The organism is Paenibacillus sp. FSL L8-0708 (assembly GCF_038009325.1).
GTDB classification, from domain to species: Bacteria; Bacillota; Bacilli; order Paenibacillales; family Paenibacillaceae; genus Paenibacillus_AQ; species Paenibacillus_AQ odorifer.
In genome coordinates, this window is record NZ_JBBPBC010000001.1 from 5,585,375 (window position 1) to 5,643,045 (window position 57,671).

Here is a 57,671-nt window from a genome sequence, read left to right on the forward strand (position 1 = left end):
ATTCGGAACTCCCTGATTTCAAAGGTAACTTCTGCTTGGGCCGTAAGCCATCGTACTTGTATTGATCATCCAATAACATCCGCCGCTTATTCTCCTGGTCCGTAAATTGCCGCGTAAGCTGTTCATCCTTGCCAGTGAGCCTGGCCTTCTCTGCATACTCATTAATCTGCTTAATTTCTTCAGCAGTGACTGTGCGCTCAAAATACGACTTGATCGTCGAGACCGGTGTTTTGGTTGCAACCTTAAGTACCGGGATCTGGCTACTCGCCAGTTGAACAGCTGGCTTCTGGTTGAGTTCTTGCGTGTAGGAAACGTTCGCTTGAGACACATTCTGGTTCACTGTAGTATAAGCGACGATTGTGGGCACTGCCAAAGCAGTGAGGGCTAGCAGACCACTGGATATCGCGATCACCCCGAGGGCTGATTTCACATCTTTACTCTTCATTTCTCATAACCTCCATAGTGTAAGTGGGCTTGACTTACATGTACTTTAAGATACGAATGTTATAAAGTACGAAGCCCCTTGTTATGAAGTTGTAAAATCATTTACAGACTCGTTCTAAATATTGGAGCCAAGCAACAGATCAAGGATTGGGAAGCATACACTGCCCATGTTGACATAGTCACAATTACTCATAACAGAAATAGCGATTTTTTTATCAGGAAGCAGGAACAGATTGCTTAAGAATCCAGTATCCCAGCCGGAATGTGAGAGAATACGAGAACCCTTATATTCTCCTAGAAACCAGCCCAATCCTATCTGTGCATTTTCCGGATCATAGCCCGTTTGTGCATGAGGTTTCCACATTTCATTATAGCTACCTGGCTGGAGGACTTCATTGCCGTTCCCGGCTGTTCCACCGTTTAGATGCATCAGCAGATATTGGCACATATCTTCGGCATGGGTATATAAAGTGGAGCTAGGTGCATGAGCCCTGTTATATGGAAAAACACTACTAACGCAGCCATCACATTCATGGGTAGCTCCAAGCACATGAGGTGCAGCAATATAAGCTTCAACCTCCTGTTTAAGAAAAGAACTGGACTGCATTCCTGTCGGTTTCAGAATATTTTTTTCCATATACTGCTCGAAGCTCATATCGCTGACTTTTGCTATCATATCTCCCAAGATCTCATATCCTATATTACTATAGGCAAATTTCTGTCCCGGTTGGCTTAACAGCTTGTGGTGACCTATCCCTTTTACATATCGTTCAAGACTTTGCTCGTCGTATTCAGGGCGGTCCCACGCGTAATCTTCCTCATCAGGCATACCAGAGGTATGATTCATAAGCTGTCTTATTGTTATATTTTGATACCGCTCATCCTCTAACTTAAAATATGACAGGTATTTAGTGATGGGAGCATCCAATTCTACCTTACCACGCTCAACTAATTGCATAATGGCGGTTGCTACGAAGGTTTTGGAGACAGAGGCTTGGTGAAACAAAGTGCCACGAACAACAGGATCACCCGTCGATAAATTTGCCGTCCCATATTCACCAGTAAACAGAACTTGATTGTCCTTTACGATTCCGGCCGCTAATCCCGGAAACTTTTCATTTTCCACAGACTTGATTAGCATTTCATGCAAAATATCCTCTAACTTCTGATTCGTGTACATTTTGACCTCCCCAATGACAATAAAGCAGCATTTTCAATAAATTCACCCATACAAATAATAACATCTTATCGACCCTTTATCTGGTAATAAATAATTATAATCAAATAAACAGGTGCTTACTTGAAAAGGCAGCAATTCATTCCCCGAGCTTCCGAGCCAGCCTCCAATTAGAGGACCCACAACGCGTGGTCTTCCTACCTTGCTAATAATATCCACGAATCGTCTTCGCCTGCCCTTCAACAATCATAGATTTTACAGCTGAAACAGACGGCTGCCGCAGCTTGATAACCTCTAAAGCCTCAGTAACGATAACATCCGCGGCTGATTTCCGGGAAAAGTTCTTCATATCCTGCACCTTTTCATCCCTGTACCCCAGATGCTCCAATCTCTGAAGCTGCTCTACTAACTGCTCCTCGTTTCGGGCAATCTCTATTAAATTGTGCTCAGACAACCATTCTGCATTACCTGCCTCCTGACCGGGGAGCGGACGATAGACAATTACAGGAAGTGCTAGAGCCATCGCCTCAGTCAAGGTAATCCCCCCTGCTTTGGTCAACAGACAGGAGGATATGCACATTAGCTCCTGCATTTCTTCTGTATAACCCCGTATATGTACCCGAGGATTCCCTTGAAAAAGCTCTTCCGTAGCCATCTGGAGCTTATGATTATTCCCGCACAATACCATTACATCGAAGTTTGATAGCTGCAGCGCCCTTATTATTAAATGGTTAATATCACTCAACACGCCGTAAGCCCCTGCCGCAAGTAATAGATAATGCCGATTTCCATCTAGTCCATGCTTACGTAAAAGGGCTTCACGTTCCTGAGTCTGTTCAAAAGCTTCACGAATCGGAATCCCGCTAACCACAAGCTTTTCTTCAGTAATACCTAATGACATCAGTTCTGCTTTCATGCTTTCCGTAGCGACAAAATACTTTGTGGTTTGTGGATGAAGCCATCTGCCATGAACCACATAATCCGTCATGACAGTGAAAAGGGGGATCCGTCTCCCCTTTGTTGATGCAAGCTCTGCAGCGGCCAAATAAGGAAAGGTATGAATGATAATATCCGGTCCGATCTCGTCGATGATCCTTTGCACTTTCCGCTTGCCCATAGAATGAATCCATCTGCCCATGAACTGGTCTGGGTTCATCTTGCTCGTCAACTTGTACACTAATCCATAAAATTCTTGAGTATAACCTGTGCTGTTCAGGTAGAATCTGCGGGACAGCTCATTCAGAGTAGGGTAGACTGCAGCGAAAAGATCCAAGGTGACAATCCGGCTGATCCCTCTACGTCTAAAAGAATGATCAATCGCTTCTGCTACTTTGAGATGCCCGTCTCCAAATGCCGAAGTTACAATAAGCACTTTAGGATCTGTGTTCATGAGAAAGCTCCTTTTTCGCTTGGCCTTCTCTAACTCTAACTCTGAATCGTAAACAGATAGTGATGAGATCCTCAACAGAATATTAACTTCAACATTTTCATAGCGCGAAGCAAACGAAGAAATCCGCAGAAAAAAACACAGTGCATCAACCTCCAGTAACGATAGGATTAATGTTCTGTGTTTAGTTAAAGGCCAACTGAACCTTCTGGTGGGTTATGAGGAGCTACTTATGAAAAGACCATAATTGCTTTTGCGAAAATTTGTGAATGGAGTTTTTGTTTTTCATCCATGTATTTCCTTTCACTATTAAAATATAAACAGCTATGGCAAAATAAATTGCGCTCCAAATCCAGTCTGAGAGGGTTATTAAATGATGCTCATATAAGTAGTTGATGTACCAGATCCCCACCGGCAAATGTACAAAAATTGCGGAGACTAATCCTGGATTATACATGCTTTTTGCTCTTATATTAATGACGACTCCATGGAAAATGATTTGGAAAAAGCCCATTAAAACAGGTGCCATCCCCAGCCATACTACTGACGGGAAGAATACAGGGAGCAAGTAGAACACATAGGCGATGACCACATTAATAATCATTGCCGACTGTTTATTTAATGGATAGTTGTCAGGGGATTCACTTTTAAAAAGGGCTATATTGAATATGCCTGGAAAGTACCCTGGCCAGCGGTATTCCTCAAATTGATGAAGAAGGATCGCCACAAAGCTTAACCATAATATGCTGTTTATCCGCGGTATTGTTTGCCAATTCATTAGAAGATACATGCATATAACAATGCCAATGAATAGTCCTATATCCTGCCAATATTTTCTTAAAAAATTCATTTAATCACCTCAATCTGAGTTTATTAATGAAAGTATCTTGCAAAGAGCAGGTCAATCTGTTCCTCTATAGGTGCAATCTTCACGGAAGCTCCTGTTTCTAGAATAGGACTCATAAGTGCCGGTAGAAAAAGCGCTCCAAAAATCTGCATCGTCATGGTCATCAGGTGCTCTGGCTGCTGTTCATCGGTTAACTCTCTTAAAGTATTTTGTATCTTAGGAAACCCTAATAGATTCAAAAATGATCCATATTCATGCTGGGAGGAGAAAACGGTCTTGCCCATCAGGATGATTCTGGAGAGCAATTCGGGATATTGAAGGATCACTTGCAAATAATCCAGTAAAAATTGCCTCAATCTATCTCGTGAGGATATAGAGAAATCGTCAAGTATGGCAAAGGTATGCTGAAAGCTGTTCAATATCAATTTGATGGACTCGCTAAACAAGTTTTCTTTGGACCCAAAGTAATAGTTAACTAGAGCAACATTCGTGCTTGAGGCTTCTGCAATTTTTTTTATAGTGATCCTTTCAAAGCCTTCTTGTTTGGTCAACTCCAGTGTGGCACGCATAATCTTCTCTTTTGTTTCCAACTTTTTGTCTGTCTCCATACGCAACCTCCAAGTATATTTCCTTTGATTTAAATGACATTTAAAATAACGTTTAAATTTAGTATAGCAATCTTTTTCCTTTTTGCAACTTTTATTTATCCGGAATCAAACCAAGTTTAAATGAAAAAGCAGCCGGTTGTTTGAGCGGCTGCTTACATGTTTTTATTAAATTAACGTTTCCTGTTAGCTTAATTGATTACCTTTGAAAAGTGAGTCTGTATTTGATATATATCCATAAATGAAAAATGTATTATTTTCTTCTCTATACGGAATTCTTAATTCATGTAAAATCGAAAGAAATTCTTTACTTATGTCAATTAATTCAGGAGGAAGCAGATTCCCCTTGTGCTTCTGATACCTTGGTCTAACCCGTATCCATTCTACAGAAAAAAAAGGTGAAAGTCCTTCTATCCAATCCCCTAAATACCAGACGTCGTTTTCGAAGTTCTCTGGATAAAGCATATCGTCTAAGACATACTTAGCTTGATATGGAGGGGTAAAAGGTAGTTTATTTAGTACATCACTTTGTAAGTTTCCCCACTTAGTGTCATTCATAACTGAACATAGTTGTTTCTGTTTAATAACTTCGTGTACCCTTTTTTTAAAATCCTGTTCATAACCCACAATCAAAAATCCTCCTGAATAAACAACATAAATCCCACGCTGACCTGCCTGTGTGTCATTATTGAGTTATCGTTTCCCGGTAAATTAATTCAAAATTAGTCAAGTTTAATAATCTTATCAAAGCAGTATGAATCTTTGTCATAGCCATTATGCACATAGAAAGCATGGGCGTCGGTTCGCTTAAATCCGCTACATAAAATAATACTGGATATTCCCATTTCTTTAGCATAATTCTCAGTGTGTCTTAGTAGTTCTGTACCTATCCCACTATGCTGTAATTCCTTTTTAACGGCAAGCCCTTGAATATGTAGATAACCATTCGAAGACCCTACGGATAACGCCTGAACTATAGTGACAAAACCAACCACTTCATTTTCAAATAATGCAACGAATGTTTTATAATTCCCAGCCTTATTCATGTTTTCCATAGTAACTCGAAAATTTTCAATATTAACATTGCGAACACCAAGTACATCATTCCATAAAAAAACAACTTCAGCATAATCATTTGCTACAACTTCTCGTATCTTAATTTCCATCCCCTCCTTTATAGAAATATTCAAGCAAAGGATTCGACAATTGATGAAGCAATCCTGCCCGTTACTTCAACAAATAAAAAAGGAGCATTGCCATGGCAATGCTCCTCAGCTATCGTTTCCCGTAAGCTTGATAGATTGCCTCTTTTTCAGCCTGCAATCCCTAGAATCCAATCTCTCATTAGTTTGTTGATTTATAATATTCTGATAAAATGCCCTCTAAAACTTGCTTATAATCGTTTTTATTATAAGAAGAGTTATCAACTTTTATCTTGGTAATGTTTAATCTGGTAAAAATCTCTTCTTCTAGTTCCCTTCTTGCTTTAAGAACCTGCAGTGTTCCATCTAACCCTTTATAATTTTGTGTTTTTCCATACCCCTGGTTCGTGTAATATTCAATAAATCCCTCTGACCATTCCTGAGGTCTTTCCTTTACAGCCTTTCTGAAAGAATGATCAAGATCATTCTGCTGTACGTATATCAACAATGGATTCAGCCGCTCTACAATTGTTGCCAGTTCAATAACATAACTCATAACGTCTTCCTTCTTCGCACCATGTTTAATCATGCCTATAGTTACAGGGTTTTGTATAAAACAACAATCAAAAACAAAGGTGTCTGCGCCATACAAAACACGATCCGCAAACTTCGTCCATCGTTCTGTTATCAGTTTCCTATTTTGATCCAGCGGCAATTCATAAATATCATGTTTAAAAACTGCGCGATGCAATTCATCTGGAAAACTTGACCAGACTTCACTTTTTATTTTCCGATATTCTAGGAAGTAATCGTTATCTTGTTGAATCATTAGATTACTCAACAAATCTTTAAACTTTTTATGGGTATTCAATAATTCATCCCATTCAGTTTTCTTAAAGAAAGCGACTCCATCATAATCAGCAGGATGTTCCAAATTACCTTCTAAAAATAGCTGGGATGTAATGTTCACTTCCGTAAAAATTTCATGAACGAGCTGAGCAGTTGTCGTTTTACCAGATCCTGGCATTCCCTCAATCAAGACTAATTTCGATCGCATAATAAAGTTCCTCCACTCGCTAGTAGAAGGATAAACAGGTAGGAATCAATAGAGATGCGGTTTCCCACAAATAAAAGCGGATACCATCAGGTATCCGCAAGAGGGGTATATGATACACCTTTCCCTGCATACCCTTGTAAGATTAAAGAAAAGCATACCTAATAAAATAGTATAGTCACTATTTCAGGCATTCTTTCAAATTGTTAATCTTTACAGAGTATTCCACATGATAAGGTTTATGCTCCTTTGTTAGCATCTCTATTGTTTAGATTAACAGTAAGCATAGGTAAATACAATCAGGGACTTTCTAAACAATCCTGCCCGTTAGCTTAACGGAACTTCGATATTATTGTTATTATCTGATTTAGGATGAAGACGATTTTCTATCACAAAAAAATGATTAAAAATACCTACTACTCGTATTTTGTTATCTGCCTCTCCAAAAATTTTTGTTTCTGCTGTCATAAAAATAATCTGATGTGTGAGACTTGATGATTTCAAGTCATTAATAGTATGAAAGCAATTTGAGCTTTCGGAACTGTCACATTTAAGACCGTGAACCTTATGGAGGTAATTATCAAAATATTGACTACTTGGTTTTGTATAAGCCATCACAAATAATAATATGGAAACGATTAGAAAAGCATATTTCTTCTTGATAAAGGCACCTCATCTCTTATGGATAATCGTACTATATATACCGCATTTAACTGCCGAATAGTGCTTTTGAATACACTTATATCCACGTTTGAAACGATTTATTGATCATCTTAACATTGTTCATTTTTGCCCAACTCTTTAAATCCGAGATACCTTTATCTTCATCCTTTGAATACCTAAATGCCATATCTAATGGGACGATCTTCCTCCTGTAAGGTAATATCCCAATAACAGGTTTAAAGTACCCCCTGGTCATTATCACTTTAATATCCTTTGAATTAATAATATTTCCATTTAATATAATTTGCTCATTGGATAGGCATAACTCCGTTGGTTTCTTAAAAAATGTTCTGTACAATGCGAGTAACAATAAAACTAAACACAAAAGAACCACAGTTAACGAAGTGTAGAATACCCCCCTCTGATTCCATAATCTCAATCCAAGAATAGATTGACTCGATATAAGAGCAATCATGCCTATAATAGTTCCAATTCTGGATGGATTCTTAACTGGATATTTTATTTCCGTCAACATGGCTCCCCCCTGTTCAAATCCCACACCTTAGAATACCACATATTGGAAGTATTCTGCCCGTTAGTTGAACATAGGCAGCCGATCCATTGACCGACTGCCTGTGTGTCGTTATTGAGTTATAGTTTCACGTTAACGTAAAGTTAAGGTAATGAATCAACATGTGATTCGACTTCAAAAATAAATTCTTCGAGGTTATCGCAGTCAAACCAACCACTTTTTTCATTGATTTCATAAAGCACTTGAATTTTGCTGCTGGGGCAGTGGAACGCTACGTAACTTCCCCGTCCAAGATGAGCTAATGCCTGCACTAGGGCTTGTTCAGCATCTTTCCATGTTGCAAAACCGGCTTTGAGGCACTACCGTCTCCTTTGTGTAACAGGATGTTTCCCGAGTTCAATCGTGTATGCATAGGTTCCATTCTTTCGTTTGCTGATACAGCCTCGCATCGTTAATCAGCCTCCTCGTTGATTTTCAGTCGTGTTACACTTGTACTGGAAAACAGAACAGCGGGATTATCGTTATACATAGAGGACAAGCTTGATCCACTGAAGACGGTCGTTATGTATAGAGGGCAGACTTCGAGTGTTACATTGCGCAGCAGTATAGCACACTGTACCCACTTGAGGTTTGCCCTTTTTTTGAAACTGGTTTTCATAATCCATCTTTTCCAGCTCTAATTATGCACTTTCTCTGGTTTAGCCCCTCCATGCTGCTCCTTATTCCGAGAGGCTATAATCTGCATTATCTTGCTACATTGCTACATTAATAATATGAATCGGAAGTTCATATGAGAGCAATGCAAGAATTCTTATAAAATCTCACGAATATGCAGTGCTTCGCATATGCAAAAAACGCTCGAGGGCTGTCCCGCTATCATAGATAGCGAAACAGTCCTGAGCGTAATATCTGTGTTCGTTTAATTCATCATACTGGCAGCAATACGGATGACCTCATCCTTGGTCAACTCAGATTTCTCCTGGCGAACCGACACATTATAGATGATCTGCGCTTCCGGGTCAGACCAGACTAGTCTATACTTATACCCCAGGTCAATCTTTTCGTTGCTGGAAGGTTCGAGATAAATGAGCTGCTTGCCGCCAATATCAATATTCTCCACCTTTGTCGTTTTGGTCCACAGCAGGCTTTCTACCGGTGTAGCTTTTTCATCAACACGTGAGGCACTGATTCTCACCTGAATCTTCCCCTTCTTGTACACAAGTGTAGAAGAATCATAGGCAATATTCTCCGCCTTCTCCCGTTTCCAAGTCATCCGGAAGTTGTCTCCTAGGTCTATCTCGCTTTCGCCTTTAAACTGCTTGTCATCTTCGACCTTTATAAAAGAAGGCTTGATAAACGCCTCGTCCAAGGTATACCCGTCCGGCATATATCCCGGTTGCTTCACTTCGGGAGCGTGGTGCTTCTCAACACTGGTCTTATAAGTGGAATAGTCCTTGACTATGATCGGCGGGCAGTATAACCCAAGATGAGATTCTTCTTTCCCGTCTTCACGTTTGATAACATAGGTGGCATACTCTCCAGGAAGCAGCAACTTCTCAATGGCATTGTAGCCCTTTGCATATTTCATCTTGTAGAGTTCATCCTCTTTGCTCAGCTGCGCTTTGGCCGGCCAGGGAATCAAGGGTTCATTCGGCTTCTCTATCATTCCACCTGATTTCGTTGCCAGAAGTGGCTTATAGGGCAGCACCTTGTACTGAATTTGGGCCCCCTGCCGGAGTTCACCGGAATACTGGGTATAACCGCCGCCCAACAAGACCATTACAAGTAGTGCCGCCACCCAGCCCTGCACCGGAATCCGCAGGATTCTCCTCCGGCTCCGCCCCGTTCCAGCTTCTGTCTTTAGCCTGCGCATAACGTTAGGAGCCCCTTCGTTTGACGGAAGTGTCTGCAGAGGGGTCTGCTCTTCTGCAGCAGGTAAGATCCCGCCAAGCCCGAGCGCTGTCATTACCTGTTCATGAACATCAACGGGGATGAAATTGGCGGACCGGTCTCCGTGCTTCAGAAACCGCTCCTCCGAGGTTAATTCACTCTTGTCCATAGTTGTTTCTCCTTTCTCTCCAACACCTTTTTAAGCTTGCCTTTGGTCCGTTCATATCTTTTGCGTACGGTAGCCGTACTGACACCCAGAATTTCGCCGATTTCCGCAAACGATTTATCTTCATAAATACGCAGAATCAACAAATTCCGGTCTTCCACATTCAGCTTCCCCAGGGCGGTCGAGACTGGCTCGCTGAACAGACGGTCCTCGACCATTTGTTCGGCACTGTTCACCGCAACCTCCTGCCGGAGCAACTTGCGCAATTGAAACTGAAATTTCTGCCGCCGCAACTGATTCAGACAATGGTGGTACGCGATCTTGTAGAGCCATGATACGAAATCCGCCTGCGGCTTGTATTGCCCGATATTCTGATAGGCCTTAATCAGGACATCCTGCACCGCATCCTCCGCCTCTTCCCTGCTGTTCAGCATCCGGAAGCAGTAGAGGTATATCCGCTGCTGGTACAGCTTGATTACATCTGAGAACAGGCGGGCATCTCCGGCCTGTATTCTCCTAATCTTCTCTTCCATAGAATCCACGTTGGTCTCCTTTCTTCTATTTCTTCTGTTTCTATAGATATAACACTTGAGTAGCCTCAGGCGTGACATTTATTTCTTCCGGCTGCACAGCAAATGAGACCTACAGATGAATCCCGGTTGGTGATCCGCTTGAACATGTGCATCACCTTCTCCGCCAGGTTCCCTTTTTTCCAGTATTGGGCTGCATCGGCATGGACCTTAATCAGAATTACATCCGGTCATCATAGCCGGTCTTCAGGAGCGCCCCGCAAATAAAGGCAGGGCCTACATTGGTGGGGGTTGGCGGCAGTGACTTTCTCTCGCTGGACTTTCCTAGGGATCGGTAACGTAAATAGAGTTACACTTAGCTTAGCTGGCAGCTGACAACAGCCTGACTCCACGATGTAGAATCCGGTACTTTTACTACAAGCTAGTCGCTCTGGGCACCCTTGAACCCCTCGCGGACAAGAACACCAAAATACTTTTGGCCGACAAACTTCCCGCCATGAACTATCCAATAGTAACGATAGCACGTATCGTGATCCACTTTTCTCGTCCTAAGTATGCCAATCTGGTCGTAATAACGCAGTGTCATCTCCTATCTACAACATAATGTGAGTATACAGTTTCCCGTGCTGAGAAACGTCAATGATACTTTTATTCATTCGAGAAATTACTCTTAGATGAACAAAAGCAGCCGATCGTGTTGATCGGCTGCCTTCTTGTTTTTATTAAGATATCGTTTCACTCTAGCTTAAAGTTCAGGTAATGAATCGACATGTGATTCGACTTCAAAAATAAATTCTTCGAGGTTATCGCTTCTAATATCTTACAGTAATCAAATAAACACTCAACATCAGCTCTGTCCATTAAATTGGAATGCTGATACTCAGTCCCAGATGGCTCTGGAAAAATTCGGCGAAAAGGTTCTCTTTGTCGTTCTCCAATCCATTTCTTATTTAAACCGTAGTAGTTTTAGTCCTACTGCTCATTTTTTTAAATAGTAAGCTGGCAAGAAGTAAAGCTATGCATACAGCGGCAAAACCCAGCCAATTCAAATATAGGACAGAGGTACGACTGATGACTAACCCGCCTAATCCAGATCCCAGTGCAAAGCCAAATTGGATGAACGAAGTATTTACACTAAGAGCAATGTCCGGATTTCGAGGCGCCAGAGTAACCAGATATAGTTGCTGGGCCGGGGAAATACTCCACGTTGCTAACATAAAAATCATTAAAACCAAGATTAAAACCAACAGATTGACTCCGGCTAGAGCGAATAAAAGCAGTGTCGTCCCTTGTAACAGGAGCCCGAGACAAATGGTGAATTTCGATCCCTTTGCATCTGCCAGTTGTCCGCCCAGCTTTGATCCGACAAAGCTGCAAATGCCCGCCAGGAACAGAACACCGCTAATTTCGGTCATGGAAAGAGAGGACGTGGCTTGCAAGAAAGGCGTAATATAAGTAAACAGTGTAGAATAGCCGCCGACATAAAATAACGTAATAACCAAGGCCATCAGAATGGTTGGATTTTTTAAAATAGAGAGCTGCATTCTGAGGGTAACCTTTTCCTCTTCTTTGATTGCCGGAACCTTTTTATAGATGATAAGTAATGGAAGAATACTTAATAATCCGATTAAAACAAATAGCACTCTCCATCCAAACATCTCACTAAAAAATGTGCCCACAGGAACACCAAGCACTAGTGAACTGCTAAGCCCCATCAAAATGATACCGATGGCATTGCCCCTTTTTTCTTTTTCAACGAGTCGGGTCGCTATTGCCATGGCTACAACGGTAGCGATTCCTCCGCTAGCCCCTTGGATAATACGTATCCATAGTACTGTTTCATAAGCAAGATCTACAAACATAAGTCCGTTGCTGGCAATAAACACACCTAGGGTGGTCATTAGTAGTTTCTTGCGATCTGCATTGATCGTTAATGCAATCAAAACCGGAGCGACAATGGCTGCAGAGAGGGCAAACACAGTCACCAATAATCCAACTTCAGAAGTAGATACTCCCAAGTCCACAGCGATCATCTCAATAACTCCTGTAATAATATATTCAATGGTTCCAATCAGAAAAACAGCCAGTGCCAGAATATAAATGATCCGTTTATTTTTCAATTTCCCCCACTCCACTTCTTCTGTTATCTATTTATAATGGGAATTTGTATTTCTATGAATTGTGCATCTCGTTCTGGAGATAACGGTAAATATAACTCCCTGCCCGGTTCGTTCTCCTTGATCTGATAGTTGTTTTTCTCAATCCATTTAGCTAAATGAACACAGGCCGCACAATCAAAACTAGTATTTGAATGAAAAGCCATTGTGGCCATCATCGGTTCAGGAGGAAGAGTCCGTAGCTGAAACGGTTCTGGAAATGATCGCAGCTCACAGGTTAAAAAATACCCGACTTCAAACTCAAACTCATCCTCTTTTCCTTCGACTTCTTTCCACAAAACAACCTGAGGGCCTTGAATGAATTGACGATTTTCCGTCGTTATAAACTGATCAAATTGACGAAGCAAATCCGGAATGTCCTCTTCTTTCCCGCATGCTTTCTGATAAAGAAACAATTGAGCACCCTCTGCTTTGACTCTGATTTCTTGACCCGTTTCGAATTGCCCCTCTTTTTCTATAAGCTGCATACGTTCCTCAATCCTGACGAGTTTAGCTTGTTCCGTATCGATGATATGCTGGATTTCGCTTCTTTTCAGCTTAAACATGCCTTGAATATTTTCTAATGAAATATTTTCCTGAAGCAGCTGTTTAATTTGAGGCAATGTAAAACCCAATTCCTTATAGATTAAAATTCGGTTGAGCTCAAGGAGCTGATCTGCGGAATAGTAACGGTAGCACGTATCCTGATCCACTTTTTTCGGCCTTAGTATGCCAATCTGGTCGTAATAACGCAGTGTTTTTAAGGATACCTTGCTTAGCCTAGAAAATGCACTGATTTTGAACAAAATATCATCTCCAATCTATAACATAAGGTGAGTATACAGTTTCCCGTGTAGGGGAAAGTCAAGGGATGCTTTTATTTATTTGAGAAATAACTCTTAGATGAACAAAAGCAGCTGATCGTGTTGATCGGCTGCCTTCTTGTTTATATTAAGCTTCTTTCCAAGGTTTAATTGGTGCGTTATAAGCCAATAAACGTTTTCACCTTTGCCATCCTTCAATTATCGCACGGTGTAGCTAGGTTGGGCTATAGGTAGCTAATTCCGCGCACGGTGTAGATAGCTTGAGCTATAGACGGCTAGTTTAAACACTGGGTAGCACGTTTAGGAGCAAATTTGGCAGGCGGCGTTCTTTTCACCAACTGTTCGGACTCAGTTGCTCTTATTTCCACAATTCAGCTCGTTTTGCCACACTATCGGACTCAGTTGCAGCTATTCCCTCAAATGTACTTCTTTTCTGCGCAAATCAAGGGCAATAAGAGCTATACAGTCCGAAACCTTCGCAATATGAACCCATATGCTGAAATAGCTGCAATACGGTCCGATACGATCAAGATCGCGCAAAGGGCAGCTAGTTTCGAGACATAGGCGGCTAGTTTGAGCAACAGGTAACAAATTCTGCGCACGGTGCAGCTAGGTTGGGCTATAGGTAGCTAATTCCGCGCACAGTGTAGATAGCTCGAGCTGTAGTTAGCTAATTCCGCGCGCGGTGTAGATAGCTTGAGCTATAGGTAGCTAATTCCACGCACGGTGTAGATAGCTTGAGCTTAGACGGCTAGTTTAAGCACTGGGTAGCACGTTTAGGAGCAAATTTGGCAGGCGGCGTTCTTTTCACCAACTATTCGGACTCAGTTGCTCTTATTTCCACAATTCAGCTCGTTTTGCCACACTATCGGACTCAGTTGCAGCTATTCGCTCAAATGTACTTCTTTTCTACGTAAATCAAGGGCAATAAGAGCTATACAGTCCGAAACCTTCGCAATATGAACCCATATGCTGAAATAGCTGCAATACGGTCCGATACGATCAAGATCGAGCAAAAGGCAGCCGATCACGCAGCTGGCTGATCGTGATTTGAGCCAACGTTTCCGTTAGTGGAACAAACTACTCCCAGTAAGGAGTCCCACTAAAAAGAAATTCTTTTTTATTTACATATAACCTAAATTCCCGACTTGCTAATTTACTAATATGACTGGGTAACCACTCATTAGATTCAGGCAACCCAAGCCAAAAATTCATTGTTTCGAGTTGGGCAGCTACAAAGAAGCCTTCTAACTGTTGAACATAGTTATGAGGCAGGCCGAATTGTTTGGCGTATGATTCTAGCAACTGGCTTCTGAACGCTGGGTGGATATAAGAAAGTGCCCAACCTAAATCGAATAAATAATATCCGAACCCGCAAGCTCCAAAATCAATGGCTCTAGCTTCTTGTTTATGAAACACATAATTACTTGGAATCAAGTCTGCGTGAATTATCCCCCAGTTGCCAGGCGTTCTTTCTATATCGTTCATCATTAAAATTGCACGCTCACCGGCCAATTGCAGAATTCCCACATCATTTTTATTGAGCTCACCACCGTCGGCCAGCTGTTTGAGCTTTTCTAATGATTGCGAAATTCTAGTATTATCAAAGGATGGTCTAGTAAATGATTGCGGAACCTTCCAAATAGATGATTGTTTATGAAGCTTTCCGATCAATTCACCTACGCACTCGGCATCATTGACTGTTGGAACAAATTGTTTTTGTTCACCCTCTACCCATTTTACCAATGTACAGTTCATGTCAGCTATCTTAGTAACATATTCACCAATGTTATTTTTTATAGGTGACGGTAACACCAGATCAGTATCATTTATTAATGATTGCAGCCAAATCATTTCTGAATGAATGACTTTTTCCTCAGACCAAATACTTTCCATCGAATCATTTTTTGATAGATGTATCCGCAAACTATAGCAGTTACTTTCCTTATCTGTCACTTTATAGATGGTGTTTGCATTTTGGCCAATATGAGCTATTGATTGATAAGTAATCGAATAACAAGTTAATGCTTCTATTGCAACATCATGAGTATTTAACATGTTCTCCTCACTCCCCCTGAAACAACCGAATAAGGACATCGTACCATGACTTTTTCTAATAGTTCGGGAGAGAACTCTTATATTTATATTTTATCCACCACTTAGTTTATTTAGGTAACTTGCCCGTTAGTTGAATAAAGGCAGCCGATCACATTTACTGACGGGCTGCCTTTATCGTGTTTATGGAACTAGCGTTTCCCGTTAGAATTCCTGTAAACTGAATAATTTGGAGTTTGAACAAAAACGAGCGCCTCGGTAACATGGGAGTTGGATACGGGTCTACAGCCCTTTTAATCTCACCATTTAGGAGGTCGCTCTACTATGAAGTTTAAAGCTCAAGACAAGCAAAATCAACTCATTGAAAACATTACCGTTCATCATTTGGTCATTGGCGTAGACATCGCCCAAGAAGTCCATGTGGCCCGCGCGGTCAGCTTTCGTGGGATTGCTTTGGGAACTCCGCTCGAATTCGGTAACCATCGTGAAGGGTTCGATCTGTTCGAACGCTGGATCCAAGATCTACTCAAATCCTACAAACTTAGCAGCGTCATAGTTGGTATGGAACCCACTGGCCACTACTGGTTTAGCCTGGCACGTTGGCTCCTCGATCAAGGCATGGAGCCCGTTCTGGTTAATCCTCATCTCGTCAAAAAGAACAAGGAAAACCGAGATAATACACCGTCTAAAAGTGACCATAAAGATGCGCTTGTCATAGCAGACATGGTCAAAAACGGGTACTACTCCCCTGTTCGTTTTCATCCCGAAGATTACGAGGAACTACGTATTCTAATGGCGAACCGAGAGACGGTTACCAAGCGCCTCAACGCTGCGGTTAATCAGATTCATCGCTGGGTAGACATTGTTTTCCCTGAACTTCGTCAGGTTTTTAAAATCCTCACTTGCACCAGTGCAATCGCAACACTCCGACTCTTCCCCTTGCCAAAAGAGATCCGTCTGTTAAATACGGAACAGGTCCTTGCCGGTTGGAAGCAATATGTAAAGCGTCATGCTGGAGTTAAACGTGCTGAGCTACTCATTTCACTTGCGAAATCCAGTGTGGGTGCCACTCAGGCACTCCACGCATACAAGCTCCATCTTGGGCAATTGCTCGAAGAATATGACCTGGCCCAGCGCCAGCTTGAACAAATTGAGCATGAGCTCCGCCTCATTCTTAAGCGTATTCCTTATGCACAGAAGCTCCTTGAAATACGAGGCATCTATGTTACGAATCTAGCTGGTGTACTCGGTGAGGCTGGTGATCTAAGCGGATATACGCACGGAAATGCTTTACTGCGTCATGCTGGGTTAAATCTAGCTGAAGCTAGCTCCGGGAAATGGCGAGGAAAGATGGTGCTCAGCAAACGAGGCCGGCCACGTTTACGTCATTTTCTTTATCTCATGACAATGAGTATGGTTATGACAAATCCGGAGATACGAGCGGCACATCGTTATAATGTAGAGGAAAAGAAACTGAAGAAGATGAAATCCATTATGAAATTAATCGGTAAAGTAGCGAGAATGCTAGTCGCATTGGCTAAAAGCAGTACCGCTTACGAACCGATCAAGGTATTCCCACAAGCAGCATAAAACCAATTAATCCTCATCGACTCATGCATTCGCAGGATAACAAGAAGCACGGAGTATCGGGAGACGTTACGCAAAAGGGCTCGGACCCGTTCCGTTAGAAAGACCGACCTCCACCCCTTAGTTAGATGTGACGAAGGAATGAAAGGGCTATGACCCGTTGAGACATGGGAGTGAGAATCGCTAGGGCGAAGTGGAGACGTGCATATAATGGAACAATATGGGTGATCCTTATTCACCCTTATTTACGCATGCCCAATTCCCCATCTCCCAGCCACCGGCTCCTTCATCATCCTCTTCATCACTTTAACTACAGGATGAAATCCTGCGAATTCATGAGTCTGAGTGAGGAAACTGAATCATTTCGAGGGAGCTTAACGCCATTGCCTATGCATCACCAATCTCCGATATACGTATCTACTTTACTTTATTTAATAAGTTTGTCACCATTCTACTCAATGTCCCTTGATCGACGAAAGGAGCAAGGCTTGCCAGCAGATCTGGGCTAAGATGTTCAGCTTCGACTCCACTAATTAACTTCTCGAGATTTTCCCTGTCCAGAAAAGGTGCGAGGCTTATGATCCGGTTCGCATCAATAGTGCCATCTGCAACCCGGTCTACCAAGCGGCTTAACGTTTCTCTGCTAATAAAGGGTGCCAGCCCTTGAACGAAATGCCAGCTCAAGCTACTCTCTTCTGCTTGTTGAACCAACCGATCTACATGTTCTCTTTCAAGAAACGGGGCAATTCCAACAAGATTGTGCACTTCTAAGGAACCGTCAATCGATTTATCTACCAGTCGGCTTAATGTGTCGCTGCTGACGAACGGAGCGAGTCCAGTAATGGCATTCCACACAATTTCGCCCTCTTCTGCCTGACGAACCAGTTCATCCAATGTATCTGTTCCAAGGAACGGAGCCAGCCGCATGATCACGTCTAACTTAAGGACGCTGCTGTCTAATCGTTCTGTAACCTTATGCAGAGCGCTTGCTTTTACAAACGGTGCTACTTCTACAAGCTCTTCCACCTTCATCTCACCGGTATTGACCATCTCTGCAACTTGGTCCGGCCTGTTCTCTGCGATCTCCTCAACGATCGTTCCTAGGTGCTGGTGCTCCCGATTTTCTGAGTTGTCTCCTGCATTTAAAATGTCGTCTACCGTTTTGCCGAATAACCTCGCAAACTGCGGAAGCGTTCCGATATCCGGTAGCGAGTCGCCCCGTTCCCATTTCGATACCGCTTGATGACTTACATTCAGTTGATCGGCAAGTTCCAATTGGGTCATATCCTGGTCTTTGCGAAGCTTCGAAATATAAGCTCCAATTTTACGCAAGTCGAGCATTGTATACCTCCAATAAAACAAAATGTACAGTGCGCACTGTCGAAAACAGCATAGCATTTCCTCAAACGCAATCCTATCAAGCGGTGGTTGAATTTTCATAGGCGCTTTATTCAACTGTCGGTAGAATTCTCCACTTTTGTCACTTTCATTTATAGGTTTTTTTCTACAGTTCATTTCCATTATCCTGCCCGCTAGTTGAATTACACCACGTACGTTCATAGGTCCATGCAAGCACAACTTCACTAATTGATCAACATGAAGCTATCACACGAAACCTTTAATGGAGACGAGAAATGGATGGAGAACTTTTTTTATTTCCTATAGCCATTTGAACGATAATCTGAAGCACGATGATTACAGACAAACCATAGAATGCTTGAACGAAGCTGCCTGTTGCATCGTGGAGCCAGCCAATCGCTAGCGGCCCAAGCGCTCCGAGAATGTAGCCACCAGATTGGGTCATTGCGGACCAGCTACTGGCTTCCTGAGCATTGCTTGTTTCATCAATGGGCAACATCAGTGCAATCGGGAACAGCCCACCCGCCCCAATACCGAGCGGAATCGCCACGAGCCATGGGCTAACGGATAGGTTCAGCATCAAGACACCCGTCAACTCTAATAATGCACACCCGACAAGCCAGAATACACGTCTTTGGTAACGATGTACAAGCATCGGAATGAACAAAGTAGAGGGCAGCGATATCAAGGTAAATAAAGTTTGGATTTTGCCGGCCGTCTCTTGACTATACCCCTGGCTTTGGATTGCTGGCGCAAGCCAAGCGGTCAACGAATAGAAGATCGCTGCCATCAGCCCGAAGAATAATGTCAGCAGCCAGGCACGTTTGTTGTTCACCGGAAGTGGTGCATTAAGTACACTCGAGATTTTACCGGATTGTCGATCTGTGCGCGCAGACCAGGCTAATCTTAACCAAATCGGCAATGCAATAGCTGCGAGTAATGCCCATACAGCCAACGAGCCTCTCCACGAACCACCCAGCGTATGCTGCAGCGGGACCGATAGTCCCACACTAATGCTGGCCCCCATCACCATCGCTGTAGAGTAAATACCCACCATGGATGCCACTCGGTCAGGGAAGTACTGCTTAATGAAACTGGACAACAGCGGCCCTGCCAATGCAATTCCTACACCGGAAAGAAAAGAAGTGAACATCATCAAAGGAGTTGTACCAACAAACCATCGTAATCCCGTACCTAACCCAATGAGGATTAAAGCCAGAACAATTGCGCCCTCATTTCCCCACCTTCTGCTTAATCGTACGGAGAACGGAGCAAATATGCCCATGCATAATACCGGAAGTGTGGTTAACAAACTGGCGGTAATCCCGCTTATACCCAGATCATTCTGAATGATGCTCATTAGAGGAGAAATAGATGTAATGGGTGGTCGTAAATTCAGTGAAGCCAGGATAAGCGCCAAGACGATATAAAAAAGTTTCATTATGAATCACCTCATGGTAGTAGTATCGCTGCATTCTCCCATGACCCTTTGTTAATAACAGATCTTTGGGCGGTGCACGATTAAGTATAGAATCATTAGAATGATTGAACAATACTATTGTTTCTATTAAAATGATTACTAAAACCAATGATTAGAGGTCATTCATATGGAGATTCGTCAGATGGAAAACTTCATTGCTGTGTGTGAGGAGCTTCATTTTACACGAGCAGCTGAGAAACTTGGCATATCTCAGCCTACGTTGAGTCAACAAATACGCGCGCTTGAGGATGAACTCGGAGTTCCCTTATTTGACCGAGTCGGCAAAAAGATTGTGATGACTCAAGCAGGAAATCTGTTTTTGGAGCACTGTGTACAGATGATTCGGCATTTACAGAATACCCAGGATGCGTTAGCTGAATTACGCAATGATCAACGAGGTCGGTTGGTAATTGGTGTTCTCCCTTCCGATCTGGACTATCGGCTCACCCCATTGCTCGTGAATTTTCATACGCGATTCCCCAAGGTGCAGCTGAAGCTTATCTCTTCGATCTACGTCTTGAATCAAGTACTAGATAATGAAGTAGACATCGGGATCGAGATCACCTCTGCTCCAGATGATCGGCTTGTACGCATTCCCTTGTGCAGTGAAGAATATGTACTTGTCGTTTCTGAGAATCATGATTGGGCTGAACGAAGCACGATTGGAATCCAGGAACTGCGTAATATCCAAACTGTGATGTTCCCCGAAGGATTTACAGGCAGAGAATTAGTTGATGGCTATTGTCGTAAATATGGATTCAGCTTAGATACGATCATGGAGACCAGTTCGGCAACTTCCATTATTAGCTTGGTGAAAGCCAATGTCGGAGGAACATTGCTGCCTTACCGTTTGATCCAAGCAATGAATGAACCAACATTACGCTGCATCCGAATTACAGACGATCCGCCATATCGTCACTTTGAGATCATTCATCGGTCCGACCGTTTTCTGACAAAATCGGCCAAGGCATTTATTGAGAAAACTATCGAGTATTTCAACTAAAGGTGAGATGCGAAAGAGATCGCTTCTGCTGCCAGAAGTAGAGTATAGTAGGAATGAAAATATATTAGGAGGCTACAGCCATGTCACAGGAGATTTGGATTAACCTGCCAGTCAAAGATGTTGAGAGGTCAACTGCCTTTTTCAATGAGCTTGGATTCCAAGCGGTGAGTGTTGGTAACGAGAGAGCTAAGCTTGTTATAGGTCAAACAACAATTCTGCTGTTCCCGGATGCGGCGTTTGAGAAATTTACTGGTTCAAAAACCGCAGATACTTCCCATAGCGCTGAAGTAATCTTCTCCATTGGTGCTGAAAGCAGAGAAGAAGTAGATGCCTTTGTCCAAAAAGCAGAGGCTGCTGGAGGAAACATCTTTGGCAAGCCAAGTGAGACTGACGGCTGGATGTACGGCGCAGGATTTGCCGACCTGGACGGTCACCGCTGGAATCTGCTGTACATGGATGAGAGCAAAATGCCAAAACGCGAAATTTGAAGCGAAACGCCAACACCAACAAATCCAAGATATGGTGTAATGATTCGGGCTTATACGTTGATGAAAAGAGCTGGGGAACGGAATGAATAAAGAAATAGGGACATCGCTGAACGAGTTCGATGATTTAGCTGGTCAACTGTACCTGAACATTGAATCAAAGTGGACTATATTTGATTCAGTTCCCTCTCAATACCCTAGTAATGAAAGCCAAATTGCAGATGTTTCTGAGGAAGAAAAATACAGTCAGATCATAAAGGTGAGACGTGAAAAGATTATAGATATACAATTGGGAGACAGCACTCCACATTTAATTATAAGCTTTGAATCAGGTAGCATACTATTTGTTATTGGTTTTCATGAGAAGTATGAATGTTGGCAGGTGGGAGTAGAATCTGATAACTGGCTAGTTGTTGCATGTCCAATGAATGGAATTGCTACATGGACTTCAAATAAATTTGAATAATAATAAAACACTCCATTGTCAGGAGTGTTTTTTCTTTTATATACAGATATACATTTAATGGTCAAACTGTACTTTGTGTTTGGAAGCATTGAGGTGAAGCGTATTATATATAATCATTGAATTCATTAGTTTTGTTATATCCATAAATTATGATGGAGTCGGTAGTTACTTCACCTGGAACATGTATTTTTTTCAAGATTTGAATTACATCAGCATTTATCGAGTCATCTTCAGCATGAATTTCTAACCGCCCGATGTCTGTGCCGTGGAAAATCGTCTCCGGACACTCGCTCTTTATTTTTTTGTAGAACTCTTTGACATCAGGGTTGTGACTACGTGTCCGTTCCCAATCATCATAAATCTCCTCTAAAATATCATCATTGTCCGACTGCATCCATAGATTCAAGTATTCGGCGGTAAAATAGGGCAGCTCGACGAATAAGTGTCTCATGCCCTCGTTATGGTAGAGTTCAGACCACAGTTCATATTCCTTGTCAATAATCTTGGCTTGGCCATGTACTTCACCGTACAGATAAATGCTGCCGGATGCTTGCGTCACCACAGGTACATCCTTGGTCGGCTGCGCAGACTTGCTTGCTGTCTTGCCTGCGGTGGAATTATCGCAGGCAGTAAGGCTACTGACCACAAGTATAACGATCAGGGCAAGCAGCAAAGGGTATACAAGCATCATTTTCGCTTTTGCTACGAAGATGAGATTACGGTCATTCATAAACTAGGATCAACCTTTCATGTACATTTATAAATCCATAATTTGGTATTCCCTAGCTGATGCAAGATTTCCTGCTATCTCATCTTCAATTCTATATAGATTAAGGGAAAATGTGTCCTTTAGCGCAACGAAGGTAGCCGTTCATATAGACCAGCTACCTTCGTTTTAGATTAAGCTATTGTTTCCCGTTAGTTCAATAGAATCAACAGTTTCAGTCCGATGGTATCCTCTTGTCTATGATTCAAGCCACCACTTTTAATCCTATGATAAAATACTTATAAATCCCACTATAGCCAAACGGCCAAAGCGGATATAATCTTACTCTAAATTACTGGAGGTAGCGCTCCATACTCGGCCCACTGCTCTTTTGTCGGGCCGTAAAGATCCGGCACACGAAGGCCTGCCTGACGCATCAGTACTGTCATCTGACCACGATGATGAATCTCATGCTTTACGAGAATTTCCAGCATTAAGCCGTTTGGCCATTGATCACCATACATATCGCTCATGATAAGCAGATTCTCATCTTTCCAACTGGACTGTATAGCATCAAGGAGCGCTTGTGAGGTCCTCTTATAGACTGACGCGATGTCTGCTGCCGAAGCTGGCACCGGCATATCTTCGCCCGGTCCTTCGAAAGACAATCCCGTCCGAGATGGCATTTCGTGCAACGTCTGTACAAGGTGCCATGCAACACGTCCAAGCGTTCTATGATCGCTTGTTATCTGTTGGCCAAGAGACTCGTCCGTCAGCATCTCCAGTGTCCGCATTGTTGCTTCCGTTTCATTCTGCCAAGTTGCGGCAAAATCTTTAATGTGTTTATACATATCCAACATCTCCTTTTTGTAATGGAATCAAGTTTATTGTATCGAACATTAGTTCGCAAGTAAATATTTACATTTACTTGAACTACCCCCGTTAACCAAACGAAGCTGCCGAAAATCATTGTGCTAATCCCGAAATGTAATTAACTACGTATGGTTAATACTTTTGATCATTTTGTTTACGCTAGTCTGCCTATTAGCTTCATAAAAAGAGCAGGATACCGAAGCACTTGTTTATCAATGTATTATTCAACTATCATATCCCGTTAGCTCAACCGTTATTTATGATACGGCTCACCGTAGTATATCTAAGCATAAATTAGAGTTTGACCAAACTTTACACATTCATGTATAAAGCGAAAACCACTCCTTTACTATGGAGTGGTTTCTTAGAACCTCGCTTTTTTGCACTATCATTCTCAATGGAGTTGACTACGCATTTGTATCCAACATTGCTGGAATATTTATTTCTTTTACACAAGAGGCTTTGGAAAGGTTCATTAAGCATTTAACTAAAGAAACAATATCTTGAAGAGGAATCTGTGTACCGCCATACGCAGACAAGACTTTCTCAATTCCATCTTCCAATGGAATTTGGGTTGCAATTTCACCAGGATTTATACAAGTCACACCGATCCCATACTTTTTTACATGCTCCCTTATAGAATTTCCAATACCACGCAAACCGAACTTAGAAGCTACAAATGAAACTTGCGTAAAATCATTATGTTCAAGACCTGCTGTAGAACCAATTAAGAAAATTTTTGCGTTATCTGACTTTTTTAGATTCGGTAAAAGCTTCTGTATGCAGGTAATAGCTGAAGTAACATTTACATTAATGATGTTGACGATTTCAGCTGGGTCATCTTTTTCAAAATCATAGTCATCCCTGAAGCCTTTGCTCTCCCATATCCCTACATTATATATTAATACGTCTATTGTAACGTCATTTACTGTATTCGCAATCAGCTTGCTTGCATCAGATTTCGCTAAATCAGCCTCAATCCAATATTTCTGTACACCATCTTCAAGATTTAAATTGTTAGGACAAGTTCTAGAAACCACCCAAACACGATCACCTTTTTCTGGCAATCCTTTGAAGAATGCCTCACCTAATCCTTTACTTGCTCCGAAGATAATAAAATTTCTCATAAGTTATCCTTTCGATATGATTTATCTCTGCATTTAATCATTAAATTCACAGTGAATGCTGAAAACCATTCAATATAAGAAGCACCAAGAACATTGAATTTTTATATGACGCTTCCCTCAACAATGAATTTATACTTACTTATAATACGGTTAAGCATGATTATGTTCAACTATCCTGCCCGTTCGTATTATGAGGTCACCAGATCTTTCTGGTCGACCTTTTTTTTGTATGGTCGTAAGATAGCGGTAGCCGGGGATCGAACGTTTCTGCCCGTGGGACTTGGATCCCGAGAGCTATTCTGTTCATCCCCCCTACTTGTTCAACCATGGTTAGGCTGGTTGGGACGTTGATCCCGTATCACATGCGATAGTGTGGAAGACAAGAAGGTTAGGGGTTGCCGGTGAAAATACTACAGGAGTGATGTCATGAATCCAGTCATTGGTTTGGATGTGTCCAAGGGAGAGAGCCATGCACAAGCTTTTTTAGACCGTGGAGTACCTCATGGGAAGATCTTTAAATTTAATCATGATCTAGAGGGATTATCGTCTTTTCTTAATTATGTTAGAGCAGTGGAATCAGCTGCTGGGGTGAGCCCTTGCATTGTAATGGAGGCAACAGGTCATTATCATAGCCCTGTTGTTCAGTTTCTGGATGAGCACCAGTATCTATACATCGTCATTAATCCGTTAATCTCATATGAGGCCAAAAAAACTAATTTAAGACGGGTCAAGACGGATGCTGCTGATGCCTATCAACTTGGGGCACTGTTCTATAAAGAAGAGTTTGAACCCATCAAAAAACGGGGTCAGCATCTCATGAATTTACGCTATCTAACACGACAGTATGAATCCCTAACGGGTATGTATGTTCAAGCAAAACTACAATTCCAGGCCATTCTGGATCAAGTTTTTCCCGAATACCATGGCGTGTTTGGTGACCTTTATTCGAAAGTTTCACTTCGATTTCTAGCCTTACACCCGACGTCTAAAGAAGTCCTGGGTATGACTGTGGAAGAGATTACAACAACAATCCAACGTCTTACTGGACGCGGAAGATCCGTCTCATGGTGTTTGGAACGCGCTCAAATCCTAGCGGCTGCAGCAAGGCGAAATCCCTTTAAGGAGACGGCTTTTCCAAGTCATTTGATCTCCATGCAGCTGCTCATCAAATTACTTCTTCAATACCAGGACCATCTATCAGACCTTGATAAATCGATAGAGACCCTGGCTGAAGAGTTACTTGAATATGATTTAATCCAATCGATACCCGGTATCGGCACGAAAATTGCTGCAACAATTTTGGCTGAGATTGGAGAAATCGATCGGTTCGATCACGCAAAGAAGCTGGTGGCCTTTGCTGGTGTTGATCCCAGTGTATTTGCTTCAGGTAAGTTTGTGGCAACCCAAAATCGAATCACGAAACATGGCTCGAGAAGGCTTCGTACAGCCCTGTATCAAGCTGTGCGCTGTGGTATTCGTAGTAATAGAAACAAGAAATTAAGAGCTTACTACGATAAAAAGCGTGCGGAAGGAAAGCTGTTCAAAGTAGCGGTAATTGCTTGTGTAAACAAACTCATCCACTGGATTTTTGCCATCTTAACTTCAAAAGAAGCATTTCGTCTAGAATGAGCAGCATGAAATAGAAAAAGATGAAATATATTCCTGTGCCGAAGGGGACGGTTATTTGTCATATCTTTTTTTAAGTATACCACTTCAGGAATCGGCCATTAATAATTAAATATTGACAAGCTATTAGCTGGAATAGTTGAATAAAGGCAGCCGATCCACTCATCGGCTGCCTTATGTCATCATTTAGCTATCACTATTCGATAGTTTAACAATCAAGATTTCTGCACGCCGTGACCACTCTTCTAATGTCTATGCTCAAGGATGTTGATAAGTTTGCCAAACGGGTCGCGGACATAGAATCGCCGAACACCCCAAGGCTCATCAACAAGCCCATATTCTATCGGAAATCCAGCTTTCTTCATGCTTTCAAATGTAGCATCGATATCATCGACTTCAATTGATAGATCAGGCGTAGGCGTTTCTGAGCCACCCTGTGAGGCAAAACTAATCTGAATGCTCATCTCCTCGTCTAAACCATAAGTTCTAATCCAACCATGATCCATCATTAAATCAAGACCGAGCACATCCTCGTAGAAGCATTTAGCTGCCGCGATATCCTTCGTGTTTATATTGGCAACGATTCGTTTGACCTTCATTTCAAACCTCCCAGACAGAAGTAGATTATCCTTGAATATAGAATGCATTCAACATATAACAGTTAATTCTAGCCTCGACGTTCCTGACCTTTATTTATCCATATTAAGCTGCGGAGGCTCACCGAGCAGAAAACACCAGAAAACACCCGAAGAGCTGGCATTAAGTCTGGTTACGAAATCTCCGTACTAACCACCTCAACACAAGAAGCACCACGATTCCGCAAATGGTATAACTGATTGGGCGAATAAATTGCTCAACGATACCCCAGTTGTCACCTAAGCGGTATCCCAGATAGATCAAAGCTATGTTCCACGGGATACAGCCGAGTGCTGTAAATGTTATGAATCTCCAAGCTTTCATTCCAGCAACCCCTGCGGGCAGTGAGATAAAAGTACGAATAAAGGGCAACATACGAGTAAAAAATACGGTACTCTCGCCATAACGCTCGAACCAACGCTCCGACTGCTCCAAATGATGCTCATTCAAGAGAATATATTTTCCGTATTTCTCTAATAACCGGCGTCCACCAGCCTTACCAATATAATAGGCAATGATGGAACCCAGTAGGTTTCCGAATATCCCAGCAACAGCAACTTCCATAAAAGTAAGCGAGCCTTGCGCAATCAGCCAGCCACCGCTGAGCATAATCACCTCACTGGGAATGGGGATACAGGCACTCTCTAGAATCATCCCTAACCATATGCCCCAAATACCCATAGAATTAACAAGGTGAAGCGCGGATTCAGATATCCACGTAAATAGTTGATGCATGAGTGTTCACTCCGCTTCATAAATTTTACTATTCCTTAAGAAAGTCTCGTTATAATTGAACAAAAAACGGGAGGAAAACAAAATAATGATGAAATTCAATATACACAAATTTTTGTATGGCATATTCGTTATAGCCGCTATCTTGCTGATGTTCCCTAAATTTTCTTACAATGATCCCGATACCTTCTGGCATATAGAGCTAGGACAATATATGATCGGGCACGGACAAGTTCTACATCATGCCATACATACTTTTTACGGAGATAAGCTGCCCTACGTCCCTCATGAATTCGGATTCCAGCTGCTCGTTGCCCCGCTTTATGCAGCTTTTGGATGGCCGGGTGTGTATATTTTGACCGCTGTATGCTTGTTCTTTTTAGTGCTCGGATTGCTTCGTCTGGGTAAGGTTTCACGCAAAGAACTGGGACTTCAAGAAGACCATGTACTCCTGCTCCCTTTTGTGCTGCTAATTTCTTGCTGGATTTATTATAATTATTTCAAAGGCCGTCCACAGATGATCTCTTCGTTTATGATTGTCTGGTTTTTCGTATATTTACGTGAATATCAAATGAGTTCTCAAAAGAAATATGCCGCTGCGATGATTGCTCTTTCTATTGCCATTGCCAATTTTCATGCAGGAGTATGGCTTGTAATTGCTGTATTTACAGGGATGGCTCTGCTTGAATCCTTGATCCAAAAAACGCTGAATGGGCGTAAAATCATAGTCTTCAGTCTCGTCTGGTTCGTTGGCATTCTAAATCCAGGCGGCGTAAAAAGTCTCCTGTTTATTTTGACAGTTACGAAAAAGAACTTTAACCTGCTGATCAATGAATGGCAGCCGATTCGGTTCAATAGCTTGGAGAATTTGCCCATCTTACTATTGCTTTTGTTCTTTGCCTGCACACTTCCTTTTGCACTCCAGGGTAAACCGTTCCGTTTTTTTCTTATGCTTGGGATTCTATACCTCGGTGTATCAAACTTCAAGCAAAACCTGTTTATGTGGCTGTTCATCCCCTATTTTGCGGCTGTATTTTTTGATGCGCTTCCTGAATTCACCAAAACAGGTATTCTAGTCCGACAAAGTACATTACGAGGGTTACTGGCAGTTGGCCTGCTGCTAAACATTGCTTATCTATTCCTTGTACCACCAGTTATTGACGCCAAAAAATATCCTGTCGATGAAATGGACTATATTCTACAGCATACATCTGAAGGTACACGTCCGAAAGTTCTCGCACACTACGGTTCATCCGGCTATGTCATGTTTCGAGGGGGAGATGTGTTATGTGATGGCAGACAAGATCCCTTCGTGACAAAAGATTCTCTTGGCGTATTGGGTTGGACTGCTTTTGAACGCTCGATGCACGGATTCTCTGAATACCTTCCCGAGATCGTTAATTACGATCAGCCCGATTATGTAATTACGAGCAAAAAGGTCTCATATAAGCTACTCAAGGAATGGACACAAAAATTCGGTCAGCCCGTATTTACGGGGACCTATGGCAGTGTCTTCTCGTTTATCCCAGAGTGATGATCCGGCTCGTTAATTCCTCACTCTGTAGAACGCAAAAAAACGCTGACCTGAGGCAATCTAGCCAATAGTCACCATCCGCAATTAAGTATTCTGATTAATAACATCCGTATGGTAAGGATATACATAATTACGACAAATAAGAAAAATAAGTTAGTAAAATATCAAATCTAGCGTTGATTGTTCCTAAATTGTATAGTATTTTATGGAAGAAAGGTAATTTAAAAGAAGGGAGGAATTAAAAATGGACAAGATGTGTATGGAAATGATGATGAACATGTGTATGGATGATATGATGTCTAAGATGAACTGTATGAAGATGGGCATGGAAAAAATGTCTGAAATGGGCATGATGGATATGAACATGGATATGATGATGAAAAAAATGCAGGACTGCGATGAAATGATGACTATGTGTATGACAATGATGCGCGAAGGAATGCAAATGTCTAAGTAGCCTATAGACCATCGTAAGTTTGGCAGAGCAGACTAACTGCATGCCTTTTTTTATTTTCTATTTATTATTACAATGTGAGCTTAAATTATATCCTGATATATCTACTCTGAATCTTCTTCGAAAGATTAATCCGTTCCTGCTTTAACTCCCAGACTTTCTCTTTCCACCGGTACTGCTCTACTGGATCCGCACTTTCCCTCAGCTTATTAAATAAATCCATTAATATTGCATTTATATCGTCGAATTGAATCCACAGCTCTTTCACACTTTGTTCTGTTGTCTCAGCATGAGAATTCTTACTCAGCTTATTCAAACGATCTATGATGTCAGCTTGCCACTGTCCATCGTTAATTGCTTTGGCGTAGTTTAAAAGATCCAGATAATCATCGACAGACATTTTCACCGACTCCTTATTCTGTGTATACCCAGTATTATACTCGGCATTATAGAAATTGCAATAGTCTATCTGTAGAAAAGGCATCTTCTCAGATGCCCCCGCAATGTTATTCCCAATCCGTTACTGGATTTTCCCGCCTTCAACGACAAGCTCATCAGTATATCCTTCACCGTAAATTTCATTTAAGGTTTCTTTGTAGGCTTGATGGATAAATTGTTCTTTACCAAGGGTATCAAGTTCTGTATTAATCCAGTCCAGCAATTCCTTATTCCCCTTTGCCACTGCTGGAGCTATTGTATCCTGACCCCCGAAAGCAGGAATGCTGACCGTAAATCCAGGATTTGATTTAGCCCAAGCAATGAGCTCTGTATTATCGTTAGCGATTGCCGCCCCCCGACCATCTTTAAGCGCTGCAAAAATCTCGGTGTACTGATCGAATTTGAGCAATTCAATATCCGGATATTCTTTGGTAAAATAGGTTTCCGCTGTCGTACCTTTAGCTACAATGAGCTTTTGCTTGTTCCCTTTTAATTGATCAATGGAAGTGATTGGAGCACTGTCTGGGGATACGATCCCAAAGGATAATTTCATGTACGGATTAGCAAAATCCACTTTTTCTTTTCTTTCCTCGGTGACCGTAAAGTTAGCCATAATGATATCAACCTTACCGGATTCAAGATAAGCCACGCGGCTGGCAGCATCAACTAACACAAATTCAACCTTCGAGTCATCCCCTAGCAGATCCTTGGCAAAGCGTTTGGCAATATACACATCAAATCCTTGGTTTTTACCCTCAGCGTCCACATAACCAAAAGGTGGTTTGTCTGCAAATACGCCGATCTTAATCTTCCCTTTCTTCTTTAGCTGTTCAATAGAAGTGAATTTAGAAGATGCTGAGTTTCCGTTGTTATCCGAACTATTTCCGCAAGCAGCCAATCCCATCAATAATATACTTACACCTACCAGCATCGTTAGCCATTTCAAACTTTTCTTCATTTCTCTTCCTCTCCTATTTCTATAATTTTTCGTACTGAAATATATCCAGAAAATGCTGGGCACGTTCTGTCGCAGGGTGGGTAAAAAATTGTTGCGGGGCAGCGATCTCACATATCTTGCCTTGATCCATAAACACGATCCGATCCCCAACCGATTTGGCAAACCCCATTTCATGAGTCACGATGATCATCGTCATTCCTTGCTGAGCAAGCCCTAAGATCACATCAAGCACTTCCCGAACCATTTCCGGATCCAAGGATGCTGTCACTTCATCAAATAACATAATCTCCGGATTCATACATAAAGCTCTTACTATAGCTATTCTCTGCTTTTGTCCACCGGAAAGCTGGCGTGGATAGTCCAGTTTACGCTCAAGCAGCCCAACCCGCTCTAAGAGCTGTTCCGCTTGCTGCGTTGCTTCTTTAAGCTCTCTCTTTTGTACTTTCAGAGGGCCTAGAAGAATGTTATCCATAACCGTCATATGCGGGAATAACTCATAATTTTGAAAGACCATTCCGATATGCTGCCTAACTTCACGCCAATCTACAGCAGCCCCCGCGAGGTTCTGTCCACGATATTGTATCGCCCCTTCCTGAACCGGTTCCAAACCGTTAAGACAACGTAGGAACGTACTTTTTCCACAGCCAGAGGGACCGAGAATAACGATTACCTCTCCTTTTTCCACCTGCAATTCAATGCCGTCCAGAACCTTTCGCTCTCCAAAATATTTGTGTAATTGTGTAACCTCCAGCAGGAGTTCTCCGGAATCTGCCATTACAACCGTTCCTTCCTAAGCCTTAATTTTGCCATCTGCTTTCAACTTTTTTCGAAAGTCTGGATAACGGAAAACATACAGAAAAATATAATATAAAGATAAAGCCGTATACCCAGAATGAAGCGGTGGGCGCTTTTATCACGCCGAATTCAATGATCTGCTGCCCGATCTTTACCACCTCAATCACTCCAATCAGCACCACCAGTGATGTTGTCTTGATCATTCGTGTGGCAAGATTAATCATTCCCGGCAGCATTCTGCGTACAGCCTGCGGGATCAAAATATGCCGATAAAGTTGACTGCTGCTCAGACCTAGCGCCCTGGCAGATTCCACCTGATGTTTTGGCATAGATTGCAAAGCTCCACGAACAAGATCCCCAATCTCCGCAGCTCCCCATAAGCTGAACACCAATATAGAGGTAGCCTCCCCGCTGATATCGATATGAAGTAATGGAGAGAAACTGAAATGTACTACATACAGCCACACTAGAATCGGAATAATTCTAAAGGTCTCCAAATAAAGACGTAATATAAACCTTAATGGCCTCGATCCCAGCGTCCGGAGCAATCCCATAACGATCCCAAATAACGTACCGATTCCAATAGAGAGAAATGAAATTTCAATCGTTACAAGTAAGCCCCCTAATAATCGTTCGAAATTAGAACCTTCAAAAAGCACCTCAATCCCCGAATTCTGCATATCTCACCTTCCTTTCCACCCAAGTCAATAAAAGCGATAAGGGCAGGACTAACACCAAATAGGCGAGTACCAGAAGGAGCAGAGACTCCGCTGTTTTGTAATGCATGCCGATCAAGTCTTTTGCCACATTCATCAAATCCATTAAAGCAATGGCACCTACAATAGAGGTCTCCTTCAGCAGAAAGATCGCATTTGCCCCTAAAGAAGGAATACTTATCGCAAAGGCTTGGGGAAAAATAACATATCTGACCAGCTGCAGCTTAGACAGTCCAATGCTCTGACCTGATTCAATCTGCGATTGGCTAACTGCCTCGAACCCACTTCGAAAAGCCTCCGTCATATAGCTCCCGCCCAAAAATGTCATGCCTACAATCGCACAGGTCATTTCACTAAAGTGAATTCCGATCTTAGGTAAGCCATAGTAAAGAAAAAAGAGCTGCACAAGTAAAGGGGTGTTCCGTGAAAGCTCAATGTAGATCTTAATAACATCACTGACGATTTTGACCTTATAGTACAAGACGATACTGAACAGTAATCCAATAAGGAGTGAGAATACAATAGCTAACAACGCTAACTTCACTGTCAGCCACATCGCCTCACCATAAAGCGGCAAACTCTCGTAGATAAACTCCCAGTCTAAATTCATATCTGAGTAACCCGATCCCCTTTTCTTAATTTCTAATAATTATCAAAATCTTACATTAAACCTTACGCGTGGTGATATGATTTTATTCATACTATTCCAAGTAAATAACTACGTTTTATATTTCTTGTATAGTAGTCCACACAAAAAAAACCGCTAAGAGATTAGTCTTAGCGGTTTCCTTGTTCTATAGGCTAAACCTTGCCCCACCCTAACATCCCACTACCAATAGCCTCGGATGCCGGTCTGCAAGCGGATCAGCGCTTCCATATAATAATAATCTCCCCAAATCATATGACCATCAGGCACACGTCCACCTCTCACATGATAAGAACCATGCTTTAGAAGTCCCTCTGCTTCCGGATTTCCAGATGTCGCATAATGTTCCACTAGAGATTTCATGCTACGGTGTAAAGCAACTTCATAAATGGCCCGGTCCGGATCGTCTACGCCTAGGTGATCGAGCAGTTCCAAAAGACCGGCTGCCGCAATCGCCGAAGCCGAGCTGTCGCGAGGGGTCTCCGCTCCCACTGGCACATCGAAATCCCAATAAGCCACACTATCCTCCGGTAGATGGCTGATAAAATAATCCGCTAGGCTCTTAGAAGTCTTAAGAAAATCCTCATTCTGCGTATAGCGATACACCAGAGCAAAACCGTATATTCCCCAAGCTTGACCACGTGTCCAGGTCGATCCGTCCTCATAACCTTGATGTGTTCCTCCACGAATTGCATTTCCGGTAGCCGGATCAAAATAAAAAGTATGGTAAGAGGAGGCATCCCCACGCACAAGAAATTTCCGGCTCTTAAACGCATGTTCGAGCGCTATTTCATAATAGCGCTTATCTCCTGTTTCCTCAGCTGCCCAGAATAATAGAGGTAAATTCATCAAGCAGTCAATAATGATACGTCCCGCATTCTCCGGGTCACTCTCCAGTCCCCAGGCCTGAAGAATCCCTGCTGGTTCACGCCAGCGCTTGCACAGCGTGTCCGCAGCTTGCAGACCGACAGCTCGCGCCGCTTCGCTGCCCGTTATTTTCCACTCCGCTACTGCGGTCAGTGTATACAAGAAACCAATGTCATGATGGTCCAGGGCGATGTGCTGATCCAGACGATGCTTGAAGTCCCCTAACCAAGAGGCTGCCGCCTCCTTATAGCATGAATCCTTACTATATTCATAAGCAAGCCACATCATCCCAACATAGAAACCCTCTATCCAGTCGCCGTTGTCTCCCCATTCGTACTGTTGCCCCTCAGCGATATGAGGCAGTTTGCCCGGATGGTTAGCCATATTGCTCCCAACTTTGTGAATCGCATCCTCAATAGCCTTATTCCACATCTTTGTTTCTCCCTCCCCTTAAATCAACAGTATGCAAAAGTGTATCGTTACTAGGTTCGTATACAGCAACCCTTCCGTCCGAGTGCCATTGAATAAGCGGCGGTGAAGCAAGACTTGCCTGGTTCTCCGGAGTATTCGTCGCTCCGAAGACAGCAGATATCAATACTTGATCTCCCGGTTCCAGTCTGGAGCACAAGCTCGGAAGAAGTGTCCGCGGCTTCAGCAGATTGGTATTTGGCTCGGGATATACGCACTCTCCCCGATCAAAGCCGCATAGCCTATGTATGGCACTGATTCCCCAGGGCAGCTGTACCGAAACAGCAGTGTTTGATACATTAATAATTTCCCGTTCACTGTGCGAGAAGCCAGCTGACTGGCCAATGGCAAATCCACCTTCCGCTACATCCAGCCGCCGGGCAGTATGAATGCTGTGAACACGAACATGCCATAGACCTGCCGGAATAATCCATGTCTCCACATGTACATCACTCCAGGGATGCCAGCGGGAATATACATAGCTGTCCCCGATTTCCCAGGTCTCACAGAATCTGCGTACCCGATAGTGTTCATCACATTCGCATAGTGCGAGTGTAGAATCGTAAGCGCCTTGAACCAACCCGTAACCCGCTTTCGGGACACTAAAGCCAAACAGAGTGGAGTATGCAAATTTAGAATATTTGGCTGCGCTATGGGCCATATCAAAGTTAGCCATCTGGCCAGAGGTATAGGCAATAACCTGCCTATTTCCTTCCGGACGACACACAAGCATTCGCGCCTCTTGGAGAGCCCGTACCTCTTTCAAAATAGGCAGAGGCTCTTCCTCCGCCAGCCAAAAAGGATGATCATCTGGCAAGGCAAGAATAAGCATAGCTTTAAAGGCCCAATACGGAGATCCGGGGGCGTTGTAGTTCTCTGTCATGACTAGATTCGGATAAGCATATCCGATGCTAAGCAGTCCGTCTAATCCCATAATAGGTTGTTCAAACCACCAACGAAAATGGCGCATAATGATTCCTTTAAGAACGCCATATGAAAAAGGGACCCCTTCTGCATACACCAGCGCACTCCAGAAAGAAACCTGTGCAAAACGATAGGTCAGGCTACGACCAAAAGGAAGTGCGCTTCCGTCCTCAGCGAACCAATAAATGAAATCCTCGGCAAATCGTACTGATCTTTCCCGATAAACAGCAGCTCTCTGAGGATCATCATCCGCCATCAGCTTAGCGTATATCAGCGTATAATAATGCATAGCAAAAGCAATATAATAGTCCCTCTGATCCGTCAATCCATCGGAATACCAACCGTCACCAAGATAGTAATTATCGATCTGCGCTAGATAATCATCCATTATGCTCTGATCATAAGGTAATCCGACTTTCTTGAAGCCCACATTTACAAGAACCGTGAACATCAGCCAGTTATTCGGATTGGAACGATCCACATGATTAATCTGATTTAGCCAGTTATATACATTTATTTTCTGCGTGTCACTCAGCGGCTCCCACATTTTATGTGGTGCAAGAGCAAGCCCCAGTCCCAACACGGCCTGCTCTACCATACGCTGATCTTTGGAAGTAAATTGCCCCCAATATTCTTCATGCTCCGGGTCTGTCCCGTTGATGATTCCTTCCAGAAACATCGGCCAGAGTGCACTTTCCCCTCCACCGCTGGCATGAGGAACAAGGCCCCATAGAGGACGGGCAAAAGCTTCCATAAGCGCTGTAGCTTCATTGTAAATCGATCCTGTAGCGCCCATATTAATTCCTGCACAACCAGAGGTAAATCTGCGCTCCAGTGGAGTATATAGTTCATTTAGGAACATCTGTAATTCATTTTTAGTGCCCTTTATTCCCACAGCAATGTTTCCTCCTGTCCACACTCAATGCCAAGCGGCATATTCACTAGGCCTCATGCCCATTTCCCGTTTAAACAGCTTGATGAAATAACTTTTGTTGGCATATCCCAGATACTCGGAGATCTCTTCCACTGTCTTTTCAGATTGGTTAAGCAGCTCCTTTGCCTTCTGAAGCTTTAGCATATTTACATATTCGATGAAGTTCTGGTTTGTTTCCCGTTTGAATAAGCGGCTGAAATAACTGGCATTTAAGTTAAGGCGGCCTGCCATGTCCTCCAGCGTTATTTTCTCCGTCACATGACTAATCACGAACTGCTGGGCTTTGATGACCTCACTCCGTTTAGACTTGATGGAGAACATACTTATTTTCCGCGCTAATTCCTCTAAGTACTGCACCAGCCATTGTTCCAAATGCTCCAGAGTTTCAATGTCACCAACCACGCTAAATAGCTTTTCTTCGGTTATAGCCAATGGAGATTGTAGAAGCTGTTTCGTCTTCATCTGCAAGTCCATCAGCAAGCGAAGCACACATTCCTTGACTTCATTCGGATGGAATTTTTGCGAGGCCACCCATTCCCTCCATTCCTTTACATGAACGCGAAGCTCCGTGTTCCTGTTCAAGGCAATATCATCATTGATAACAGCGTACAAGGTTCCATACTCAGCATAAATATCTTCTCCGGAAAAGCAGACTTCTTCAAAACGGTGGATTCCCGCCGCAGGGAGATAAAAGCGCTGTATTTTCTCCCTCAGCATCCGCTGCAATGTTCCGCGAATTTCCTCAGGACTGCGCGCCTCAGCGCCAAATAAGCAAGAGACAGAGAGTTTAAGATATTTTTGAACCGCAGAGGCTGCATTTTGAATGGAGTGATAGATTGCCTGGTGATCTTTAGAAGGCTGGTCGCTGCAAAAGAGAATGACGATCTCCTTATGGCTGTATCTCGAAATAAACAGACTGTGATCAGCCTCAAGCACTTCCTGCATAATATTCTCAACCGCAAAAGAAATCGTATATTCACTCATCCGGCGCACCCTTGAAGCTTCCTCTGGACGGTCAATTACAATAACCAGCGGGATATAGTTTTTGGCGTGGATCATAATTCCGTTTGATCGGGCCTGCTCGATCCAAGCCCCCTTATCCCAGGATTGATACAAGGTATCTTTTAGAAACTTTTCCTTCAGCGCGGCGCGATTTTGAGACTGCTTTTGCTTATAAACCAGCATCTCTGTATGCTGCTGCCTATTCAGTCCCACTTCCGCCACAAGGGTGCTAATCGCTTGCTGTAACTGCTCAATATCCAGTGATTCTTTTAAAATATATTCTCCTACGTTTAATTTCAGCGCTTGCTGGGCGTATTTGAATTCGTTGTGGCAGGAGAGAATAATCGCACGGATTCCGGGCTGCACAGCTCTGAATAGCTCCAGCATCTCCAGCCCGTTCATCTTGGGCATGCCAATATCGGTAATAATAAGATCTGGTGGACTCTGCTGTGCTTTTTCCCAAGCCTCGAGACCGCTATAATAACATCCGATGAGTTCAATACCGAGCTCACTCCAAGGTACGGCCTGCGACAAATAACGGATAACCGGATAGTCATCATCCACCAATATTGCCGTCAGCATTCTCCACACCCACCTTTCCGTAATCCAGAGGAAACTCCAGACAAATCTCTGTGCCCACATCAGGTTCACTTTGAATATTCAGCTTAAAAGAAGCGCCATAAATCATACTGAGGCGTTGGGCCACATTGCGTAAACCTATGCCGGAGAACCCTTTTCTGTCCTCCTCTGTAATTTGTTCGCTGCTGTATGCGGTTTCACGAAGTCTTGTTAAAGTTTCCGGCGACATCCCGATCCCATTATCCTTAATGGTGATAACCAAGCTTCCCGTAGTTGCAACAATACGAGCTTCAATAAAAATCTCGCCACCAAACTGCTCGAAGCCATGGATGATGGCATTCTCGATCATGGGTTGAATCATAAATCGAGGCACCAGTGCTTCAGCGCTACCGTCCGCTAAATTCATTTCCAGCCTGACCTGATTGGCATGGCGGAAATTCATTAAAGTGACATAATGCGATATCGTATCTGTCTCCTCACGAAGCGGGATAAACTCATTGTCCCTGTTAAAGGTCATCCGGAGCAAAGACGACAGCGAACCAATCAACTCAGCATTCTCCCGATCGCCTTGCATCAGGATATTTAAGCGAATCGAATTCAGCAGATTAAACATAAAATGTGGATTGATCTGCGCTTGCAGCATCTCTAGTTCGGCTTTTCTTTTTCCCGTCTGTTCATAAGTGATTTGTTCAATCATAGACTCGATCCGATCCAGCATCTGGTCAATGGTGCGGGCGAGCTGTGCTGCCTCATTATTCCCTCGAATGAACGAACGTTCATCCAACTGACCACGACCTATTCGCTTTACAAAAGCGCTTAATTTTACGATTGGCTGAGTCAGCTTTGAGATTAGAACGGTTAAGAGAACGGAAAACAAGGTAAAGAAAAGAATCTGCACCGCCAGGCTGATAAATAAAATCTGCTTATTTTTCGACAAGGCTGCCTTCAGCGGGATAATGCTGACCATCCGCCATTTGTTACTGCTCAGCTCCTGATCAACATATAAAAACTTCTCTCCGTCGATTTCCACAGTGTCAAGCTCGCCATCCATTTTCAACCACGTCATCGTCTCTCCGATTCGGGTCTTGTCAGCATGGGAAACTACAGTTCCCTTGTCATCCAAAAGCATCATCTCTTTATCATTATCGTTATTTAGATAAGGACGGAGCTTACGCTCATTGATATTAATAATTAAATATCCGATGGTACTGCTGGAGGTCGATTGAATCGGCCTCGCAATGGTTACCCAATCAGCTGAGCCTTTATCAGAATAATTGTAGTACGTATCGTGCTCCGCTCTCCAATAAGTCGAAATGGGTTGAATTTGTTTCAGCAACGATGTCCAATTTTTGTTGTAGAAATTTTCCGGGTTAAAGTCACTGTAAGGATAGCTGGTATAAATCAAACCATTTTTTCCGATTAACGTCACCTTCAAATATTCTGTTAAAACAAACATATCATCCAGCATCCGCGACATACGGTTATACTGAATGATCTGCTTTGGTGCACGGAGCGACTCTGAATCGGCAGACATCATCTGCCTGATCTCGCTGTTCTGGAGCACAAAGTTGGACTGTTCCAGTGTCTGTTCAAATATGGCATTCATATTGGCGCTGGCTGCATTTAAAGATTCTCTTGCGCTACTAACCGCTTTCTCCAGAATGAGATCCCGGGTCAAATAATCAGTAACCATGTAAATGCAGACAAGCGGGATCAGCACGCAGATCAGCGATGACCAGACAAGTTTCTTACGGAGGGATTGATGCTTTCTAAACACGGATTACAGGCCCCACATCTGTTTGAATTTGGAGCAGGAGGCAGAAATGCTTTCCTGCCCCCACATTATAAGCCCCCTTTGAAAAGCGTACAATCAGCCTCCGCTTACTTTCCGCTATTGTTCTGAACAACTTCCGTTATTTTTTTATCGATATTGGCAACTGTGACATCCAGATCCTGTTGGCCAAGGAGATACATCTCCGCTTCTGGAATAACGTTGTTCTTAGCTTCATCCGCATATTTAGCCGGAACCTGCGTTGCACCAGGTGTCGAGTTCTCCATCGTATATTTCAGAGAATCTACATCAATCTTAGAGGAATCCTTAGAACCACTCACAATTGTATCCACTAATTTATTCGTATCCGATTTGGCCCAGCCAGAGAAAACGCGTCCACCGATTTCCAGTCCTTCTGAGGTATACCAGCGCACAAAGGTATAGGCAGCCTCCTTATGCTTGGATTTAGCGGCTATTCCCATGTAGGTCGGCTGTACGGGTGAGTAGTGTTTGCTCTCACTGTCAAGACGGGGGATCGGCGCAAACGCGGTAACAAAGGTTGCCGGAATGGCATCCGTTCCACCCGATTCCGCAACCATCCAGTCGCCCATCGGAAGCATCGCTGCTAAACCGTTAAAATACTGATTCCGGTAGGCTAGTTTTTGCGAAATAATATCCTCATAAGGAGTGGCACTCTTATCTTCGTACATCATTTTCTTCATCATCTGCAGATTAGCCTTAAATTGCGGGTCAAGTGCATTGGAGGTTCCATCAGCTTTTAGAAAAGTATTATCCGTAGACTTGCTCATCAGCTGGAGCTGGAAATAATCCGGCCAATTATGCAAATACGCACCAAAACGTTTCGTTGCGCCCTCACCCTTGGTCAATTTCTTGGCATACTCTTCGAAATCCGCCCATGTCCAGTCGGTCGGAACCGGAAGGCCCGCCTCATCTAACATTTCTTTGTTAAGGAGCACGAACCAGCGCTGCATGGAAGACGGTAATGCGTAGATTTTGCCATTGACTGTAGTGTCCACCAGATATTCATCTGCGAGCTTATAACCTTCCTTCTGAATATAGTCATCCATCGGTTCCAACAAACCGATATCTGCACGCTGTGAATAGTTGGTATAAGGCAGTTCGACAATATCCAGCGGATCGCTCGCAGCCGCCATCAAATCCAGCTTCTGCATAGAGGCAACCGAATCACCTTTTTCGTTCAGCAAATCTACTTCCACATGAATATCGGGATGCGTCTTCTCAAACTCCGCGATAATCGTGCTCCATTTCGCTTTGGCTTCTGTCTGCCAGGTGCTCAGCTTCAGGGTAACCTTCTCTGCTGCAGGCTTTGAATTTCCACCAGCATCGGGTGCATTAGTCGCTCCTGCATTATTGGTTTTCGCATTTCCGCCGCAAGCGGCCAATGATAACGCCATCGATGTGATGATGAATGCAGATAATAATTTCTTTTTCATTTAGACCCTCCTATAAATGTGTTGGGCATTACTTGCTTAACAACCAGTGACTATGTAACTGCTTACAAGAATATCCTAACATGCAGGATTGACGAGGAAAGTTCTCATATTCTACCGAAGAGAAACTATTTTGACTTTTATTATCCTTTCACACCTCCGAGGGCAATTCCCTCAATAACCTGCTTCTGTCCGAGTGCAAAAATGATGAGCAACGGCAGGATTGCAGATACCGCACCAGCCATCATGAGTGAATAGACATCCCCGTATTGGTCCCCGAACAACCGGATCCCCAGCTGAATCGTGAACAGCTCCTTGGATTTCAAAAAAATGAGTGGATATTGATAGTCGTTCCAGGTCCAAATAAAGCGCAAAATAGCATAAGTAGCTACAGCGGGACGGATCAGCGGAAAGGCAATCTGTAGAAAAGAGCGAAAATGCCCTGCTCCATCCATCCGCGCCGATTCAAGATACTCGTTGTTTACCCCCATAAAAAATTGCTTGAGCATAAACGCTCCAATAATACTAAAGCTGTTAATCAGGATTAATCCCAAATGTGTGTCAATCAAATTCAACCAGTTAAACAGTAGAAACTGTGGAACCAACGATGCCTGCGGAGGAACCATATAAAGTGCCAATACAACTATAAACATCGCATCCCTGCCCGGAAAACGTAGCTTGGAGAACCCATAAGCAGCAAGTGCGCATATCAGCACATTAATTATAGTCGTAGCCAGCGTAATATAAATGGAATTTCCATAATAGCGAGCAAAGTCACCCGACCACACCTGTTTATAATTTTCAATGAGGTTCCACTGCTGTGGCAACCATTGAATCGGAAAGTTAAACACATCTTTCTCCAGCTTAAAGGAAGTGGATAACATCCATAGGAACGGTAAAAGAAATGCGATACCTAGCAGTCCCATGGCGATGGTCCAGAAGGTTCTGGATAAAAGCTCTTTTTTCACTGTAATTTCTCCTTTCCGCCTTTAATAGTTGACCCATTTTTTTTGCGCCAACATCTGCAAGGCTGTAATGATCAGGCAAATAAGGAACAGAACGAGTGCCATGCTAGAGGCGTAACCCGTCTTCAGCTGATTGAAGGCTGTATCATATAACTCGTAGACGATAACGGTCGTGGAGTTAGCCGGTCCACCCTGGGTCAATACTTGTATCAGATCAAAGATTTTAAATGAGCCGATAACCCCTGTTACCAGCAGGAAAAAGGTAGTTGGCGAAATGCAGGGAACCGTGATGTTGCGGAATTTACGCCAGACGTTGGCACCATCAATATCAGCCGCTTCATAAAGATCCTTTGGAATACTCTGTAAACCTGCAATAAAAATAATAATGTTGTAACCGAGCTGAATCCAGACTTGAATCAACATCAGCGACGGCAGAGCATAATGGATATCCGCTAACCATTTGGGTGGGTTGTTCCACCCCAGTGACATCAGGAATTGATTGACGGGTCCCAGTGAAGGGTGAAACATAACCTGCCAAACCATAGCGATGGCAACTACACTGGAAATGTACGGAAGGAAATAAATCACTTTAAACAAATCCTTCAGAAAAACCTGTTTATCAATCAGGATAGCCAGCAGCAGGGCAACGATGATCGTAACCGGTACTGTGATAATAAAGAGCAAATTGTTCAGCAAGCTTTTCATAAAAGCATCATCATGAAACAGCCTGATGAAATTATCCACGCCCGCGAACTTAATCCCCCCTAACCCAGCCACAAAGTTCCAGTCCGTGAAGCTTAACAGCAGTGAGCCCAGCACCGGGATCAACGTCAAGATGATCAGCCCAAGCATAAGCGGAGCAACGAATAGATATCCCGCCATCGCTTCGCGTGTGTCCATATTAAGATGAAACCTTTTTTTGCGTATCATAGTTCTCCTCCTTTACTTATCCATAATTGTAGAAAAAGTAAGCAGTCTTCATAAGAACTAGAATTGTTCATTTTGGAACGAATTTTACCGATCCTTTAGTTATGAATTCTTTTGCACAACGCAAAAAAAGCGCGAGCCAAGCTCCCGCAGTAAACAAAATCCATATTGAGTTTTACATAAAGCAATCGCGTTATACCGGCGTAACCTCTACAGCACCTTTTCCATCGACGCCCGCACTATTCAGCTTTTTCCGAAAAATCATAAACAAAACCACACCCATCACACTCGTTATTACCTCAGTCACAGTCATCGACCAAATCACACCATGCAGGCCAAAAATAGAATGCAATACAATAATCATCGGTATAAATAATACACCTTGGCTTATCGCCATAATAGTGGTGGGTGTGCCTTGCCCCGTTGCTTGAAAAATGCTCATAAATAATCCGGTAAATCCATTAAATAAAGCGGAGATCAGCATCGCTGCCAAAATATAAGTTCCCATGCTTAACACAGAAGGATCGCCTGAGAACCAATGAAGAATCGTTCCTCTAAACACATATACTAGACTCACAAAAACAACTGCAATGCTGCCTATATATGCAAAAGCGTATTTGATGCTGGATTTAAGTCTCTCCGTATTTTTACTAGCAAAGTTAAAAGCAAATAGCGGAATCAATCCCAAAAATAAACCCATCGATAAAAATTCTGGAATCTGCACAATTCTTAAAGCCACACCAAATCCGGCGACCACACTCTCCCCATATTGAATGGAATAGTTATTTAACAAAAGCGTGCTGACAATTAAAAAACTGGCTTGCAATAGCTCGGCTGTACCTATTTTATAAACCTCAAGCTGATCTCGTACAGATATCTTGAAATGCTTCAAAAATCCTCTTAAATGCTCACTTTTCGTTTCCAAAAAGTAAATATAATAAATGGCAGAGCCCAAATTTGCTAAAACCATAGCCAAAGCAGCTCCGGCAACATGCCAATTCAGCACGAGAATAAATAAAGGATCAAAAATCAAACTTAAAGCCGTACTGATAAAAATACCATACATCGATTCCTTCGAGGCACCTTCCGAACGGACCAGTTGTTCCAAAGCAAAATTAAGCACAACAGCAAATCCGCCTGCAAAAAGAGTGAGCACATAAGACTTCGTAAAGTCTAAGGTAGCAGCATCTGCACCAAGCATTCGCGTGATCGGATTTATAGCTAACCAAGCAATGAGCGCGATAAGAAGCCCCACTACAATACTCCCGTAAAAAGTATATCCGGCAACCTTTTTCCCTTTTTCCGTCTCTTTTTGCCCCGCCAAGCGAGTTATAAATGTTCCTCCGCCTACCCCCAGCACATTTCCAAAAGCCATTAAAACGGTAAAAATAGGCAGGCCCAGCGTGATTGCGGTCAGCATACTGGTATTGTGTAATAAGCCGATGAAGTAAGCATTGATTACATTATAAATAGTACCCACAGACATCCCAATCATCATGGGAATCGATAAATGAGCGATCGCTTTTTTCATGGGCGCCGACTCTAAATAATATTGATTTGAGAACTCATTTGTCATAAGTGAACCTCCGAACGTTTATAAACTTGAACTAACTTTTTGAAGTAACGACTTTAGGGTTGCAGTTTCTTCCGGACTAAGCGCCTTAGTAATGCTTGCTTCTACCTCAGAGAAAATCTCATTGAACTCTTCCACTAAAAGAGCACCTTTTTCCAATACAAAAATACTCTTTTGACGTTCATCATTTTCAGGAGTGACACGCTGGATATACCCTTTCTTCTCCAACCCCTGAAGCATACTGGTAATGCTCGCCCCCTTCCTGTTAAAGACCTCCGCTAAATCCTTCTGAATAACCCCTTCTGCTTGATTCTCAAAAATATAGCCGATCATGCGGCCTTGTTGTGAGTTCAGACCTAACTCATTTAACCTGGTGTCAGCTGTACCTTTTATTTTCATCCCAATCTCTCGTATTAAATTAGAAAATGGTGTGTCTACAACGGGTTTGTTCATTGTTATTTCCTCCTCTTGCGGATTAGTTAGAACTCTAAGTAACATCATTATCATAATAGATAGAACTCTAACTGTCAAGGTTCTAACTAAATACAAAAAACTCCTCTCCAGCACTTGTCGAGTAGACAGGTACTGAAGAGGAGTTTATAGAGAGAATTACATCACAAGTTCTTCTAGGTTTCCAAATAAGACTTTTGTTGATTTCAGTTTGGATTCATTGCCGACAACTGTGAAATAATTTTGTTCCGTCACAGCCTTAAGCAAATCGGCATACTGTCTGATGTCTTCCGGTGTGGTCGACAAGATTTCATCCCGTTCCTGCTGCAGCTCGGCCCCGGTCACCTGTTCAAAATAATGCCGGTCCGCCCGCCGTCCCTGAGCGCTTGGGCTCAGCGGCTGGTCCAACATGGACAGGGTGCCGATAATTGCTTTGGTCATCTCGTCGGCATCCGCTTCATATCCTTCGGTGAATCGGTACGCCTGATCATAAACCTCCAGCGTCTCCTGCAAATTGGGATCACGGTAGGAAGTGAACATCAATATCCCATCTCTGCGCAGCATCAGGCTGCCGCCATAAGCTCCGCCCTTCACGCGCACGGCATTCCACAGATAGGTGAGGCTCATGATTTTTTTGAGCACCTGCATTTTGCCGGAATACGTAAATCCTAGCTTGTTGAAGTCGTAGCCTTTAACCACATATTGCACCTGGCTGGAAGACATAAAACCTTCATTATCCGCATGCCCCTGCGCCGTAATCTTAGGTTTATTCACCACTGGCCGATCCTGAATATCCAGCTTCGCTACATTAGCGGCGAATTCTTCATACAAATCAGGGGTACCCGTCACGCTGATGATCAAATTCTGTTTATTGAATAAAACCGTACAGATATCCTTCAGCGTGTCTGCCACCTCAGCTCCCTGCTGATCGATCTTCTCGGCAAGCTCACGGATAAAGCGGTAATAGGCCACGCCACCCTGTTGCTCCTGATACGCTCCCATGTCCGAAAAATAAGACATCAGGCGGCTGGCCGCGATTTCATTACCTTTTTGATTCAGGACTGATTCCATCTGTGAGGCTTCCCGCCGGACGATTTCCTGTAGCTTCGTCAAGTTATCGAGCGCGCTGGTATAGAGCATCTCACGCAGCAGATCCAGCGATTCGCCAATATGCCCCGCCATCACCTTAACCTGCGCAGTGAATTTAGGCTGATAACTGGCCCCAGTATCTTTTGCAGCGCCAAAGATCTCATTTTTGAAATGAATGCCTCCGGTTTTGATCCCAATTTCACTAGTGAGCTCTTCAATGCTGTAAGAAGCTGTCTCCATTTGGCCCAATACCTCTGCCAGCAGCACAAGATAAGGAATTTGCTCAGGAGCCACAACACTCGTATCCCAATAAAACTTGCAGTACGCAATCTTTTGAGTAGATACGTCATGGTGGATCAGCTTTAGACCCTCAAGGTTATATTCATGGGATGGCACCTGAGGTTCAGCACTGCGGTTAATGTCCTGTAGAGATAAACTCGGCAGCTTCTGCAAATCCTCGGCTGCATCTGCACGACCTTGCCGCGCCAGAAGATGCTGTGTACTCTGCACAAGCTGCTCCAGCTGGTCTGGTTGCTGTGATGATTTGTATTCACTTAATTGACGCTGGGTGCTCGCTTCCTTGTCGGCTGCAATCGTCTTGGACGGGTTCAGCACCACCAGACTGCAATGATCACTGTTCAGTAAGTAGACCTCAATCAGCTTCTCAAAATAACGATCCGTTATCTTTTCCCGAATGGTAGTGAATACCTCTTCATAAAGCATATGAGTAGACGGCTGACCGTCATAGAGCCAGGACTTCATCACTTCGATATTGTAAGTAAGTCCCTTTGGATATCGGCTAAAGTCCGCTTCCCGCAGCTCAAATTCTTTGCTGTTGACCGCCGCCAGCACCAGCTTCTCATCCAGCCCGTTCTTAACCAAGCTGCTTAATGTGGTCTTCACCAGCTCCACGAAGGCATCTTTGGCGGAAGCGTTCGAATGTGTCAGAGTAATGCCAAGCAGCGGCTGAACCATACTGTCGGAATAAAAAGCAAAGGCATCTTTGCCCAGACCGCTTTCCAGCAGGGCTTGCTTAAGCGGAGCTGCATTGCTGTCCATCAGCATGCTTTTCAAAATATCAAAAGCCAGATTCAGTTCCCGATCCGTAGAGGTTCCAATTACATAGTTCAGACTCAAATAAGTTTTGTCGTCGGCCGTTTCTGCTTCCAGAATCGGATAATCCGCTACCAGCTCCGTCATTCCGGTAGGCTGTTGTAGGGGAATGGAGGTATCAAAGCTGTTTTTTTCATAACGGCTAAGGTATTCCTGGTCTATAAATTGCAGCTTCTCTTCAATAGAGACGTCTCCGTACAGATAAAAATAACTGTTGGACGGATGATAATAATTGCTGTGCGCCTCAAGGAATTGCTCATACGTAAGCGCAGGAATCTCCTGCGGATCTCCACCTGAAGAATGACGGTAAATCGTGTCTGGATACAACGACTTTTTGATCCTGTCCATCAGTACCGTAAACGGCGAGGAATAGGAACCCTTCATCTCGTTGTAAACCACGCCTTTATAGATCAGCTCAGCTTCTGTTTGCTGAAGCTCGTAATGCCAGCCCTCTTGCTCAAAAATCTCCTTTTGCTTATAAATATTCGGCTGAAAAACACTATCCAGGTAGACCTCCATCAGATTGGAGAAATCCTGCTCATTCCGGCTTGCCACCGGATACATCGTCTTATCCCCAAACGTAAATGCATTCAGGAATGTCTGCATCGAACCCTTTAGCAATTCTACAAAAGGTTCCTTCACCGGATATTTCTCCGAACCACATAATACAGAATGCTCCAAAATATGAAAGACCCCTGTACTATCTTCAGGCGGGGTCCTGAAGCTTACGCTAAATACCTTGTTGTCATCCTGATTCTGCACGAAAAGCAGCCTGGCGCCGCTCTTCAGATGTTCCATCGTGAATACGGCGGAATCGATCTCCCGGATAAATTCCTCATTAACGACCTGAAATCCATAATATATATTGCCTGTGATCAAGCGGCTCATAGATTTGCCTCCTCTGCACTGGATGTGATAACTCTATCTGAAGCTTATCATATCCCTGGACGTTTATTCCATTAATAGAAGGCTTCCGGGATTAATTTCTGCAGTCTGACTAAAATTGCCGCTGCCTGCTCACGCACCAGAATCTGCTTTGGATCGAAGCGGCCCCCGCTGCCGGTCATTACTTCATGTTCATTCACGGCCTGAATCGCCTGGCGGCTCGCCTCTGACAAACTGGAAGTATCGGCAAACTTCACACGGTCCGGGCTGCCGTACGTAGACAACCGGGCGGCTTTGGTTACCATAACCGCCGCTTCTTCCCGCGTAATACCGCGGTCCGGCTCGAACTTACCGGTTGGAGAGCTGATAATGCCCAGCTCCTCAGCCTTGGCGATGGTACGGCTGTACCATTTGTCCGCCGGAACATCCTTAAAGCTAGAAGTGGCCTTGGCAGCGGGGAACTCATGCAATAGCCGCAGCAGCAGGGTCAGAAATTCAGCCCGGGTCAGCTTCTGCTTAGGAGCCAGCACATTTCCGCTGGCACTTACGCCCTGAATATATCCGCTGCTGAGCGCTGTTGCGATATCCAAACGTGCCCAAGCTGCGACTTTATTGGCATCCGTAAAGCTGGCCAATTCCGGGGAAGAGACATGCAGCGCAAACGTCCGTTTGGAAAGTGCTGGAGCGGCATCTTTACGGTATTTGGTGACTTGCACAGGATAGACACCGGGCTTCATGCCGGCAAATGACACCTTTCCCGTGCTGTCAGCCACTACGCTTTTTCCTTGAAGTGTCACAGTAGCGCCGAAAGCCGGAAGACCGCCCAGCTGACCGTTTGACTTGGTGATATGGAGGGAAAACGGCATATTGGCGCTTGCGTATCCACCCATTTCCTGGCCGTTTTTATCTTTCCATTTCACTTCCATCCGGTCAAGCAGTTCTGTATCGTCCGCGTAGTAAACAAGCAGCTGATCCCCATTGCCTATCGTCAGTCTGTACGGGCTATTCTCAGGATACATCCATGCACTGCCCCCGCTGAATACAGCAATCTTCCATTCTCCGCGTCCATTGTATCGCCCGTTCTGAATCCCCTCGATAGCTGTGAAGGCCGGTTTAGCTGCATCCGCATTCAGCTTATACGCCAGACCCTTCGCCTGTAAAAAAGCTGCCGCTGCCTTCACAGCATCTCCGCCAACAATATGCCCCCCGGCAACGGTGCCACCGGGTCCTTCGACCTGAATCGTTGCCCGGTCAACTCCAGCATGATGCAGTCCGCTATACAGCATGCCAGCCTGCTTGGACAACAGCTTATAGGAAGTCAGGGCAAGATAGGCTTGCACAGTTGCGGGACTATCGTTTCCTCCGCCTGCTGTCTGTGTAAAGCCGCCACCCGGATGCTTCCGCGCCAGCAAATGGTCCAGCAGCGAGGCTCCGCCTTCCTTGGTGAAATCTGCTGCATCGACCCCCTGCGAGGATAAAGCAACAATCACCTGCGCTGTCGTCGCAGTTTTATCATCGAATCCTCCGTCTAGCTGCTGCTTGCTCTTAAGCCACAACAAAGCCTTCTCAATCGGCTGCGCAGTTTGTTCTGAACTCACTTCCGAAGCAAGTGCCGTCAGTACCCAGGCAGTAGCTACCAGATCTCCTTGCTTCTGCCCGGCCAGCGGCCAGCTGCCATCCGCTAGCTGCATATCAAGCAGCTGATAAAACAGCAAATCGGGGTAACGGTTTGTCCGCTCCAATGAATTTGAAATGGAGTTCTTCGAGGTAATATAGGCGGTTGCTACCGCTGCTGCCCCTTCCGAATCAATTCCGGCATGATTCATCAGGAATGGATAAAGATCAATACCAGCGATGTTGTTGACGTTGCCCCCCGCAGCACTGTAAGCCAGCGCTGTTCGAGTTAGCTCTGCCACCTTGGTGAACTTGCCCCGCTGTTCCAGAATCTTATCGGCAGTCTGCTCCAGATATCCCTTGGGCAGACTACGCCCATTCTTGAAGAACCCTACGGCTGCTTCGTCCGGGAATGGCTGTATCGTCAGCAGCACATTCTGCGCCCCTTCCAAGGCGCTCTGCATCTCCGCTGTGAATACCGCGGTTGTCTTTTGTTCCGGAGACGGCTCCGCCATTACCCTGCCACTCAGCAATACAAGCAAAATACATAATGCGGTAAGTGTAACCTTCCTTATAGTCCGGTTTATGGGTGTAGCTCTCATATTCATTCTCCTCCAATGTAGTTTGCTAGATCTTTATAAGTTAGACGCAGCGAACTGGGGTTTTGTTCCTGAATATGCTGTAATATGTAGCTTCATCCAGCTATAAATTAAAAAAAGACCGCACTGCTACCCGCTCACACGATAGCCCTACGATCTTTTCAAAACTCTTATTCAGCCTGAGCAAACCCCAGCTCACGGTATAATGTCCGCTCCAGATAATCGTGAAGATAGAAGCGGGATTTCACAAAATGCTCCGCCATATCGGATGGCTGGTAACGCTCCAAAGCCGCTTTCATGCGAGGCAAAACGTTCTCACGTCCGCGGCGATTTCGCATGTAATTATTCAGCAGCGAGTGCCTTTCCGCTTCGTCTCCCGGATAAAGCTCCCAGCGGTAGATATATTTGTGGATCGCCCGCGAACGGTCCGTCGCCGCTTCAAAATCATGCATAATGGCAATCAGCTCTGCTTCATCCTTATGATCCTTCACCTTGTCCAACAGCTTCCAGATAACATCATAATAATCTTCCAGCTGATAATTCCCGAGCTGTGCGTGACCTGTTCTAGGACCGATGCCATGGAACTGCTCCATGAATCGATCGATAAATGTTGCTGAGTCCGCTTTGCGGTTCCAGGCCAAATCGGCGTGCAGCAGCATCGGATACCAGGTCGTCTCAAAGATCCCATAAGGAACACCAAGGCTGAACGGCCCCGTCCAGTTCGTGGCGACGATGCACCCGAGGTCCAGCTTATCCGCTGTCTCCGCCCATTGGAGCAGATTATCCGTCCGGTTCAATAGTACCGGATAATTCTGATGTTCAGCCCAGTCAAAGCTGCGAACCGCCGGTGCTCCCATAACCTCGATGCCTAGTGACCTGAATTTATCCGCAAGAGAAGAAACCTCAGCTTCAATATTACGTCCGTTGTATATCCAGATCATCGCTGCACTCCGCTTATCCAGCTTTGCCAGTTCCTCCGGCGGGCATTTGTCCAGCATGTCATGCCAGAAAATCACTTTTTTACCACGGCTGGCTGTAAATTCAATCAAAGTGTTCAAAAAAGCGATAAACGCCCGCTCCCGTACCCCTCCGAACAACGTTTTACAGCGTTCGCATTCACATAAGCTGTACACCTCGTCGCAGCCGAGGTGAATATAACGGGAATCCGGATGAGCATCCATCATCTCCTGTAACAGATCGGTAATCAGCTCGAAGGATTCCGGATGCGATGGACAGATCTCCCCGAGGGATAACTCCGTTTCGCGCAAGTGCCGCCAAGCGTCGTGGCGGAGTACATACTCCAGATGCCCGAAACTCTGCTGCAGCGGAATGATCTCAATAAAATATTCTTGGGCTGTGCGTTTCAGTTCCTCTAGCTGTGTGAGGCTTAACGAATGCTGAGGATGCACGAATTCCGGGTACTTCTGGAACGGGAATTTATCTTCGTATTCAATCAGAACCGCATTCGTTTTATACCGGGCAGAATCCGCCAAATACGATAGCAGCAGCTCTGGCTTGGAAAATGTCTGGCGAAGATCAAAGTTCATCGCCCGCAAGGTAGTGTCAGGCCAGTCCGTGATAGACACAGCAGGAACTTCCCCTACTGACTTACGCAGTTGTAGTAACGTTTGTAGCCCGTAAAACAGACCCGGCGCATCCAGTGCACGGATTACCACCCGGCGCTCCGACACCTCCAGCCTGTACCCTTCCGCCCGGCCGTTAAGCAATTTCAGATCCACTTCATCTGGCTGTGCTCCTTTCGTTTCTGGCTGCGAGAGACTCTGAAGAATAAGTGAATATCCTTTTCCCGAGATAACATGTGTACATTCCAGCTCCGGAAACGAGCGGCGGCAATGAACCACCAGTCTCGGATCATGCTGCTCCATGTAGAGGCTCAGGCTTACATCCTCGCTGAATTGAAAAGCTTCGCCCTCTTTCACTTGGATCTGCTTCGGTTGCGGTATCAAGCTCTGCATCGTTCTCCTCCTAATCTTTGCTGTAATTAATTACTGCAAGCCTTGCTATGACCCTTTTTCCAGCATTCCAGCACGGTAAGGGTCCTGTCGTCATAGCAGAAGCTCACGAGATCGGCAGGTGCTCCAGCCCTAAGCCCTGCCGCCTGCTCCAGCCCCAGCAAAGTAGCCGGATGAGCAGAAGCACAATCCCAGGCTTCATCCAGCCGGGCTAATCCAGCCTCCGCAAGATAGGCCACCTGATCTGGAAGCATCATGGCGGAACCTGCAAGCAGCTGCTGATTGCCAGCCAGATGCAGCCGCCCTTCTGCTGTTAATACAACCTCTCCACCAATGTGCAGGTGATAAGTTCCCGGCGGCATTCCGCTCAGTGATACAGCATCGCTGACCAAGATGGTGCGGCTGCGTTTCATCCGTAGGATTACTTTCAGCAGAGCGGGTGGTAAATGTTGACCATCTGCAATCATACAGCCATATAGTTCATCCGCCGCCAGCTGCTCCCACAAATAGTTGGGATGACGGGGCAGCGTCAGATGTGTACCATTGCCGAGATGCGTAGACATCACCGCTCCTGCGGCAACCGCCTCCCTAATCTGCTCGGGGGAAGCTGCTGTATGCCCTATGGAAACAAGGATGCCTGATTCACTGCACCGGGCGATAAATGCAGCGGTGTTTGGCCATTCCGGGGAGACGGTGAGGATACGGATAAGCCCTTCAGCCGCTTCTTGCCAGCGGCATAACATATCCCAATCCGGCGGGCCAATATGTTCCCTTGGATGGGCGCCGCGTGGCCCCTCTTCTGGTGACAGAAAAGGACCTTCCAGATGAATTCCTACAATCCCCCCAGCATCTTCCGGATACAGCGAAGCGGCTTCCGCAATGGCGGAGACCGCTTGAGCCAGCGCTTCTTTGCCATTAGTAATCAGAGTTGGACAATAACTGGTTACCCCGTTTCCTAGCAAAAGTCGGGACAGTTCCAATACCGTTGCAGGCTGTAAAGGCAGCGTGTTGAGATCCAGCCCCCAGCCCCCGTTCACTTGCAGATCCACCAACCCGGGTGCCAGCCAGGGCCAATCGGCCCTGGCTGGACTCTCCGCAAGTTCGGTGACCGAAGTGATTCGCCCCTGCTCAACACTTACCTCAACCGGCAGCCCAGTTTTATAGTGCTTTCCCTTAATTGGCGCGTTCATAGGCCGAAGGCAGCCCGATCCGTGAACATCGTGATCTCCGGATGGGTGCGCAGAATAGTAGCTGGACATGCCGTGCTGATCGAATCATGAAGTGCCGCGTGTAAAGCCTTGCGTTTGGACACTCCCGGTACAATTCCGTACAGGTGACGGCCAGCCAGCAAGGCTGGTACCGTAAGCGTCAGCGCATGGGTTGGCACCTCGTCCAGCGAGGTAAAACAACCATCATTCACTTGCTGGCGGCGGCAGGCTTCCTCCAGTTCGACCGCTTTGACCAGCTGCGGGTCGGTAAAATTAGCGATTGGCGGATCATTAAACGCAATATGCCCGTTTTCCCCGATCCCGAGGCAAACGATATCAATAGGCGCCTCGCTCAACAAAGCCGAATATCTCTGGCATTCCTGCACCACATCAGCGGCGAGACCATCCAGCAGTTCTACCCGGCCAGGGTTAACCCGACTGTATAGACGATCTGTCAAAAAACGGCCGAACCGCTGGGGAGCCGAAGCCGCAAGGCCGATGTATTCATCCATATGAAAAGCATTGACCCGGGACCAATCCATCCCCTGCTCCCGAACCAGCCCCTCGTACAGTTCATTTTGCGAAGGTGCGGCAGCAAACACAATTCGGACCTGACGCGCAGAATCTTGAAGCAAAGCTCTAATTTTCTGCGCGACCTGCGATGCCGCCGCAGCGCCCATCAGGTTACGATCTTCGTAAACATGAACGGACATCTGCTCTACTCTGTGTGTCTCTAAAGGCTTAATGATGTCATTCATCCCGCTCATCCTTTCCGGGCAACTATTGTCCTTGGCACAAGACAGATTAATTCCCGTTTAACTGAATGTTCTGAACACGGTCGTAAGCTTCCTTATAAGTAGCCAGCAGCTTATCCACGCCGAGATTGTTCATCTCCTCCACATATTTGTCCCAGTCGGCCAGCTTTCGGGAGCCGGTAACAAACTTGGCAAAGCTTTCATCGCGGTGTTTTTGGATCGCCTGGCCGGTAATCGCAATAATTTCATTCTCTTTCTCCGTAAATGCAGGCCGTGGCTGCATCATGGACGGATCATATTTCGTCGCTTCTTCAAAGGCATACTTCAAATTGTCTGAGAACAACGACAGATGTGCACCAAAGTCGATCCAGGTGTACGTTCCGCTAGTCTGAAGTCCTGTCTGTTTCCGCATTTCGATCACATCGTTGTACTCTGGTTTGAACTTGATCGTGTCGCCTTCCTTCACATACGTCTCACCCTCCACGCCCCAGCTGCTGAGCGTACGACCCTCTTCGGAATAGAAAAAGTCCATATAACTCATCACATCATCGATGTTCTTCGAGGTTGAAGCCACGGTTAGGCCACCTTCCATATAATGAAAATACGGGTTTAGTTGCTTGCCACCGGCAATGCCCGCTGGAGGAGCCATAAACTGCATGTTGAACTCCGGATTCTCCTGCTGCATCGCATTGTTAAAAAAATCGATCCGGCTGATGTAATCAATGGTCACAAACGATTTGCCCGTGGATACCATGTCCTGCCATTGCTTAGTTTGCAGAGATAGAAAGTCGGGCGGAATCAGCCCTTCGTCATAAAATATTTTCCACATGCCAACCATTTCCTTGTAACTATCTTCCGTGGGCCCAAAAAGCCACTCTTTTTTATCAAAATCATAATAAGCCCCTTCACCCGTCCCGTAATTCACAGTCATGTTGGCATTCATTTCATCGGGAATTTGTCCGTAGCGGATCGAAAGCGGATAGCTGTCCGGATATTTCGCCTTCAAGGTTTTTAGAGCTGTATGCAGCTCCTCATATGTGGCTGGTGCCTGGATTCCTTCTTTGTCAAAAATGTCTTTACGGTATAACCAGATCATGCGGTTCGTCTCGCCAAAGCCCTGATTCGGGAACATATACATTTTGCCATCAGCAGACAGTGCAGCCTTCGCTTCCTGTGGATACTGCTTTACCCAGGCGGTCAGATTCGGCATTTTGTCCATATACTCCATCAAATCCACCAACGCACCCTGTTGCCCGAATTTATTCGATTCTTTGCGGTTAGGCATATACATCAGATCCGGCATTGCCTTCGAGGCAATCGCCAGGTTCAAGCTCTCTTCAAGCTTTCCGGAAGGGGTCTGTACCTCGAGTGTGACACCGGTTTTCTCCTTCAGCCAGCTCCAAATAGGCCAGCTTTTCGAATAAGGGAACGTAGCATTGTTGTCTAAGAGCGCAGTGAAGGTTTTTTCCGTTTTGGACGAATCAGCAGGTGAAGCGGTACTGCTGCCCTGAGTATTACTCTGCGGCGAGGTGTCATTGCCCCCTCCGCTGCAGCCAGTTACTACGGTTGCTGCAATCACCAGTGGCAGCAGTACAGATTTCCATTTGTTCATTACGATCTCTCCCTTATTCTGAATTTGTGACGGTTCCACCCGCCTCAGCCTTTAACCGCGCCAATCATGGCCCCCTTAACGAAGTACTTCTGCACAAATGGATACACAATCAGAATCGGAAGCGTCGAGACCATAATCGTCGCGTACTTCAGCGATTCTTCTATCACCATGTTGTCACCTCCAATGCTAGTAACATCCCCTGAGCTAGCACTGCCAGCCAGCACCAGATTGCGCAGCAGAACTTGCAGCGGGAACAAATCCGGTGAGCGCAGGTAGAGCAGCGGGTAAATAAAGTTATTCCACATGCCAACCGCGTAAAAGAGCGCTATGGTGGCGAAGGAAGCCTTGGAAAGCGGAACAATAATACGGATAAATATGCCGATATCATTCAGTCCGTCGATGCGGCCAGACTCCTCCAGCTCTTTAGGAATGCCGGAGAAAAAGGTCCGCATCAGAATCAGATTCCAAGTGCTAACCGCACCCGGCAGCACCATGCCCCAAACGGTATCGACCATATCCAGGGAGCGAACCACGAGGAACGTGGGAATCATTCCTCCGCTGAAAAACATCGTCACCACAATCAACAGGGTGAAGCTCTTGCGCAGCGCCATATCACTGCGTGAGAGTGCATAGGCACCCGTGGAGGTGACCACCAGCGAGATAAGGGTGCCAAGCACGGTGTAAATGAGTGTATTTTTGTAAGCCACCCAGATTTGCGAATCTCCGAGTACAAGCTTATACATATTCAGGTTAAATCCCTTAGGCCAAAAAGAAACGGTATTCTTCATGACATGCACATCACTACTGAGAGAGACAGCGAGCATATGCAGGAACGGATAAAGCGTGACCACCACAACCACGAGAAGGATAAAAGTGCTCACGACATTAAACCAGGATAAACGGGGTGATCTCATCACCACACCTCTTTTCTACCATAAACTTGTCTCGCTTACACGGCGGCTGATGTAATTTGCTGTATAGATGAAGATCAAGCTAATCACGCCCATAAAAAGATCAATAGAAGCGCCATAGCTGAAGTTCCCCTGCACCATACCCACCCTATAGACATAAGTACTGATAATATCCGCTGTGTCATAGATCGCCGGATTCTGCATCAGGAACACCTTCTCGAAGCCAATCTCGAGCACTTTACCGATATTAAGAATCAAGGTGATCACGATGGCGGGTGAAATGCCGGGCAAGGTGACATGCCATATTTTACGCATGCGGCTGGCTCCGTCCATATCAGCAGCTTCATACAGCTGCGGGTCGATAGCGGTCAACGCGGCCAAGTAGATAATAGTCTCCCAGCCGATATGCTGCCAGATCTCCGACAGGACATAAATACCGCGGAACAATCCAGGTTCATTCATGAAATTGATCGGTCCAATCCCTATGGCACCAAGCAGATTATTAATCAGCCCTCCGGTTGGGGATAAAAACATGATCACCATACTGGCTACAATGACATTTGAGATAAAATGTGGAAGATAGCTGACGGTCTGCACAACTCGTTTGAAAGCAGCCTTGCGCACCTCATTAAGCAGAATCGCCAGTAGAATGGGTGCCGGGAAGCCGAAAAACAGCTTATATAAACCAAGCAGAAAAGTGTTTTTCATCAGCGGCCAAAAATCGGGATTCTCTATAAACATCCTGTAATATTTGAGTCCCACCCAATCACTGGCCCAAATCCCTTTAAAAAGATTGTAATCCTTGAAAGTGATAACTAATCCAAACATCGGTGCATAGCGGAAGATCAAATAATACAACAGGCACGGCAGGAACAGCAGCCAGAGCG

Annotated in this window: 51 protein-coding genes and 1 pseudogene (2 of these 52 running past the window's edge); 7 read left to right on the plus strand and 45 right to left on the minus strand. The window is 44.5% G+C overall.

Features of this window, described 5'->3' with window-relative positions:
• From NYE58_RS26625 to NYE58_RS26695, 16 genes and pseudogenes are all read right to left on the minus strand, one after another.
• On the minus strand, positions 1–445 hold the beginning of the coding sequence (locus NYE58_RS26625) for a hypothetical protein (protein ID WP_076217966.1). The gene continues 665 nt to the left of window position 1, outside the view; 445 of the gene's 1,110 nt are visible here — the first part of the coding sequence; its start codon is at positions 443–445; the stop codon falls past the left edge of the window.
• A 114-nt stretch (positions 446–559) separates the two neighbouring features.
• Complete coding sequence (locus NYE58_RS26630; protein ID WP_341003437.1) at positions 560–1,624, minus strand: serine hydrolase domain-containing protein; 1,065 nt, start codon at positions 1,622–1,624, stop codon at positions 560–562.
• Between the two features lie 202 nt (positions 1,625–1,826).
• Positions 1,827–3,011, minus strand: coding sequence for an MGDG synthase family glycosyltransferase (locus NYE58_RS26635; RefSeq protein WP_341003438.1), 1,185 nt, complete (start codon positions 3,009–3,011; stop codon positions 1,827–1,829).
• A gap of 223 nt (positions 3,012–3,234) precedes the next feature.
• Positions 3,235–3,858 (minus strand): HXXEE domain-containing protein, encoded by a 624-nt coding sequence (locus tag NYE58_RS26640; protein ID WP_076281346.1) that lies wholly within the window; start codon positions 3,856–3,858, stop codon positions 3,235–3,237.
• A gap of 23 nt (positions 3,859–3,881) precedes the next feature.
• Complete coding sequence (locus NYE58_RS26645) at positions 3,882–4,463, minus strand: TetR/AcrR family transcriptional regulator (RefSeq protein WP_076184227.1); 582 nt, start codon at positions 4,461–4,463, stop codon at positions 3,882–3,884.
• A 183-nt stretch (positions 4,464–4,646) separates the two neighbouring features.
• Positions 4,647–5,087: a DUF6678 family protein gene (locus NYE58_RS26650; protein ID WP_341003439.1), complete on the minus strand. Its 441-nt coding sequence runs from the start codon at positions 5,085–5,087 to the stop codon at positions 4,647–4,649.
• A 95-nt stretch (positions 5,088–5,182) separates the two neighbouring features.
• The gene (locus NYE58_RS26655; RefSeq protein WP_076279211.1) at positions 5,183–5,626 is read right to left on the minus strand and encodes a GNAT family N-acetyltransferase; all 444 of its coding nucleotides are present in this window, start codon (positions 5,624–5,626) and stop codon (positions 5,183–5,185) included.
• Positions 5,627–5,804: 178 nt separating this feature from the next.
• On the minus strand, positions 5,805–6,659 hold the full coding sequence (locus tag NYE58_RS26660; protein ID WP_341003440.1) for a hypothetical protein: 855 nt from the start codon (positions 6,657–6,659) through the stop codon (positions 5,805–5,807).
• Between the two features lie 324 nt (positions 6,660–6,983).
• Entirely contained in the window at positions 6,984–7,271 is a 288-nt protein-coding gene (locus tag NYE58_RS26665) for a hypothetical protein (protein WP_341003441.1), read from the minus strand.
• Positions 7,272–7,395: 124 nt separating this feature from the next.
• Positions 7,396–7,851, minus strand: coding sequence for a hypothetical protein (locus NYE58_RS26670; protein WP_143761940.1), 456 nt, complete (start codon positions 7,849–7,851; stop codon positions 7,396–7,398).
• A gap of 919 nt (positions 7,852–8,770) precedes the next feature.
• Positions 8,771–9,910, minus strand: coding sequence for a DUF4367 domain-containing protein (locus NYE58_RS26675; RefSeq protein WP_076277406.1), 1,140 nt, complete (start codon positions 9,908–9,910; stop codon positions 8,771–8,773).
• Positions 9,892–10,440, minus strand: coding sequence for an RNA polymerase sigma factor (locus tag NYE58_RS26680; RefSeq protein WP_076217975.1), 549 nt, complete (start codon positions 10,438–10,440; stop codon positions 9,892–9,894). The genes NYE58_RS26675 and NYE58_RS26680 overlap by 19 nt, the downstream gene beginning before the upstream one ends.
• Positions 10,441–10,945: 505 nt before the next feature.
• Positions 10,946–11,023, minus strand: a pseudogene (locus tag NYE58_RS37575) (MerR family transcriptional regulator); the annotation flags it as partial.
• 364 nt (positions 11,024–11,387) lie between these two features.
• Complete coding sequence (locus tag NYE58_RS26685; protein ID WP_076277407.1) at positions 11,388–12,557, minus strand: MFS transporter; 1,170 nt, start codon at positions 12,555–12,557, stop codon at positions 11,388–11,390.
• A gap of 23 nt (positions 12,558–12,580) precedes the next feature.
• The gene (locus tag NYE58_RS26690) at positions 12,581–13,399 is read right to left on the minus strand and encodes a MerR family transcriptional regulator (protein WP_076194965.1); all 819 of its coding nucleotides are present in this window, start codon (positions 13,397–13,399) and stop codon (positions 12,581–12,583) included.
• A gap of 1,098 nt (positions 13,400–14,497) precedes the next feature.
• Positions 14,498–15,475: a phosphotransferase gene (locus NYE58_RS26695; protein ID WP_341003443.1), complete on the minus strand. Its 978-nt coding sequence runs from the start codon at positions 15,473–15,475 to the stop codon at positions 14,498–14,500.
• 321 nt (positions 15,476–15,796) lie between these two features.
• Between NYE58_RS26695 and NYE58_RS26700 the strand changes: the two genes are divergently transcribed.
• A complete protein-coding gene (locus NYE58_RS26700) occupies positions 15,797–17,062 on the plus strand; it encodes an IS110 family transposase (protein WP_036684113.1) in 1,266 nt (421 codons plus the stop codon).
• 414 nt (positions 17,063–17,476) lie between these two features.
• Here the strand turns inward: NYE58_RS26700 and NYE58_RS26705 are convergent, their stop codons facing one another.
• Both NYE58_RS26705 and NYE58_RS26710 read right to left on the minus strand, forming a co-directional pair.
• On the minus strand, positions 17,477–18,400 hold the full coding sequence (locus NYE58_RS26705; RefSeq protein ID WP_341003444.1) for a helix-turn-helix transcriptional regulator: 924 nt from the start codon (positions 18,398–18,400) through the stop codon (positions 17,477–17,479).
• Between the two features lie 277 nt (positions 18,401–18,677).
• A complete protein-coding gene (locus tag NYE58_RS26710) occupies positions 18,678–19,859 on the minus strand; it encodes an MFS transporter (protein WP_341003445.1) in 1,182 nt (393 codons plus the stop codon).
• Positions 19,860–20,040: 181 nt separating this feature from the next.
• Here NYE58_RS26710 and NYE58_RS26715 point away from each other — a divergent pair, with 181 nt between their 5' ends.
• The 3 genes from NYE58_RS26715 to NYE58_RS26725 all read left to right on the plus strand — a co-directional run bounded on the left by NYE58_RS26715 (position 20,041) and on the right by NYE58_RS26725 (position 21,852).
• A complete protein-coding gene (locus tag NYE58_RS26715) occupies positions 20,041–20,901 on the plus strand; it encodes a LysR family transcriptional regulator (protein ID WP_254847659.1) in 861 nt (286 codons plus the stop codon).
• A gap of 80 nt (positions 20,902–20,981) precedes the next feature.
• Positions 20,982–21,389: a VOC family protein gene (locus NYE58_RS26720; protein WP_341003446.1), complete on the plus strand. Its 408-nt coding sequence runs from the start codon at positions 20,982–20,984 to the stop codon at positions 21,387–21,389.
• Positions 21,390–21,471: 82 nt separating this feature from the next.
• A complete protein-coding gene (locus NYE58_RS26725; protein ID WP_341003447.1) occupies positions 21,472–21,852 on the plus strand; it encodes a hypothetical protein in 381 nt (126 codons plus the stop codon).
• 103 nt (positions 21,853–21,955) lie between these two features.
• On the opposite strand, the gene NYE58_RS26730 is transcribed toward NYE58_RS26725, so the two are convergent.
• The 3 genes from NYE58_RS26730 to NYE58_RS26740 form a co-directional block, all read right to left on the minus strand.
• On the minus strand, positions 21,956–22,582 hold the full coding sequence (locus tag NYE58_RS26730) for a hypothetical protein (RefSeq protein ID WP_341003449.1): 627 nt from the start codon (positions 22,580–22,582) through the stop codon (positions 21,956–21,958).
• Between the two features lie 323 nt (positions 22,583–22,905).
• Entirely contained in the window at positions 22,906–23,409 is a 504-nt protein-coding gene (locus NYE58_RS26735; protein WP_076218439.1) for a DinB family protein, read from the minus strand.
• Positions 23,410–23,838: 429 nt separating this feature from the next.
• Positions 23,839–24,558, minus strand: coding sequence for an SDR family NAD(P)-dependent oxidoreductase (locus tag NYE58_RS26740; RefSeq protein ID WP_341003450.1), 720 nt, complete (start codon positions 24,556–24,558; stop codon positions 23,839–23,841).
• A 426-nt stretch (positions 24,559–24,984) separates the two neighbouring features.
• On the opposite strand from NYE58_RS26740, the gene NYE58_RS26745 reads away from it, so the two are divergent.
• Positions 24,985–26,187 carry an IS110 family transposase gene (locus NYE58_RS26745; protein ID WP_076121959.1) on the plus strand — a complete coding sequence of 401 codons (1,203 nt, stop codon included), beginning with the start codon at positions 24,985–24,987 and terminating at the stop codon, positions 26,185–26,187.
• Between the two features lie 242 nt (positions 26,188–26,429).
• Here the strand turns inward: NYE58_RS26745 and NYE58_RS26750 are convergent, their stop codons facing one another.
• Positions 26,430–26,783 carry a VOC family protein gene (locus NYE58_RS26750; protein WP_341003451.1) on the minus strand — a complete coding sequence of 118 codons (354 nt, stop codon included), beginning with the start codon at positions 26,781–26,783 and terminating at the stop codon, positions 26,430–26,432.
• A gap of 160 nt (positions 26,784–26,943) precedes the next feature.
• Positions 26,944–27,555 carry a DedA family protein gene (locus NYE58_RS26755; RefSeq protein WP_341003452.1) on the minus strand — a complete coding sequence of 204 codons (612 nt, stop codon included), beginning with the start codon at positions 27,553–27,555 and terminating at the stop codon, positions 26,944–26,946.
• 85 nt (positions 27,556–27,640) lie between these two features.
• Between NYE58_RS26755 and NYE58_RS26760 the strand changes: the two genes are divergently transcribed.
• Positions 27,641–29,086 (plus strand): hypothetical protein, encoded by a 1,446-nt coding sequence (locus NYE58_RS26760; RefSeq protein ID WP_341003453.1) that lies wholly within the window; start codon positions 27,641–27,643, stop codon positions 29,084–29,086.
• Positions 29,087–29,330: 244 nt separating this feature from the next.
• A complete protein-coding gene (locus tag NYE58_RS26765) occupies positions 29,331–29,543 on the plus strand; it encodes a hypothetical protein (RefSeq protein WP_038572647.1) in 213 nt (70 codons plus the stop codon).
• 85 nt (positions 29,544–29,628) lie between these two features.
• Here NYE58_RS26765 and NYE58_RS26770 read toward each other — a convergent pair whose 3' ends face one another.
• From NYE58_RS26770 to NYE58_RS26875, 22 genes are all read right to left on the minus strand, one after another.
• Entirely contained in the window at positions 29,629–29,940 is a 312-nt protein-coding gene (locus NYE58_RS26770) for a hypothetical protein (RefSeq protein WP_076194804.1), read from the minus strand.
• Between the two features lie 120 nt (positions 29,941–30,060).
• Positions 30,061–30,936: a cysteine ABC transporter substrate-binding protein gene (locus tag NYE58_RS26775; protein ID WP_076130267.1), complete on the minus strand. Its 876-nt coding sequence runs from the start codon at positions 30,934–30,936 to the stop codon at positions 30,061–30,063.
• A gap of 19 nt (positions 30,937–30,955) precedes the next feature.
• On the minus strand, positions 30,956–31,711 hold the full coding sequence (locus NYE58_RS26780; RefSeq protein WP_076134604.1) for an amino acid ABC transporter ATP-binding protein: 756 nt from the start codon (positions 31,709–31,711) through the stop codon (positions 30,956–30,958).
• A gap of 22 nt (positions 31,712–31,733) precedes the next feature.
• A complete protein-coding gene (locus NYE58_RS26785; protein ID WP_341003454.1) occupies positions 31,734–32,411 on the minus strand; it encodes an amino acid ABC transporter permease in 678 nt (225 codons plus the stop codon).
• A complete protein-coding gene (locus NYE58_RS26790) occupies positions 32,392–33,057 on the minus strand; it encodes an amino acid ABC transporter permease (protein WP_076186917.1) in 666 nt (221 codons plus the stop codon). Before NYE58_RS26790 ends, NYE58_RS26785 begins: the two co-directional genes overlap by 20 nt.
• Before the next feature lie 219 nt (positions 33,058–33,276).
• On the minus strand, positions 33,277–34,392 hold the full coding sequence (locus NYE58_RS26795; protein WP_341003455.1) for a glycoside hydrolase family 88 protein: 1,116 nt from the start codon (positions 34,390–34,392) through the stop codon (positions 33,277–33,279).
• Positions 34,382–36,247 (minus strand): DUF2264 domain-containing protein, encoded by a 1,866-nt coding sequence (locus NYE58_RS26800; RefSeq protein ID WP_341003456.1) that lies wholly within the window; start codon positions 36,245–36,247, stop codon positions 34,382–34,384. The genes NYE58_RS26795 and NYE58_RS26800 overlap by 11 nt, the downstream gene beginning before the upstream one ends.
• A gap of 24 nt (positions 36,248–36,271) precedes the next feature.
• The gene (locus tag NYE58_RS26805) at positions 36,272–37,870 is read right to left on the minus strand and encodes a response regulator transcription factor (RefSeq protein ID WP_341003458.1); all 1,599 of its coding nucleotides are present in this window, start codon (positions 37,868–37,870) and stop codon (positions 36,272–36,274) included.
• Positions 37,845–39,644, minus strand: coding sequence for a cache domain-containing sensor histidine kinase (locus NYE58_RS26810; RefSeq protein WP_076277415.1), 1,800 nt, complete (start codon positions 39,642–39,644; stop codon positions 37,845–37,847). Before NYE58_RS26810 ends, NYE58_RS26805 begins: the two co-directional genes overlap by 26 nt.
• 104 nt (positions 39,645–39,748) lie before the next feature.
• Positions 39,749–41,113, minus strand: coding sequence for an ABC transporter substrate-binding protein (locus NYE58_RS26815; RefSeq protein WP_076130274.1), 1,365 nt, complete (start codon positions 41,111–41,113; stop codon positions 39,749–39,751).
• Positions 41,114–41,253: 140 nt separating this feature from the next.
• A complete protein-coding gene (locus NYE58_RS26820; RefSeq protein ID WP_052097522.1) occupies positions 41,254–42,036 on the minus strand; it encodes a carbohydrate ABC transporter permease in 783 nt (260 codons plus the stop codon).
• A 63-nt stretch (positions 42,037–42,099) separates the two neighbouring features.
• A complete protein-coding gene (locus NYE58_RS26825; protein ID WP_036683142.1) occupies positions 42,100–43,005 on the minus strand; it encodes a carbohydrate ABC transporter permease in 906 nt (301 codons plus the stop codon).
• A 190-nt stretch (positions 43,006–43,195) separates the two neighbouring features.
• Positions 43,196–44,578: an MATE family efflux transporter gene (locus NYE58_RS26830; RefSeq protein ID WP_076130275.1), complete on the minus strand. Its 1,383-nt coding sequence runs from the start codon at positions 44,576–44,578 to the stop codon at positions 43,196–43,198.
• 18 nt (positions 44,579–44,596) lie between these two features.
• The gene (locus NYE58_RS26835; protein WP_038572665.1) at positions 44,597–45,028 is read right to left on the minus strand and encodes a MarR family winged helix-turn-helix transcriptional regulator; all 432 of its coding nucleotides are present in this window, start codon (positions 45,026–45,028) and stop codon (positions 44,597–44,599) included.
• Between the two features lie 156 nt (positions 45,029–45,184).
• Positions 45,185–48,115, minus strand: a complete 2,931-nt coding sequence (locus NYE58_RS26840; protein ID WP_076304639.1) for an insulinase family protein — start codon at positions 48,113–48,115, stop codon at positions 45,185–45,187.
• Between the two features lie 71 nt (positions 48,116–48,186).
• Positions 48,187–50,328 carry an S-layer homology domain-containing protein gene (locus NYE58_RS26845; RefSeq protein WP_341003460.1) on the minus strand — a complete coding sequence of 714 codons (2,142 nt, stop codon included), beginning with the start codon at positions 50,326–50,328 and terminating at the stop codon, positions 48,187–48,189.
• A 167-nt stretch (positions 50,329–50,495) separates the two neighbouring features.
• The gene (locus NYE58_RS26850) at positions 50,496–52,301 is read right to left on the minus strand and encodes a DUF4838 domain-containing protein (protein WP_341003461.1); all 1,806 of its coding nucleotides are present in this window, start codon (positions 52,299–52,301) and stop codon (positions 50,496–50,498) included.
• A 26-nt stretch (positions 52,302–52,327) separates the two neighbouring features.
• Positions 52,328–53,488, minus strand: coding sequence for an N-acetylglucosamine-6-phosphate deacetylase (locus NYE58_RS26855; protein ID WP_341003463.1), 1,161 nt, complete (start codon positions 53,486–53,488; stop codon positions 52,328–52,330).
• Positions 53,485–54,273, minus strand: coding sequence for a glucosamine-6-phosphate deaminase (locus NYE58_RS26860; protein WP_341003465.1), 789 nt, complete (start codon positions 54,271–54,273; stop codon positions 53,485–53,487). The genes NYE58_RS26855 and NYE58_RS26860 overlap by 4 nt, the downstream gene beginning before the upstream one ends.
• 37 nt (positions 54,274–54,310) lie before the next feature.
• Complete coding sequence (locus NYE58_RS26865; protein ID WP_076277422.1) at positions 54,311–55,873, minus strand: extracellular solute-binding protein; 1,563 nt, start codon at positions 55,871–55,873, stop codon at positions 54,311–54,313.
• 44 nt (positions 55,874–55,917) lie between these two features.
• Positions 55,918–56,787 carry a carbohydrate ABC transporter permease gene (locus tag NYE58_RS26870; RefSeq protein WP_076147925.1) on the minus strand — a complete coding sequence of 290 codons (870 nt, stop codon included), beginning with the start codon at positions 56,785–56,787 and terminating at the stop codon, positions 55,918–55,920.
• A gap of 15 nt (positions 56,788–56,802) precedes the next feature.
• Positions 56,803–57,671: the 3' portion of an ABC transporter permease gene (locus tag NYE58_RS26875; RefSeq protein ID WP_081386549.1), read on the minus strand. Its footprint extends 112 nt past the window's final position; only the last 869 of its 981 coding nucleotides appear in the window; its start codon lies beyond the right edge, outside the window; the stop codon is at positions 56,803–56,805.

Coding starts and splice junctions, on each gene's coding strand:
- NYE58_RS26820 (WP_052097522.1), bottom strand. CDS start 42,036: ATGGGACTGCTAGGTATCGCATTTCTTTTACCGTTCCTATGGATGTTA.
- NYE58_RS26860 (WP_341003465.1), bottom strand. CDS start 54,273: ATGAGCGGGATGAATGACATCATTAAGCCTTTAGAGACACACAGAGTA.
- NYE58_RS26790 (WP_076186917.1), bottom strand. CDS start 33,057: ATGAATTTAGACTGGGAGTTTATCTACGAGAGTTTGCCGCTTTATGGT.
- NYE58_RS26865 (WP_076277422.1), bottom strand. CDS start 55,873: ATGAACAAATGGAAATCTGTACTGCTGCCACTGGTGATTGCAGCAACC.
- NYE58_RS26655 (WP_076279211.1), bottom strand. CDS start 5,626: ATGGAAATTAAGATACGAGAAGTTGTAGCAAATGATTATGCTGAAGTT.
- NYE58_RS26740 (WP_341003450.1), bottom strand. CDS start 24,558: ATGAGAAATTTTATTATCTTCGGAGCAAGTAAAGGATTAGGTGAGGCA.
- NYE58_RS26795 (WP_341003455.1), bottom strand. CDS start 34,392: ATGTGGAATAAGGCTATTGAGGATGCGATTCACAAAGTTGGGAGCAAT.
- NYE58_RS26640 (WP_076281346.1), bottom strand. CDS start 3,858: ATGAATTTTTTAAGAAAATATTGGCAGGATATAGGACTATTCATTGGC.
- NYE58_RS26765 (WP_038572647.1), top strand. CDS start 29,331: ATGGACAAGATGTGTATGGAAATGATGATGAACATGTGTATGGATGAT.
- NYE58_RS26745 (WP_076121959.1), top strand. CDS start 24,985: ATGAATCCAGTCATTGGTTTGGATGTGTCCAAGGGAGAGAGCCATGCA.
- NYE58_RS26705 (WP_341003444.1), bottom strand. CDS start 18,400: ATGCTCGACTTGCGTAAAATTGGAGCTTATATTTCGAAGCTTCGCAAA.
- NYE58_RS26830 (WP_076130275.1), bottom strand. CDS start 44,578: ATGACAAATGAGTTCTCAAATCAATATTATTTAGAGTCGGCGCCCATG.
- NYE58_RS26755 (WP_341003452.1), bottom strand. CDS start 27,555: ATGCATCAACTATTTACGTGGATATCTGAATCCGCGCTTCACCTTGTT.
- NYE58_RS26700 (WP_036684113.1), top strand. CDS start 15,797: ATGAAGTTTAAAGCTCAAGACAAGCAAAATCAACTCATTGAAAACATT.
- NYE58_RS26660 (WP_341003440.1), bottom strand. CDS start 6,659: ATGCGATCGAAATTAGTCTTGATTGAGGGAATGCCAGGATCTGGTAAA.
- NYE58_RS26840 (WP_076304639.1), bottom strand. CDS start 48,115: ATGAGCCGCTTGATCACAGGCAATATATATTATGGATTTCAGGTCGTT.
- NYE58_RS26675 (WP_076277406.1), bottom strand. CDS start 9,910: ATGGACAAGAGTGAATTAACCTCGGAGGAGCGGTTTCTGAAGCACGGA.
- NYE58_RS26630 (WP_341003437.1), bottom strand. CDS start 1,624: ATGTACACGAATCAGAAGTTAGAGGATATTTTGCATGAAATGCTAATC.
- NYE58_RS26665 (WP_341003441.1), bottom strand. CDS start 7,271: ATGGCTTATACAAAACCAAGTAGTCAATATTTTGATAATTACCTCCAT.
- NYE58_RS26825 (WP_036683142.1), bottom strand. CDS start 43,005: ATGATACGCAAAAAAAGGTTTCATCTTAATATGGACACACGCGAAGCG.
- NYE58_RS26780 (WP_076134604.1), bottom strand. CDS start 31,711: ATGGCAGATTCCGGAGAACTCCTGCTGGAGGTTACACAATTACACAAA.
- NYE58_RS26850 (WP_341003461.1), bottom strand. CDS start 52,301: ATGCAGAGCTTGATACCGCAACCGAAGCAGATCCAAGTGAAAGAGGGC.
- NYE58_RS26680 (WP_076217975.1), bottom strand. CDS start 10,440: ATGGAAGAGAAGATTAGGAGAATACAGGCCGGAGATGCCCGCCTGTTC.
- NYE58_RS26715 (WP_254847659.1), top strand. CDS start 20,041: ATGGAAAACTTCATTGCTGTGTGTGAGGAGCTTCATTTTACACGAGCA.
- NYE58_RS26750 (WP_341003451.1), bottom strand. CDS start 26,783: ATGAAGGTCAAACGAATCGTTGCCAATATAAACACGAAGGATATCGCG.
- NYE58_RS26770 (WP_076194804.1), bottom strand. CDS start 29,940: ATGTCTGTCGATGATTATCTGGATCTTTTAAACTACGCCAAAGCAATT.
- NYE58_RS26785 (WP_341003454.1), bottom strand. CDS start 32,411: ATGCAGAATTCGGGGATTGAGGTGCTTTTTGAAGGTTCTAATTTCGAA.
- NYE58_RS26710 (WP_341003445.1), bottom strand. CDS start 19,859: ATGAAACTTTTTTATATCGTCTTGGCGCTTATCCTGGCTTCACTGAAT.
- NYE58_RS26870 (WP_076147925.1), bottom strand. CDS start 56,787: ATGAGATCACCCCGTTTATCCTGGTTTAATGTCGTGAGCACTTTTATC.
- NYE58_RS26735 (WP_076218439.1), bottom strand. CDS start 23,409: ATGTATAAACACATTAAAGATTTTGCCGCAACTTGGCAGAATGAAACG.
- NYE58_RS26695 (WP_341003443.1), bottom strand. CDS start 15,475: ATGTTAAATACTCATGATGTTGCAATAGAAGCATTAACTTGTTATTCG.
- NYE58_RS26730 (WP_341003449.1), bottom strand. CDS start 22,582: ATGAATGACCGTAATCTCATCTTCGTAGCAAAAGCGAAAATGATGCTT.
- NYE58_RS26760 (WP_341003453.1), top strand. CDS start 27,641: ATGATGAAATTCAATATACACAAATTTTTGTATGGCATATTCGTTATA.
- NYE58_RS26645 (WP_076184227.1), bottom strand. CDS start 4,463: ATGGAGACAGACAAAAAGTTGGAAACAAAAGAGAAGATTATGCGTGCC.
- NYE58_RS26720 (WP_341003446.1), top strand. CDS start 20,982: ATGTCACAGGAGATTTGGATTAACCTGCCAGTCAAAGATGTTGAGAGG.
- NYE58_RS26775 (WP_076130267.1), bottom strand. CDS start 30,936: ATGAAGAAAAGTTTGAAATGGCTAACGATGCTGGTAGGTGTAAGTATA.
- NYE58_RS26635 (WP_341003438.1), bottom strand. CDS start 3,011: ATGAACACAGATCCTAAAGTGCTTATTGTAACTTCGGCATTTGGAGAC.
- NYE58_RS26805 (WP_341003458.1), bottom strand. CDS start 37,870: ATGCTGACGGCAATATTGGTGGATGATGACTATCCGGTTATCCGTTAT.
- NYE58_RS26815 (WP_076130274.1), bottom strand. CDS start 41,113: ATGAAAAAGAAATTATTATCTGCATTCATCATCACATCGATGGCGTTA.
- NYE58_RS26845 (WP_341003460.1), bottom strand. CDS start 50,328: ATGAGAGCTACACCCATAAACCGGACTATAAGGAAGGTTACACTTACC.
- NYE58_RS26725 (WP_341003447.1), top strand. CDS start 21,472: ATGAATAAAGAAATAGGGACATCGCTGAACGAGTTCGATGATTTAGCT.
- NYE58_RS26855 (WP_341003463.1), bottom strand. CDS start 53,488: ATGAACGCGCCAATTAAGGGAAAGCACTATAAAACTGGGCTGCCGGTT.
- NYE58_RS26835 (WP_038572665.1), bottom strand. CDS start 45,028: ATGAACAAACCCGTTGTAGACACACCATTTTCTAATTTAATACGAGAG.